Annotated in this window: 49 protein-coding genes and 1 other RNA gene (1 of these 50 running past the window's edge); 28 read left to right on the forward strand and 22 right to left on the reverse strand. The window is 48.1% G+C overall.

The features are described from left to right. Positions 1–664, forward strand: a 664-nt coding sequence (locus Q8L79_RS06800; RefSeq protein WP_305269384.1) for a sensor histidine kinase KdpD, incomplete at its 5' end; no start/stop codon positions are given. A 327-nt stretch (positions 665–991) separates the two neighbouring features. Further along, positions 992–1,969, forward strand: coding sequence for a hypothetical protein (locus Q8L79_RS06805; protein ID WP_305269387.1), 978 nt, complete (start codon positions 992–994; stop codon positions 1,967–1,969). A gap of 286 nt (positions 1,970–2,255) precedes the next feature. On the opposite strand, the gene Q8L79_RS06810 is transcribed toward Q8L79_RS06805, so the two are convergent. Further along, entirely contained in the window at positions 2,256–3,656 is a 1,401-nt protein-coding gene (locus Q8L79_RS06810; RefSeq protein ID WP_305269389.1) for a hypothetical protein, read from the reverse strand. A gap of 99 nt (positions 3,657–3,755) precedes the next feature. On the opposite strand from Q8L79_RS06810, the gene Q8L79_RS06815 reads away from it, so the two are divergent. Continuing rightward, positions 3,756–3,920, forward strand: coding sequence for a hypothetical protein (locus tag Q8L79_RS06815; RefSeq protein ID WP_305269392.1), 165 nt, complete (start codon positions 3,756–3,758; stop codon positions 3,918–3,920). A 352-nt stretch (positions 3,921–4,272) separates the two neighbouring features. On the opposite strand, the gene Q8L79_RS20115 is transcribed toward Q8L79_RS06815, so the two are convergent. Then, positions 4,273–4,740, reverse strand: a complete 468-nt coding sequence (locus Q8L79_RS20115; RefSeq protein WP_370869893.1) for a pentapeptide repeat-containing protein — start codon at positions 4,738–4,740, stop codon at positions 4,273–4,275. A gap of 600 nt (positions 4,741–5,340) precedes the next feature. On the opposite strand from Q8L79_RS20115, the gene Q8L79_RS06825 reads away from it, so the two are divergent. Beyond that, positions 5,341–5,961 carry a hypothetical protein gene (locus tag Q8L79_RS06825; protein WP_305269397.1) on the forward strand — a complete coding sequence of 207 codons (621 nt, stop codon included), beginning with the start codon at positions 5,341–5,343 and terminating at the stop codon, positions 5,959–5,961. A 131-nt stretch (positions 5,962–6,092) separates the two neighbouring features. Here the strand turns inward: Q8L79_RS06825 and ssrA are convergent. The 3 genes from ssrA to Q8L79_RS06840 all read right to left on the reverse strand — a co-directional run bounded on the left by ssrA (position 6,093) and on the right by Q8L79_RS06840 (position 10,090). Next, positions 6,093–6,471, reverse strand: a transfer-messenger RNA (tmRNA) gene (gene ssrA, locus Q8L79_RS06830). Positions 6,472–6,762: 291 nt separating this feature from the next. After that, positions 6,763–8,379, reverse strand: coding sequence for a GTPase (locus Q8L79_RS06835; protein ID WP_305269399.1), 1,617 nt, complete (start codon positions 8,377–8,379; stop codon positions 6,763–6,765). Next, positions 8,360–10,090, reverse strand: coding sequence for a GTPase (locus Q8L79_RS06840; RefSeq protein ID WP_305269402.1), 1,731 nt, complete (start codon positions 10,088–10,090; stop codon positions 8,360–8,362). The genes Q8L79_RS06835 and Q8L79_RS06840 overlap by 20 nt, the downstream gene beginning before the upstream one ends. Positions 10,091–10,219: 129 nt before the next feature. On the opposite strand from Q8L79_RS06840, the gene Q8L79_RS06845 reads away from it, so the two are divergent. Next, positions 10,220–10,645 (forward strand): hypothetical protein, encoded by a 426-nt coding sequence (locus Q8L79_RS06845; RefSeq protein WP_305269405.1) that lies wholly within the window; start codon positions 10,220–10,222, stop codon positions 10,643–10,645. Between the two features lie 2 nt (positions 10,646–10,647). Here the strand turns inward: Q8L79_RS06845 and Q8L79_RS06850 are convergent, their stop codons facing one another. Together Q8L79_RS06850 and cysS are read right to left on the reverse strand one after the other, a co-directional pair. After that, positions 10,648–11,307 (reverse strand): DUF2959 domain-containing protein, encoded by a 660-nt coding sequence (locus tag Q8L79_RS06850; protein ID WP_305269407.1) that lies wholly within the window; start codon positions 11,305–11,307, stop codon positions 10,648–10,650. 234 nt (positions 11,308–11,541) lie between these two features. Continuing rightward, entirely contained in the window at positions 11,542–12,930 is a 1,389-nt protein-coding gene (gene cysS / locus Q8L79_RS06855) for a cysteine--tRNA ligase (RefSeq protein WP_305269409.1), read from the reverse strand. A 148-nt stretch (positions 12,931–13,078) separates the two neighbouring features. Between cysS and Q8L79_RS06860 the strand changes: the two genes are divergently transcribed. The 4 genes from Q8L79_RS06860 (at position 13,079) to Q8L79_RS06875 (ending at position 17,817) form a co-directional block, all read left to right on the forward strand. Next, complete coding sequence (locus tag Q8L79_RS06860) at positions 13,079–13,660, forward strand: peptidylprolyl isomerase (RefSeq protein ID WP_370869892.1); 582 nt, start codon at positions 13,079–13,081, stop codon at positions 13,658–13,660. 91 nt (positions 13,661–13,751) lie between these two features. Continuing rightward, on the forward strand, positions 13,752–14,477 hold the full coding sequence (locus Q8L79_RS06865; protein WP_305269415.1) for a UDP-2,3-diacylglucosamine diphosphatase: 726 nt from the start codon (positions 13,752–13,754) through the stop codon (positions 14,475–14,477). Positions 14,478–14,969: 492 nt separating this feature from the next. Then, complete coding sequence (locus Q8L79_RS06870) at positions 14,970–16,826, forward strand: methanol/ethanol family PQQ-dependent dehydrogenase (RefSeq protein WP_305269416.1); 1,857 nt, start codon at positions 14,970–14,972, stop codon at positions 16,824–16,826. Positions 16,827–16,947: 121 nt separating this feature from the next. Further along, a complete protein-coding gene (locus Q8L79_RS06875; protein WP_305269419.1) occupies positions 16,948–17,817 on the forward strand; it encodes a quinoprotein dehydrogenase-associated putative ABC transporter substrate-binding protein in 870 nt (289 codons plus the stop codon). 51 nt (positions 17,818–17,868) lie between these two features. On the opposite strand, the gene malQ is transcribed toward Q8L79_RS06875, so the two are convergent. The 3 genes from malQ to glgC all read right to left on the reverse strand — a co-directional run bounded on the left by malQ (position 17,869) and on the right by glgC (position 22,379). Then, entirely contained in the window at positions 17,869–19,338 is a 1,470-nt protein-coding gene (malQ, locus tag Q8L79_RS06880; RefSeq protein WP_305269421.1) for a 4-alpha-glucanotransferase, read from the reverse strand. A gap of 76 nt (positions 19,339–19,414) precedes the next feature. Beyond that, a complete protein-coding gene (locus tag Q8L79_RS06885) occupies positions 19,415–21,109 on the reverse strand; it encodes a glycoside hydrolase family 57 protein (RefSeq protein WP_305269425.1) in 1,695 nt (564 codons plus the stop codon). Then, positions 21,099–22,379, reverse strand: coding sequence for a glucose-1-phosphate adenylyltransferase (glgC, locus tag Q8L79_RS06890; protein ID WP_305269427.1), 1,281 nt, complete (start codon positions 22,377–22,379; stop codon positions 21,099–21,101). Before glgC ends, Q8L79_RS06885 begins: the two co-directional genes overlap by 11 nt. A 91-nt stretch (positions 22,380–22,470) precedes the next feature. Here glgC and glgB point away from each other — a divergent pair, with 91 nt between their 5' ends. The 3 genes from glgB to Q8L79_RS06905 all read left to right on the forward strand — a co-directional run bounded on the left by glgB (position 22,471) and on the right by Q8L79_RS06905 (position 27,123). Beyond that, positions 22,471–24,645, forward strand: coding sequence for a 1,4-alpha-glucan branching protein GlgB (gene glgB / locus Q8L79_RS06895; protein WP_305269431.1), 2,175 nt, complete (start codon positions 22,471–22,473; stop codon positions 24,643–24,645). Between the two features lie 145 nt (positions 24,646–24,790). Beyond that, positions 24,791–26,224, forward strand: a complete 1,434-nt coding sequence (gene glgA / locus Q8L79_RS06900; RefSeq protein WP_305269434.1) for a glycogen synthase GlgA — start codon at positions 24,791–24,793, stop codon at positions 26,222–26,224. Positions 26,225–26,352: 128 nt separating this feature from the next. Continuing rightward, on the forward strand, positions 26,353–27,123 hold the full coding sequence (locus Q8L79_RS06905; RefSeq protein ID WP_305269437.1) for a polysaccharide deacetylase family protein: 771 nt from the start codon (positions 26,353–26,355) through the stop codon (positions 27,121–27,123). A gap of 2 nt (positions 27,124–27,125) precedes the next feature. Here the strand turns inward: Q8L79_RS06905 and Q8L79_RS06910 are convergent, their stop codons facing one another. The 7 genes from Q8L79_RS06910 to Q8L79_RS06940 all read right to left on the reverse strand — a co-directional run bounded on the left by Q8L79_RS06910 (position 27,126) and on the right by Q8L79_RS06940 (position 37,547). Beyond that, positions 27,126–28,718: a phosphatidylserine/phosphatidylglycerophosphate/cardiolipin synthase family protein gene (locus Q8L79_RS06910; protein WP_305269440.1), complete on the reverse strand. Its 1,593-nt coding sequence runs from the start codon at positions 28,716–28,718 to the stop codon at positions 27,126–27,128. A gap of 451 nt (positions 28,719–29,169) precedes the next feature. Then, a complete protein-coding gene (locus tag Q8L79_RS06915) occupies positions 29,170–30,678 on the reverse strand; it encodes an endonuclease/exonuclease/phosphatase family protein (protein ID WP_305269443.1) in 1,509 nt (502 codons plus the stop codon). A 106-nt stretch (positions 30,679–30,784) separates the two neighbouring features. Continuing rightward, complete coding sequence (locus tag Q8L79_RS06920) at positions 30,785–32,446, reverse strand: glycoside hydrolase family 57 protein (protein ID WP_305269446.1); 1,662 nt, start codon at positions 32,444–32,446, stop codon at positions 30,785–30,787. Positions 32,447–32,451: 5 nt separating this feature from the next. Next, on the reverse strand, positions 32,452–33,015 hold the full coding sequence (locus Q8L79_RS06925) for a DUF4912 domain-containing protein (RefSeq protein ID WP_305269447.1): 564 nt from the start codon (positions 33,013–33,015) through the stop codon (positions 32,452–32,454). Positions 33,016–33,316: 301 nt separating this feature from the next. Continuing rightward, the gene (gene glgX / locus Q8L79_RS06930; protein WP_305269450.1) at positions 33,317–35,407 is read right to left on the reverse strand and encodes a glycogen debranching protein GlgX; all 2,091 of its coding nucleotides are present in this window, start codon (positions 35,405–35,407) and stop codon (positions 33,317–33,319) included. A 255-nt stretch (positions 35,408–35,662) separates the two neighbouring features. Continuing rightward, the gene (gene radA, locus Q8L79_RS06935; RefSeq protein ID WP_305269454.1) at positions 35,663–37,033 is read right to left on the reverse strand and encodes a DNA repair protein RadA; all 1,371 of its coding nucleotides are present in this window, start codon (positions 37,031–37,033) and stop codon (positions 35,663–35,665) included. A gap of 1 nt (position 37,034) precedes the next feature. Then, positions 37,035–37,547, reverse strand: a complete 513-nt coding sequence (locus tag Q8L79_RS06940; RefSeq protein WP_305269457.1) for an ATP-dependent zinc protease — start codon at positions 37,545–37,547, stop codon at positions 37,035–37,037. A 125-nt stretch (positions 37,548–37,672) separates the two neighbouring features. Between Q8L79_RS06940 and corA the strand changes: the two genes are divergently transcribed. The 15 genes from corA to Q8L79_RS07015 all read left to right on the forward strand — a co-directional run bounded on the left by corA (position 37,673) and on the right by Q8L79_RS07015 (position 51,500). Continuing rightward, positions 37,673–38,734: a magnesium/cobalt transporter CorA gene (gene corA / locus Q8L79_RS06945; protein WP_305269460.1), complete on the forward strand. Its 1,062-nt coding sequence runs from the start codon at positions 37,673–37,675 to the stop codon at positions 38,732–38,734. A 157-nt stretch (positions 38,735–38,891) separates the two neighbouring features. After that, on the forward strand, positions 38,892–39,767 hold the full coding sequence (locus Q8L79_RS06950; RefSeq protein WP_305269463.1) for a M28 family peptidase: 876 nt from the start codon (positions 38,892–38,894) through the stop codon (positions 39,765–39,767). 223 nt (positions 39,768–39,990) lie between these two features. After that, positions 39,991–40,884 carry a helix-hairpin-helix domain-containing protein gene (locus tag Q8L79_RS06955; RefSeq protein WP_305269465.1) on the forward strand — a complete coding sequence of 298 codons (894 nt, stop codon included), beginning with the start codon at positions 39,991–39,993 and terminating at the stop codon, positions 40,882–40,884. A gap of 154 nt (positions 40,885–41,038) precedes the next feature. Beyond that, positions 41,039–41,449, forward strand: coding sequence for a hypothetical protein (locus Q8L79_RS06960; RefSeq protein ID WP_305269468.1), 411 nt, complete (start codon positions 41,039–41,041; stop codon positions 41,447–41,449). Between the two features lie 125 nt (positions 41,450–41,574). After that, entirely contained in the window at positions 41,575–43,524 is a 1,950-nt protein-coding gene (locus tag Q8L79_RS06965) for an MBL fold metallo-hydrolase (protein ID WP_305269470.1), read from the forward strand. 809 nt (positions 43,525–44,333) lie between these two features. Next, the gene (gene atpD / locus Q8L79_RS06970; protein ID WP_305269473.1) at positions 44,334–45,728 is read left to right on the forward strand and encodes a F0F1 ATP synthase subunit beta; all 1,395 of its coding nucleotides are present in this window, start codon (positions 44,334–44,336) and stop codon (positions 45,726–45,728) included. After that, positions 45,725–46,129, forward strand: coding sequence for a F0F1 ATP synthase subunit epsilon (locus tag Q8L79_RS06975; RefSeq protein WP_305269476.1), 405 nt, complete (start codon positions 45,725–45,727; stop codon positions 46,127–46,129). Before atpD ends, Q8L79_RS06975 begins: the two co-directional genes overlap by 4 nt. Positions 46,130–46,131: 2 nt before the next feature. Then, positions 46,132–46,392 carry an AtpZ/AtpI family protein gene (locus tag Q8L79_RS06980; protein WP_305269478.1) on the forward strand — a complete coding sequence of 87 codons (261 nt, stop codon included), beginning with the start codon at positions 46,132–46,134 and terminating at the stop codon, positions 46,390–46,392. Between the two features lie 8 nt (positions 46,393–46,400). Continuing rightward, on the forward strand, positions 46,401–47,066 hold the full coding sequence (locus Q8L79_RS06985; protein WP_305269481.1) for a F0F1 ATP synthase subunit A: 666 nt from the start codon (positions 46,401–46,403) through the stop codon (positions 47,064–47,066). Between the two features lie 3 nt (positions 47,067–47,069). Next, positions 47,070–47,336, forward strand: coding sequence for an ATP F0F1 synthase subunit C (locus Q8L79_RS06990; protein WP_305269484.1), 267 nt, complete (start codon positions 47,070–47,072; stop codon positions 47,334–47,336). A gap of 42 nt (positions 47,337–47,378) precedes the next feature. After that, entirely contained in the window at positions 47,379–47,750 is a 372-nt protein-coding gene (locus Q8L79_RS06995; protein ID WP_305269487.1) for a GxxExxY protein, read from the forward strand. Positions 47,751–47,872: 122 nt separating this feature from the next. Further along, positions 47,873–48,622, forward strand: coding sequence for a F0F1 ATP synthase subunit delta (locus tag Q8L79_RS07000; RefSeq protein WP_305269489.1), 750 nt, complete (start codon positions 47,873–47,875; stop codon positions 48,620–48,622). Continuing rightward, a complete protein-coding gene (locus tag Q8L79_RS07005) occupies positions 48,609–50,102 on the forward strand; it encodes a F0F1 ATP synthase subunit alpha (RefSeq protein ID WP_305269491.1) in 1,494 nt (497 codons plus the stop codon). The genes Q8L79_RS07000 and Q8L79_RS07005 overlap by 14 nt, the downstream gene beginning before the upstream one ends. Then, positions 50,099–50,923 carry a FoF1 ATP synthase subunit gamma gene (locus tag Q8L79_RS07010; protein ID WP_305269494.1) on the forward strand — a complete coding sequence of 275 codons (825 nt, stop codon included), beginning with the start codon at positions 50,099–50,101 and terminating at the stop codon, positions 50,921–50,923. The genes Q8L79_RS07005 and Q8L79_RS07010 overlap by 4 nt, the downstream gene beginning before the upstream one ends. 289 nt (positions 50,924–51,212) lie before the next feature. After that, a complete protein-coding gene (locus tag Q8L79_RS07015) occupies positions 51,213–51,500 on the forward strand; it encodes a hypothetical protein (RefSeq protein WP_305269496.1) in 288 nt (95 codons plus the stop codon). 114 nt (positions 51,501–51,614) lie between these two features. On the opposite strand, the gene Q8L79_RS07020 is transcribed toward Q8L79_RS07015, so the two are convergent. Next, positions 51,615–52,073 (reverse strand): CBS domain-containing protein, encoded by a 459-nt coding sequence (locus Q8L79_RS07020; RefSeq protein WP_305269499.1) that lies wholly within the window; start codon positions 52,071–52,073, stop codon positions 51,615–51,617. A gap of 82 nt (positions 52,074–52,155) precedes the next feature. Next, on the reverse strand, positions 52,156–52,776 hold the full coding sequence (locus Q8L79_RS07025) for a MarC family protein (RefSeq protein ID WP_305269502.1): 621 nt from the start codon (positions 52,774–52,776) through the stop codon (positions 52,156–52,158). A 274-nt stretch (positions 52,777–53,050) separates the two neighbouring features. Between Q8L79_RS07025 and Q8L79_RS07030 the strand changes: the two genes are divergently transcribed. Then, positions 53,051–54,595 (forward strand): cation:proton antiporter, encoded by a 1,545-nt coding sequence (locus Q8L79_RS07030; protein WP_305269505.1) that lies wholly within the window; start codon positions 53,051–53,053, stop codon positions 54,593–54,595. 66 nt (positions 54,596–54,661) lie between these two features. Here Q8L79_RS07030 and Q8L79_RS07035 read toward each other — a convergent pair whose 3' ends face one another. From Q8L79_RS07035 to Q8L79_RS07045, 3 genes are all read right to left on the reverse strand, one after another. Then, a complete protein-coding gene (locus Q8L79_RS07035; RefSeq protein WP_305269508.1) occupies positions 54,662–55,036 on the reverse strand; it encodes a DUF2784 domain-containing protein in 375 nt (124 codons plus the stop codon). Between the two features lie 330 nt (positions 55,037–55,366). Further along, the gene (locus Q8L79_RS07040; protein WP_305269511.1) at positions 55,367–57,328 is read right to left on the reverse strand and encodes a M48 family metallopeptidase; all 1,962 of its coding nucleotides are present in this window, start codon (positions 57,326–57,328) and stop codon (positions 55,367–55,369) included. Positions 57,329–57,348: 20 nt separating this feature from the next. After that, positions 57,349–57,671, reverse strand: the 3' portion of a protein-coding gene (locus Q8L79_RS07045; protein ID WP_305269513.1) for a LemA family protein. The gene runs 268 nt beyond the window's last position; the window shows 323 of its 591 coding nt (coding positions 269–591); the start codon falls outside the window, past its right edge; the stop codon is at positions 57,349–57,351.

Below are 57,671 nucleotides of genomic sequence, written 5' to 3' on the forward strand. Positions count from 1 at the left end.
CGATTACATCCGCCGCTTTGCAACGCATTTGTCGCACGAATTCAAAACCCCGCTGACCTCGATGCAAGGCGCCCTGGAGTTGTTGCAGGATCATCTGGACACGATGCCCGGCGAACAGCGGCAGCGCTTTATCGACAACCTGCTGGCCGATACCCAGCGCCTTAGGCAATTGGTTAACCGCCTGCTCGAACTCGCTCATGCCGATGCGCTGGAGCCCAGCCGTCAGGAGAGCTCCTTGCCTGCTGTGCTTGCCGCGCTGCACAATCGTTATTTTGAACGCGGCTTGCAATTGCAATACACCGACCTGCCCGATACCGCGCTGGCAATTGCCCCGGATGCGCTGGAACGAGTGCTCATCAATCTGTTTGAAAACAGCCTGCAACACGGGGCAAACCGGATGGAAATCAGCGCCGTGATTCAAGCCAGCACACTGCAACTAAACCTGCATGACAACGGCACCGGCGTATCACCGGCCAATCGCAACAAGATTTTCACACCGTTTTTTACCACCCGTAGAAATACCGGCGGCACCGGTTTGGGACTGGAAATCACGCTGTCGTTGTTGAAAGCCTACGGCGGCAAGATTGAACTCGCTGACAGCGGGGAAGGGGCCTTGTTTGTGGTGAGTTTGACGGTAAGCCGGTTGGGTAAAAGCGTGGGATGATTGGTGCGTACCCTGCGGTGCTACTGAGTTCGCTTTACTGTGTGAGATATTATGAAGCTTATTCGTTCAAAAACACTATCGTAATTAATGGAAACATAATGAATAGGGGGGCATAATCAACTTAGGAGCGTGCATGAAATAACTTCGACAACTTGGTTCCCTCTCTCAGGCAGAGGGGAATCAAATGCTCAAGTTATTTAATTTTCATTCCTATGTACACAGGCATGGTGGATAAAATTAAAATATTCACGCCAAAATCTCATAGCCAAAGCGGCTGATCTTCCAGACTCCATTCCTTCAAATCGAAATAGCCCTTCGGGAAAAATCATGTCATCTACCACTAAAACGACTTATGCTCTTGTCCCTTTTATTATCTTCGGCATTATTTTGATAACGGCTTTTTTCTTAAAATACTTTCAACCCATGTTGCCGGAGGTTCTTAGAAATTGGGCCGAGCATTTATCAATCGCGCTGATTGTTGCCGTGGTCATTGGATTAACCTATGAATACACGTCGCACCTCTTTCGTGAAGAGATTCTGAAAAATCTTCTTCATGAAAGTCAGGAACAGGTCTACCAGGCACTGAGAGCCTATAGCGTTCTGACGCCGGACGAAGTATTTCGTCTCTTAAAGGAGATAGCCAGCCAAATTAATCAGACGCCGACGCTGTTTTATCCGGCGCGACCGGAAGGGGGCGAATATACCTTTACCGAAAGCATGGATTTTTTCGACACGCTGGTCAAAATGCGGCCTAAAGAAATCGTCAAGATACTCGGTACATGGATAGAGCCCAAAAGCCATAAAAATCTCAAATATCTTGCCAGCGATTTTATCGGAAAATATCAGCTTGCTGAAATTGCCGAGGAACTTCGCCGTCAGGCGGAACCTGTGTTGCATTTGGGCAACCTTAGCGAGGAAGATAGAGGTTGGGTATTAAATTATATCTGGGCCTATTCCCGTTGCGAGAAACCCATGTACAAATTTCTAGGGGATGTGATGCGCACCACTTCAGATCATGCAATAGAAAAATGGATTCTTTTCCTCCCGGTGCAAATGCCTTCTGTGGAGTATGTCCAGATGATTAACGACTATCTGGAACGCGACACGCCCATCGCTGATGATAATTTATTGCTGGTGATTCATTCTGTCGCATCCTTACATCGCGCACAAGCGGTCGACGGTGTGGCGCTGTTAAAGAAGTTTCCGAACCGCTTCGGACCTCATCACCAGGAAGATGTAGAACGTATTTGGAGGAATTACATGCTGGCCCCAGAAGAGTTGAAAGGTATTTTTTTGTCGGCGTGATTTCGTCTCCTTGGAAAATCAATAACTGAAACGGAAAGATCCCTGAGGGTGAGTAGACTGTCGCTTTATCATTTCCGCTGTCTGTATGTGCCTAAGAGTCTATAGTACGCTGCAATTGCATGGAAAGTCGTCATGTCGGCATGGATTGCCGACATCCAGAACACAGGGATGTGCTTGTAGCCATTGCCATTCGTGGCATCTGGATTCCGGCAATCCATGCCGGAATGACGTGCTTTTCCTTAAGTTAGCGCATCTTGGCTAATCCCGTTATCCCCACCCGCTTGGTTTACTTGGGTACCAGCGGATTATTGGAGATGGAGAACAAATGGCTGGTATCGGTGCTGGATGCGCCGTAATGACAGCCGAAACAGCCATTTGTGTCAGTCTGATGATAGGTTTCCATGGTGCTGTTGGCCAACAGTTTTGAGCCAATTTGCTTGGCGGTATCGCTGCCGCTGCTGGGTATCGAGCCGTTTTGAGTCCACACCGCGCCGATTTCGAAATATTTCGCACGCACATCACCTAATATGCCTAAGAAGCCGCTGATGGTGTTGGTGAGCGTGAAAATTTGCGTGTTATTGTCTGCCGAGGCGGCGGTGGGTTGATTGCCCCACGGCATCGCGCGGTAAACATTGTTGGCTTGAATGGTATTACCGGCTGTTGCGCAGATTTGGCCTGTCTGACAGGAAGGGGTTGTTGTCGGGCCGACCACCATTTGCGATACCAATGCGCCTGCCTGCGCGCCGCCGTTGGTCATAAATGACCAGGTTCCCTTCGAATTGTAGGGGACTAACTGCTGTTTGCTGCTGCCGTCGGTTAGATAATACTCATTGTTAGGTGCGTTGTCGCCGTGTTCGAAAGTCGCCCAAACCATTTCAGGATGACCTTGCACCGGGCCGACCACATGGACACCGACCAGCGCCAAGGTCTTCACCACCGTTGCCGGTGTGCCGATTTGCCAGAGCGTATCGCTGCTCTTGACATAGTTGGGTACAGCCGCCGAAATGGTCACATAATCCGCCACGTTTTTTACCGTTGCTGCGTCGATCCAGGCCGTTTTCATCTCCATCGTCAGCGCATTGGCATCACCCAGCTTGACGTTGTTCTGATTGGCGTAATTGACAATACTGGTGAGCTCGGCCTGCGTCGTCGGGAACGGCGTAGTGGCCGGCAACACACCGTTGGTAACGGCGGTATTGAACCACGCATAGACATCGTTGGCATGCATCGCGAAATAAACCAAAGAGCCGTTCAAGGACAGCAAAGTATCGCCGCCGCCTGCCTGACCGCCCGGTTGAATATTTTCTTGTTTGGAACCGCGAAGGGCGAATCTGTTGTTTTGAACGCCCGGCGTATTCGGAATATAAGTGGCTTGACCTTGATCGTTGACATTGACATCGAAGAATACCGGGGAGTCGATCAGGATGCTTCCGTTTATCGGCGAAGTAACCCATAAAAACATCTGATGCGCCCACTTGTAGAAGTCGCATGTGGTATTTTGAAGCGGAAAGCCAACACTGTTGGCGAAATTCACGATGCCTCCTTTGGAGGCTGTTCCTGAGGCGAACCAGGCGTCAAATTCCTGCGGAGAGAGGGTGCAGGTTGAGCTTGCAGTGTTGGATTGCGCTCCGACGGCGCTGACAGCGCCCAGTGCAAAAAGGGTAGCCAAAATCTGTTTCTTTAGCACGGTTTTTCTCCAAAAAATTGTAAATAGGAAAGAATTGAATGCAGCAAAAGCGGTTAAACATTGAAGTATCTTATTTGGGTCGTTAGAGTGTTACAGGTCATGCGTTACAATTGGGCCACCGGCAACGATTATACTGACGCTCTTGTACATGACATTAACCGCTACAAACGAGGTTGCGCCGACTGGGTTAAATGGACTCTCTTTGCCTGGCGTTTCCCCCAGATTCAGCAGGCGCCTGCACTGGCCGAAAAGCAACTGCAATAAACAGCCGGACATACTTCAAATGGTCAAATTTTCAAATTTTGAACAGCCAGACAGTCAGAAAAAACTAGATTTCCAAGCATTTGAAATAAGAAAAATTGACCCTTTTGAGTATAGTCCATGCCTGATAAGCGGCTGCCAGAAACAGCAAAAACTGTGACCTATTGCCAGATTCTATTGAAATTTAGTCGGCCTGGGGCTTGTTGCAGCGGATGCGGAACAAGGGTTGCTTCCCGAATTTAAGCGTTTTGATGTTGCAGTTATCTTTGAGTCAACCGAAAAACCTGATCGCGTTATTCCGACTGGGTGACGGGCAATGGATAGCCTGATTGACTTAAAAGCTATTTGCAGGTTTTCACCCCGGCGGCAATCGGGTCAAAGCCGACAGGCCAAAAGTGGTTGCATCAAAACCACAGGCTTTAGCGTCAGTGAACTTGGTTTTGTTAATCCTCGCATTGGTATATAAGTTGCCATATAACTCCGCTTTGGACAAATCGACCCATCGCAGATCAGCATTTTTTAAATTTGCGTTGACTAACCGGGCTTCGATAAAGTTTGCACCTTGCAGATTGGCGTTGCTAAAGTCAGCGCCTTCTAGAACTGCCTTAGTAAAGTCGGTACGCTGGAGTTTTGCGCCAGAGAATTTTGTGCCGTAGGAAGTTTGTAACTGATGGAATGTTGCTTGGGTAAGGGTAGCGCCAGTGAAATCACAACCGGAGACATCCGTACCGGAAAAATCAGCATTACGTAAATCAGTGCGGGAGAAATTAACGCGAAAAAGCTTGGTGTTGCGAAAATTGGCTCCGCTAAGATTGCGGCCAATAAAATCACTTTGCCTTTAAAAATTAAATTCATTTCGCGTATAAGCTCCTCCGGAGGAAAAGTCATACACATACTCGCTAACCCCAAAGATGGTTTGACCCCAAAAATTAACACCATTAACAGCATAGAAAACCGATTGGCTGAATATTGGTGCGTATTAGGCAATTGGCCGGGCTGTGCGTACATGGATAAGGCGGCAATAGGACCAAACTGCCAAAGTTTTTTCGTCAATGGTTGTCGATTAATAGTCATAAGGATGTTGAAAGCCGGTTGATTAAATGAGGGTGCAGCTTTTTGCTGGGTTTAGCATAGGTAATCACTATTGCCGTTAATATTAACTATAGTCTAATTACAAAATAACTTATTCAAAGTAGCTACTCAGCCCCTACCCAATCCTTGGAAACATAATAAAACCAAAGCCTCGAACACGTTGAGGCCTTGTTTTGGCGGAAGGGACATGGCAGGGTAAAGCACATGCTGTCCACGCCCGATTTTTCGATGTTTCACTATGATAATTGTCTTATGATATAACATCGTCGTTCTATCATCGGACACCGAAATTTTATTTCAAGATAACCCGCACCACTTGGAGGACAACCCAATGCCCAAAAAGCCTATAAAATCAAAAGAAAATACCGACAAGCCTGAAGATAAGGACGATTTGCAAGGTGACAACCATGACTGGCGCGACGACAGCTTGGCGTTTTTTGAATCCGAAGAGATATCGGAAGGTTTGCATAACCAGTTCATGGACTACATAACGGCCTTTGAGGAAGCGGAGTGGGTCACGACTTTTGATGTTTTGGTGCAGGGCGGAATGGAGTTGCCAAGGCCTGATGAATTGGATGACAAGCAACTGAGCGCAAAGCTGTGGGAAGTGATACGCGGGTTGGCGATGTTACGCATGTTTCTTTACAGCACCAACCATCTGAGTGATCGCGAGCTGTATGAGAAATTGTGCGATGATGTGTTGCAGGAGGAGGGTCCGCTGCTATTAGGCTGCGGGGATTCGGCCTGTCATATCGATCTGGTGAGCAGCGGCAGCGAGGAGGATAACGAGCTGTATCTGCGTTATTACGCCGATGAAGAAACCCGGCGCGATTGGCTCAAAGACTGGCCCGACGATATTATGCCCGCGCATGAGCAACCGCCGTTTGACCGTGACCGGCATTTGCCCTCCAGGGATCAGGCTCAATGGTGTCATGTCGGCAAGCCGTCCTGATACTGAATCTTTATGGCGAATTCGAAACGCTGGATGGCAGCGTCAGTTATTGGTTTTCGCCGGGCATAAAAAAAGCCGTCGTTCCGTAGGGAAGGCAGCTTATTTTTATATCTTAAGTTTTTTAAATCAGTTGGTGGAGGCGGGGGGAATTGAACCCCCGTCCGCAAGCACTCCGCCACAAGGTCTACATGCTTATCCCGGGCTTTTTGTTTAGCTAATGACAACCCGTCGGGCCAAGCTTATCATCAGCGATTCCGTAAGGTTTTAGCGCATCCACACCGGACAGATTTCAGCGCGATCTTATGTAAATGACCTCTGAACGTTCAGCGAACTGAACTCCACCCGCATAAGCACAGATGGTCAAAGGAATGGTGCTGTGTTTAAGCAGCTAAAGCCATTGAGTAGTTTTCGTCATTTGCGAATACTTTAGTTTCAGTAGATTTTACGAGGTGTACTGTCCTCGGCATGCACTTAAGGTTTTGCTACCCACGTCGAAGCCATGTCGCCCCCGTGATGTGTATTCTAAATTAATTGGATAAAAATTGTACAATTATTTTTTTAGCCCAGGATTCATGCGGCTTTTAGGGTGATTACCGAGAGCTTTACCGTTCGCCCTGAACTTGTCGAAGGGTGGACGGCAAAGCCTTAACTTGTAGTGCTTACATATCACAATCCGGTTTTTAATTCTCCTCGGCAATTGCTCCTGCATAACCCACAGGGATGCGGGGAATGCAGAGAAATCACTGGATCATTTCTTGTCCATGCAGTCGTCCAACAGGAGAAGAGATAAAAGCGCCCGCTTTAATCAATAAGCATCCTGGACAAGGGACTGTTGCTGTCTATTGATGGTTGTCGGTCGGCGACACCGCAACGCTCAATAATCCCGTCTAGCTGCTTAATCTGCTCGGAATGTTGATTGCCGATGTTTTCTATCGCCAACAAAACTTCGCCATCTATCATGTTAATGGCATTACTTAAACCCTTGTTTAACCCACTTAAGGCGCTTTTCTCCAACGACGGCTTTAATTTTTTCAGGATAAAAAATGGCGTCAGCCAGGTAATGGCTATTAACAGACTGCTGTGTACCGCAAAATCCACGCCCAGATACTCTACGTCGGTCATATTGCTGGTGTAATAGCCGATAAAGACCTGATAGCCGACCCAACAAATGGCCGCAAGCGGCAGGATTATTTCGCATAAGCGCATAAACTTTAAAAGGGCGCGATGCAACACATTGCCGGGATTCGCCAAGGCTTGTCTGGCGGCTAGTTCACTTTGTGCCTGGATAATTTTGGGGGCTTTTTCGCGTAGCGCGGACAATTGCTTTTTAAGCGGACTCACCGGAACGCCAAGCTGATCGGCATTGATAACGAATTCATCCAGCGCATCGTCAAAGCGGGCTTCAGCCCAATCATCCCATAGCTTCAATTTAGCGCCGCTTGCTGCATATTTGGCAGCCGCCGGATTGCTTAATAAATCGGCGGCGTAGTCGGCATAGCGCCGCGCCAACTGCTGGATCGGCCATGCAAATCCTTGTTGCAACACTTGGGTTGTACGCTGCCATTGGTCCTGCCACAGCGTCGGCAATTGCTGAAACGCCACCTCGGAACCCAGTAACCGGCCAGTAGTCTGCAGGTTTTTCTTTAACTCGTCTTTTTTAATCCGGCAACTTCTTTGTTCGAGTTGCTCAACGATATGCCCGGTCGCCAACGAGCTGATGGTTGATTCCAATGCCGAAAATTCATCGGTTTGCAAACTTTCGATGCAGGCAGTTTTGAAGATAATCGGCTCAGCAAATCCTGCTTTATGCAGTTGCTGTTTGAAATCTTCAAACTGCTCGGTTTGGCCTCTGTCCCATTGGTTCAGAACAAACAACCATGCGTGCCTGCCGCCTTCTGCAAGCAGTAAACGCCAGGCTTTTTCATCCCGATAGCGTTCCGGGCTGACCACATAGATCAGTACATCGATATGCGGCAGCCATTCCAACACCTGATGTTTGTTGCTTTGTTCGGTGCTGTCGAAATCGGGCATATCAATCCAGATGATATTTTTTCCGGACTCATTATCATGTTCGGCGATTTTGATTTGCGCCAGCGGCAGTTGCTCGGGCAAATGCGTTATCGCAACGCTATGGTGATGATATAAGGTGACTTCCCGCGACGTGGGTCGCTCGACTCCGGCTCTGGCAATGGCTTTGCCTGCCAGTCGGTTGAGCAAGGAACTCTTGCCCACGCCGGTGCCGCCCATGAAGGCCACAATCAAAGGCCTGGAGCCGTTATGGTTAAACAAGGTGTCGGGTGTCCTGGTATCAACATCGCTTAACTGCTGCGCGGCTTCTGCATTAATCCAGCCGGCTGCCAGCGCCTGCTCAGCCCAACGTTTTGTTGTTTGTACCAAACTAGAGTAATCGTAAGCCATGGCGCTTTTCTGTGAGTTGAAGCTCTGCCGCACGCAGCTGGTCAGGAGATATATTAAAGTAAGTCGTCATCGATAATTGCTCGGGCAGCTGCACGAGTTTAAGGCGCAAGCTCTCGATAAATAATGCCTGTTTTACGGTATTGAATTGATTTTGTTTTAACTCGGCTTCCACTTTGTGCATATAGCCGCCGACTGCACTTTCAGCCAACAACGAAGTGACGGTCAGCATCGCCGGAGCAATAACCAGATCATGCAGTCCTATGCCGCCCATATAGAAGCTGATTGCAATAACGGTGGCATCGGCAGTCGCTCTGGTTGCCCGCAAACTGTTTAAGACCATTGGCTGTTCTTGTAATTTGTAATACAAACGATGCGCGGCGCTTTCTACATCCTGCTGAAAAGACAGATGATAATTTTTTGCCGCTTGAGCAAAATCCTGTAACGCGTCCTGTCGCTGGCTGCGTAACACTCCGTTTAGCTGCCGCCACCATTGGTTTTTGTCGTCCTTATCCAGCAGTTTGTCCGCCAGTTGAATCAGCGTATGTTCGGCTATTTGATTTAATAAGGCTATTTCGTAACTGCTGTCTGAAATATGCAGTCTCTTGCGCCCCAGCTTCATAATTTGCCTGACCGGCCAAGTCAATACTTGGCGGGTACCGGCCAGAATACGGGCTAATCCGGGGATTTCCATTAAATTCAGCAATTCAGTCATCGCAAGCTGAAAGGTTTCATAATGATGCGGATGATTCAGGTAATCGCGCTGATAGCTTTCCATCGCTTGCTTGATCATAAGATCAACTAATTCATGCCAATCATTTAATGCCTGATGCTCGGCAAAAACCGGTTCCAACCAGGTTTGCCAGTGTCGCTTCAATAATTCCTGTTCAAAACGCGCGTGTTTTTCAGGCCTTACCTTATTTGCTAATTGCTTAAGCAGCTGTTGCCTGGACTCCGGCCAGACAGGCAGGCCTCCGGGTTTTTGGTAATACAGCGGAACGACCTCCGGAAATTCATCGGTTCTGGCTTGCTGCCACTTTTCTTGTAATGACTGGATAATGATCGACTCTGAGCCTTCAACCAATTTATTCAGGCAAATAATGGTCGGTTGATGCAGCTCTTCAAGAGCAGCCATGATGTCCCAGACCGATTGATCGGCATATTTTTCCTTGCTGACCACCAGAATCACCATATCCGCCAAGGCAATCGCCCTGATGACGCCTTCACGGTAAGTCGCTGAATCTATCGAATCGAAATCGGGCGTGTCCCATAAAACGCCATGCGGCAAAAGCTTTGAATCGGTGGTATTTTCGGTTAGCGAATAGCAATCATGCCGGTCTTTGCTTAGCTGCGCTTGTTGCAATTGTTGAAATCGGCCGAAGTAACGTTGCAGGCCGGTACAGTCAGCAAGATTGACGCCGTTGCAAAAACCTTGGGGATGAATGGTATAACCGGCCAAAGGACTGACTCCGGCAATATTACTATTTAATAACACGTTGACCAGCGAGCTTTTTCCGGCCTGAGTCGGTCCCACCACAGCCATGTGCAATAACGGTTCCTGCGACGCCTCAATTAGCTGACCCTTGCGTATAAAGGCTTCCGCCAAAATAAGCTGATCAATCCGCTGTTGATAGCTTGTTTTAACAGACTCATTGCCCTGTTGAGCCAAAACCGCCTGGTACCGTTGTTTTAATAATTGGATAAATTCCAGCATAAAAAGCTAGCTCAGGATTATAATGACTGACTATTTTACTTTGTTTGGCGATCCTGCGTTATATAATCACAATCGCAAACCATGTAAATAGCATGACATGCGTCCCTACTTAAACCTGAGGTTATCTTTATGAAGAAAATACGTATTCTTCTGCTCATTCTCTTCTGCACATCTTTAATTGCGTGCAGTAAGGGGCAACAAATTAACGGTCATAATACCCGTACTGCCTATAGATCAGTAAAGGCATTAAAGAACCGTTTATCTCCCGATGCTCGTATTGAATTTGAAGTTTCTTTCTGGACGCTTCGCGATTCCATTAAAAGTGAAAAAGAATTCCTTAACACTGTTGACGGTAAAAAACCCGAAGAAATTATTGCATTGGGCAAAGAACTTTATCAACAACGGAAAAACTCCGGCTTTGCAGGTTACGAGAAATATGCCAGTTGGGAAGAAATGATTGCCAAATTCGGCAAGGAAAGAATCGATCAGGATAACCGTAAAGGTAAAAAAGAAGATCCTAAAGACAAAGCCAACGAAGTTTTGTACAAGCTCTAAGGTTACCGGCTGGGCAAGGCTTTTTGATCAATTAGCACCGCAACAAATTGACTTGCCTCAGCGATCGTCTGCTCCATCGCCCGGATAAGCTGGGAAATATCAATGCCTATCTCAATAAATTCATGCCTTAATGCCGCGATCGCTTGAGCATTAAGGTTGTGCTTAAGATATAGCACCTGATCTTTAAATGCCGCCAATACCGGCTGAATTTTCGCTTCGGCTTTTTGCATAGACCTGATAAGCCGGGCGTAATTTTGTCTGGCCACCTTTAGCTGCTGCTTGCTGTGGGCGCGCAAGTTACGGTTAGTGTATTCACTAAGCTCATTTTCCCATTCTACAAACAGTGCTTCGCTAACCTCTTCAATCGCCCTGATTCTGTCGCTTACCGCATCGGATTTAGCACAGCAAAACTGATACTGCCTGTTGAGCAGGTTGTATTTATGGTCCAGTGCCGTTTCATTGACGCAGACTAAAGTTTTAAAACGCTCCAGCGCATCTTCAAACTCGTTTCTAGTCTCCTGCAAATCCACGCAGACCTGTTCGACATGAGAAACAACTATGTCGCGCTTATGCTCCCCAATGGACTCTCTGGCGCTGTAATAAACGGTACGGATTTTTTTTGAAAGAAAACTGCTGATTAAATTTAACGTTTTTTGTGCCATATCGTTTGCTGGCGGTTTGTTATGATCGGCCATTGGAACCTTGGTTTATTTGCTTGAATTTTATCATTAGGGTTTGTAAGTCAATGGCTGCACACGAAATAGCTTTTTTATCTCGTTTCCAATCGTCGTTATACACATCTCGACGTAGTCAGCCATTCCAGCGTCCATGCCAAAATGAAGGTCTGAACAGACTTGTGTATAAAAACGAGCGCAGCGCGTGGAAATGAGATGAATCTATTCACGCCGCCAACTGGTTGTGCCGTCGGGAGAGTCTTCCAGAATCACGCCCAGCTCTTTCAGGTCGTTACGTATTTTATCGGCCAATGCCCAGTCTTTGGCTTTTTTTGCATCCAGTCGCGCCTGGATTTGTTGTTCGACTGTTTCCTCCTCAAGTACAGCAGCATCCCCGCTACCTTTAAGAAAAGCATCTGGATCATCCTGTAAAATCCCCAGCAAGCCGCTTAAATATTTCAACGTAGCCGCCAAGGCGCAAGCTTTCTGCTGATCGGTTTCTTTGGCTTTATTCAGGTCTCTGGCTAAATCAAATAACACTGCCAGTGCGACCGGCGTATTAAAGTCATCATCCATCGCCTGTTCAAAACGGGTTTTATAAGCTTCCTCAATCGCCGCCTCGGCTGTAGTTTCCACGCCTCGCAAGGCGGTATAAAGGCGCGTTAAAGCCGCTTTGGCATCATTAAGCTGTTCATCGGAATAATTCAGCGGACTGCGGTAATGACTGGAAAGAATGAAAAAGCGGATAATCTCCGGTTTATACTGATTTAATACTTCGCGCACGGTAAAAAAATTCCCCAATGACTTGGACATTTTTTCATCATCAACACGCACAAAACCGTTGTGCATCCACACATTGACGAATTTCTCGCCGGTCGCCCCCTCCGACTGGGCTATCTCATTTTCATGATGCGGAAACTGTAAATCCATACCGCCGCCGTGGATGTCGAAATGATTCCCAAGGCAACAGGTAGACATCGCCGAACATTCGATATGCCAGCCGGGACGGCCCAAACCCCACGGCGAATCCCAGGCGGGTTCATTGGCTTTAGCCATCTTCCACAACACAAAATCCATAGGGTTGCGCTTTGCAAGATCGACATCGACCCGCTCACCGGCCTGCAAATCGTCCAGGTTCTTACCCGATAACCGGCCGTAATCTTTAAACTTGGTCACCGCATAAAACACATCGCCATTACTGCCGACATAAGCGAGATCTTTGTCCATCAAGGTTTTAATCATCGCAATAATATCGGTAATAGACTGCGTTGCCCTCGGCTCAAGATCAGGCGGCAAAACAGCCAGCGCTCGCTCGTCCTCGTGCATCGCATCGATAAACCGCTCAGTCAGCTTGGCGTATTCTTCGTTGTTTTCGATGGCCCGCTGAATAATTTTGTCATCAATATCGGTAATATTGCGCACATAGGTCAGCTCATAACCCTGATAGCGGAAATAACGCGCAACCGTATCAAACACCACCATGACGCGCGCATGACCGATATGACAGTAATCATAAACCGTCATGCCGCAGACATACATGCCGACTTTACCCGCTACACGCGGCTGAAACGGTTCTTTCTTTCGGGTCAGGGTGTTATATATTTTCAGCATGTCATTAAATAATTCGGTTAGGCGATGTTTTCATTGCCGATCAGTCGAGGCAGGTTAAACAAAACGGTACAATCTACCAAGCACATGCTTCTCTTTCAAGACAAAAACACTTAAAATCTGTTCTTTGCATCACTCTCTAAGGAAATCCATGCGTACTTTCATTTTCTCCATGATGCTGCTTTTAACCACAACACTCTCATTTGCAACGGAAAATAAAATGTCTGATACACCATCAAAAGTTAAATTAACAACCTCGCTGGGTGAAATTATTATTCAGCTGAATCCTGAAAAAGCGCCTATTTCATCGGCAAATTTTTTGACTTACGTTAATGAAGGCTTTTACAACAACACCATTTTCCATCGCGTAATCCCCGGATTTATGGCGCAAGGCGGCGGCTTTGATACTGATTTTAATCAAAAAGCGGTTCACGATCCTATCAAAAACGAAGCCGATAACGGCTTGACAAACAAACGCGGTTCAATAGCCATGGCGCGCACCAATGTGCCGGATTCGGCAACAGCCCAATTTTTTATCAATTATAAAGATAACGCCTCGCTGAATCATACCAGTCCAACGCCAAGCGGCTGGGGCTATGCTGTATTTGGCGAAGTCATTGAAGGCATGGATGTTGTCGATGCCATGGCTAAACAACCTACCGGTAACCGCGGCGGACATCAGGACGTGCCTAAAACCGACATCATCGTCGAAAAAGCTGAAGTTATAGAGTAGACGAAAGGCGCAAGGCTAAAGGCGAAAGGTACCGACACGGCACCCGTCTTTAGCCCTTTAGCCCTTTAGCCCTTTAGCCCTTTGCCTCCCCTTGAATCAAGAAATCCTGTTTATCTCAGACCTGCATATTTCCCTGGAAAAACCTGAAATCACCCGTCGGTTTCTTTCATTCTTGAGCGATAGAGCACCCAAAGCTGCCGCCGTTTATATACTGGGTGATCTTTTCGATGCCTGGATAGGCGACGACGACTTTACCCCACCTAATAATAAAATCCGAAAACAGCTTAAACAACTGACTAGTTCAGGTACAGCGGTTTATTTACAGCAAGGCAACCGCGATTTTCTGCTGGGTAAACAATTTTCCGAGGATACCGGCATTACGCTTATCGATGAGTACGCAGTGATCGATTTGCATGGCACGCCGACGCTACTCACACACGGCGATTTACTGTGTACCGATGACCTGCCCTATCAGGCATTTCGCACCAAATCGCATACGCCTGAATGGCAACAAGCCGTGCTGTCCAAACCCTTATTTTTACGTTTACTGGCGGCGCGCTGGTATCGTGTACGCAGCTATTTCCACAAACGCAAAAAATCCCAGGACATTATGGATGTTAATCAGGACACGGTGCTTAACGTTATGCGTGAACGACACTGCTTGCGCTTGATCCACGGACATACGCACCGCCCTGCCATCCATAATTTTAAAATAGGCGATCAATCTGCCCAGCGTTTTGTACTTGCCGCATGGAGCAAGAATACAGCCGAAGTATTATGCTGGAACAGTAATGGTTATCAAATTGAAGCCCTTTAGCCTATCCGTTCGTTTTATGGCATCAACAATCGGTAATCCATACTCAACGCTTTCAGTTTAAGCAATATCGTAAAAAGCAATCTTTCGTCGAATACCCCTCTCCCCACGTCTGCCGCCAGCATTTAAAATTAATGGCATTTCAAACAGTCATCCGTAGCGGATTCTCTTGAAAAACTTAAAACCTTCGCAACGAATATAGATTTCTGCTCTATCCAAAATTGACATAACCCAGAGTGATGTGGGTTATGCAGGAGGTAGAGTAATGCAGGAGCAATTACCGGACACCCTGAGTTTTATCAAAACGTTACAGGAAATCGTTTTACACCAAAGCCTATAAAATTTGACTTTTGGGGCAAAATCATTAAATTTAGGCTCCTAGAGTGAAAATTTCCTGTATCTATGGAGCATGAAAACCACCCTAAAAACTAATATTAGTCATAAAAACATAATCACTATTCTGTCAAATTAACAGAATACCAGGAGAAATATAATATGAAGAAGCCTTTGAAAAGTTGGCTGCTTGCTTCCAGTGTGGCTGCTTTATTAGCTGCACCAGCAGTTTCAACTGCTAACAGCGATCTTGAAAAACTCACCCAAAACCCAGCCAACTGGGCATCTTGGGGTGGTGATTACGCAGGTACTCGTTACAGCAAACTCAGTGAAATCAACGCTACTAACGTAAAAACACTGCAACCAGCCTGGTCTTTTTCTACAGGCGTCTTGCGTGGACACGAAGGCGGCCCATTGGTTGTTAATGATGTTCTTTACATTCACACACCTTTTCCTAACACCGTTTACGCAATCGATCAAAAAACCCAATCTGTAATCTGGGAATTCACGCCAACACAAGATGCTGACGTGACTATTCCGGTTATGTGTTGCGACACCGTCAACCGCGGTTTGGCTTACGGTGACGGCAAAATCTTCTTGCAACAATCCGATACCGTTTTAACTGCGTTGGACGCTAAAACCGGTAAACGTGTCTGGAGCGTACAAAATGGCGACCCTAAACTGGGTATGACCAACACAAACGCGCCTTTAGTTGTTAAAGACAAAGTGCTAACCGGTATTTCCGGTGGTGAATTTGGTGTTCGCGGTTTCTTGGCGGCTTATGACATCAACACTGGCGAGTTGGCTTGGAAAGGCTACAGCATTGGCCCAGATAAAGACACACTGATTGACCCCAAGAAAACAACTACCTGGAAAGATGGAAAAGTTACACCTGTCGGCGCTAACTCAAGCACAAGCACTTGGGAAGGCGACCAATGGAAAATCGGCGGCGGTACAACTTGGGGCTGGACCAGCTACGACCCTAAATTGAATCTGATCTATTACGGATCAGGCAACCCATCCACATGGAACCCTGTACAACGTCCAGGCGACAACAAGTGGTCTATGTCATTGTGGGCTCGTGACGCAGACACAGGTGAAGTTAAATGGGTTTACCAAATGACTCCACATGATGAATGGGATTTTGACGGTATCAACGAAACTGTCCTGGTTGACCAGGATGTTAAAGGCAAAATGCACAAAACCATCGTGCATTTCGACCGTAACGGTTTTGGCTATACTTTAGATCGTGAAACTGGCGAATTGCTTGTTGCTGAAAAATTCGACAAATCAGTTAACTGGGCAACTCATGTCGACATGAACACCGGTCGTCCACAAGTTGTATCCAAATACAGTACTGAGCAAAACGGCGAAGACGTTAACACAAAAGGCGTTTGCCCTGCTGCGTTAGGAAGTAAAAACCAACAACCGGTTTCTTACTCTCCACAAACCGGCTTGTTCTATATCTCCGGTAACCACTTGTGCATGGACTACGAACCATTCGAAGTTTCATACACAGCCGGTCAACCTTACGTTGGCGCTACGTTAACCATGATGCCCGCTGGCGCGGATGTATTGACTGGTAAGCCGGACGACTCAACCAATCTGGGTCAGTTCACAGCTTTCGACGCTAAAACCGGCAAAATCGCTTGGTCGAACAAAGAAACATTCTCTGTTTGGTCCGGTTCGGTTGCAACTGCAGGCGGCATAGTATTCTACGGTACTCTGGAAGGCTACTTGAAAGCGGTTGACGCTAAAACAGGTAAAGAACTGTACAAGTTCAAAACACCTTCCGGCATCATCGGCAACGTTAATACTTGGGAATATAACGGCAAGCAATATGTTGGCGTTCTTTCCGGTATCGGCGGTTGGGCTGGTATCGGTATCGCTGCCGGTCTTGACAGCGGTGAAGAAGGTTCAAACTCAGAAGGATTGGGAGCGGTTGGCGCATACAGAAGCCTAAGCTCTTACACTAAACTGGGCGGTACATTAACTGTATTCGCATTACCCAGTAACTAAATCGATCTGATTTTTTAGATTGTATTAAAAGCCCTGGTTGATTTATCAACCAGGGCTTTTTTTTGCCTGCTTATGCAGTAAACTATTACGCCTTATTGTTCGATACACCAAGGAGATATTAATGAGGACCTTACCTCAAAGTACAACATACTTAACCATCCTACTTTTAGCCGCATTCAGTTTTACTGTTTCAGCGGGAGAAAAATTCAAGGTCTGCGCCGACCCGTTGAACCCCCCCTATTCCACTAAAAGCAAAGACGGCTTTGAAAATAAAATCGCCGAACTGTTTGCCAAAGAGCTTGGACAGACCATCGAGTACACATGGTTGCCGCAACGACTCGGTTTTATCCGCAACACCTTAAATGCGCCGTTAAAAGACACCGACGTGGAAAGCAACGAATATAAATGCGACGTCATTATGGGCGTTCCTGCCGGCTACGAGCTTACCTTAACAACCTTGCCGTACTACAACTCGACTTATGTTCTGTTAATCGCCAAAGGACGCGGTTGGGATGACATTACCGATGCCGCCCAATTAGCCGATCTGCCGTTGCAAAGACAGGGAGCATTAAAAATTGCGATGTTCGACCGTGGCCCCGGCACGACCTGGATGCAAAAAAACGGGCTGCTCGATTTGGGCATCCCTTATCAATCGATGTCAGGCGACGCTGATAATAATGTAGCGATGCAGATAGAAAAAGATCTTAAAGCGAAGAAAATTGATATGGTTATTTTGTGGGGACCTATGGCTGGCTATGTCGTTGGACAAAGCCAAAAAAACAGTTACTCAATGATTCCGATGAAATCAACTCCTGACATGAAATTTGATTTTGCTATGGCGATGGGCGTGCGTAATGGCGACAAAGTAAGAAAAGAGGCCCTTAACAAGCTGATAGCGGCCAAAGCAGACGAGATTCGATCCATTATGGCCGGTTATCATATTCCTTTACTGCCAATGCCTAAGCAAGCTACTCATGAAGACAACGATTAATCTTAACTAGCCTTTATGCAGGGGCGACATCCAGGTCGCCCCTGCATACCATTATTTACGATTAAACAATCCAACCAGATACGCAAATCTGACCGACCGCTCATGTGACAATTGATTCCACTGAAAGCGCCACTTCCAGTTACCCACCGTCGTACCTGGAGTATTCATTCGATGCTCGGAACCCAGCTCCAAAATATCCTGCATGGGAATTACCGCAAGATTTGCAACCGATGCCAACGCCGCATGAATCAGCGCACAATGCAATGGCATTGCCGGATTGCCGAGATAATTGTAAATGTAGTTTTTCTCATCATTGCTGATACTCTCCAACCAACCTAAAGTCGTGTCATTATCATGAGTCCCGGTATAAACAACGCAGTTTTTTTCATAATTGTCGGGCAAATAAGGATTATCAGGGCCGCCACCAAATGCAAACTGCAAAATCTTCATGCCGGGTAAATCGAACTCCTCTCTTAACGCCTCGACTTCGGGAGTAATAATACCCAAATCTTCAGCAATTAACGGAATCGACCCATGCTCTGCTTTTATTGCATTCAATAATGCCTTGCCTGGCGCCTTAACCCATAACCCATTAATTGCGGTGTCTTCATTTGCTGGTATCTCCCAAGCCGCTTCAAGCCCCCGAAAATGATCAATTCGAATAATATCAAACATCTCAAGTTGGGTTTTCATCCTTTCAACCCACCAATGAAATCCGGTTTTCTTCAGATAATTCCAGTTATAGTGCGGATTGCCCCAACGCTGTCCTGTTTCAGAAAAATAATCAGGCGGCACTCCCGTCACGACAGACATTTCACCTGATTCATTGAGTTTAAAAACATCGCGATGAGCCCAGACATCAGAGCTGTCATAAGACACAAAAATAGGGATATCCCCAAACAAAAACACGCCATGCCGGTTGGCATAAGCTTTTAATTCCAGCCATTGCTGAAAAAACACATATTGCTCAAATTTAATACGATCAATTTGTGTTTTTAGCCGGCGACGCGCCTCTTTTATTGCTTTTTCGTCCCTTTCTTTAAAATGCTCAGGCCATTGATTCCAACATTGTTGATTAAATTCAACCCTAAGAGCTATAAACAAAGCAAAATCATCAAGCCAAAATGCTTTTTCCTGACAAAAGTGCGTAAAGCTATTCTGATCCTGTCGTTCGGCACGCTCCAAAAACCCATAATAGGCCTTTGTTACCAAACACCTAACAGCGCAGTCGCCGGCACATTCTTCACATTTATCAGAACCCTGCAGCCAACCTTGCTTCACCAACCAATCAATATTAATTAATTCCGGATTACCGGCATGAGCGGACAAACACTGATAAGGCGAACCATCCGCATGGGTCATGCCTAAAGGCAAAACTTGCCATACGCTAACCCCGGAATCATGCAGAAATTTTACAAAATTATAAGCTTCCCCCCCTAAATCGCCTTGCCTGCCCGCACCCGGTAACGATGTAATATGTAACAAAATACCGGCTCGACGTTTATTTAAGATGTCATTCACACTTAGTGATCTCTCGTTTATGTTTTCAGTTGTTAGTTTTATTAAATGCGGAGGACTAAATACTAATAACCATCAATTATGTAAGCTCGACGCCTGGACGCATTGCCCCCCCCATAGCCGGAGTACCGGAACCTTGCGTAAATGACATCGCCAGATAAGCGGGCGGCTCTTCACCCAGCAATCTATATAAATTAGCCAAATTGAGCCGGAATTGTTTTTCAAAGTTACTGACCGCTTCGCCTGGATTATAATCGCCAAACCACCAAAACCAGTCAGAACCTTCACAGACGGCCAGCTGAAACTCAGCCTGTTGCACTTGCTTATCCGTTAATGTGCCCGCTGAAATGACCTTGTCAAATGCCCATTTAACATCGCCCAGCATATCCCAACCCCGATTCTTGTCCGCATCACCTATCCAGGTCGAGAACGTACCGTAAACCCAACTGCCCGCAACCATTTTTACCAGTGGTTTAATCTCAACCTTACTTTGCAAACATTCTGAAAAAGTAGTTAATTCAATATTTGGATGACCGGCCAATCGTTGATACAAGGCACTGAGAAAGTAATAGCCATTAGCAGGAAAATATTCCCATGCATTCTCCCCATCCATGATGATTGAAACCACTTTATCACCGGACTCATGTACAGCAATATTTTCGAGATGATGAATCAAATCGCCAACTGCATCATCGGCATGCCATTTAGAATATTCAAAACCGATCAGGTCAGATAGGCCGTCATCACGAAAAAAACAGGCTATATCGGTTTTCTGAAGCTTAAAAGGATGATGAATTCCTGATGTTTTGTCGTTTTCAGGAAGATTCAAACTATTATGCAGCACAGAACCACCGCTTGCAGTCCAGTCAAAGCCAAAATCACCCAATATTTTTAACGTCTGATCACTAACACTGCCTTCCGAAGGCCAGCATCCTTTAGGTTTAAAACCAAATAATCGCTTAAAGGTCTGCACACCCTTGTCAAGATGCCACCTTACGCGTTCTTCTCCGCCCGGATAGGTATCCAACTCCGGCAAAGGAGCATCAGGCATAGCTTCATGGGTAGACTTCAAATCCAGTAAAAGCGGTATGATAGGATGTGCGTAAGGCGTCACAGAAAGCTCAACCTGCCCTTTTCTGGCTAATGCCTTATATCGACAGATAATACTGCTCAGTTGCTCGGCAATAACCTCTATAATTTCGATCCTGTCGTGTAGCGTATAGCCGGATCCTTTTTCTATCAGCCGCTTTATTCGACTATCGGTTAACTTTATTGTTTCTCCCATCCAAATCAGATGATACCAAGCCAGAACATCACTGATAAACTGAGAATTGACGTAAGTTAATGAATCATAATGATGTTCAAGCCAATCGGCCATCTCAATCAATCTTTTGAAAGTCGGGTAACGGTTTATTTGCCTTTCCCTGTTCGCTCGCATACAGTCTTTAACCAATCTCATGCGTTCTTCAGGATCTGCCGGGATACTAGGATCAACCAGTGCCGCCAATAAAGGATCGGTGATCGAAATACGATCATGCAAGTAGCCGTTGACCTGCTTGGCATATTCCTCAATTTGTTCCAAAAGTATGGGCGCAAAATTCACTACCGCCTTGGCCTGCGGTACGGCTTCCAGATGCGCGACCATATCTACATAGTCTTTAATAACATGCAGATACGTCCATGGCAGCTTAAATTCCCCCGATTGTAAGTCCCTATATTCCGGCTGATGCATGTGCCAGCACAAGACTAACTTCAATTTTTTTTTATCTGACATAATGTCTTTTTTGCCCCAGCATATCCGGCGTAACCAAAACGACTCCGCCAGGACTTACATGAAATTTCTTTTCGTCTTCCGCCCTGTTTTCACCAATCACAGTACCTTCCGGAATTTCACAGCCTTTTTCTATAATCGCCTTGGTAATGCGGCAATGACGACCGATATTAACTTCCGGCAAAACGATAGTATCTTGCAAAGTCGTGTACGAATTAACGCGGACATTGGAGAATAATAAAGAATGCCTGACTTTTGCCCCGGAAATAACACAGCCTCCTGAAACCATGGAGTCAACTGCCAGACCTCGTCTTTTGTCACTGTCAAAAACAAACTTGGCCGGTGGCGTTTGCGCCTGATAAGTCCATATAGGCCAGGTTTTATCATATAAATTTAAATCCGGCTTTACGCCAATCAATTCCATATTGGCAGACCAATATGCATCAATGGTACCTACATCGCGCCAGTAACTTTGCGCTCCACTTTGTAGATCCAAAAAAGGATAAGCATTAGCTACATATTTATCGATAACGGCAGGAATAATATCTTTACCGAAATCACGACTTGAGCCTTTGGTATCGGCATCTTTAAGTAATTGTTCAAACAGAAAACCGGCATTAAAAATATAAATACCCATTGACGCCAACGCCGTATCGGTTCTGCCCGGCATAAGGGGTGGGTGCTCAGGCTTTTCCACAAAAGCCCTGACCCGCCGGTTTTCATCCACATCCATAACGCCGAAAGCCGTTGCATCCTGCAACGAAACTTCTATACAACCTATTGTTAAATCGGCATTTTTTTCAACGTGATCGGCAAGCATCGCGCCGTAATCCATTTTATAAATATGATCGCCGGCCAGCACTAAAATATGTTCAGGATGACGACTACGCAGAATATCAATATTCTGGAAAATAGCGTCAGCGGTTCCTTCATACCATGAGTTCTCATCATGCCGTTGTTGAGCGGGCATCAAGTCGACATATTCGCCAAATTCACCACGTAAAAAACCCCAGCCCTGCTGAATATGCCTGATCAATGAATCCGACTTATATTGGGTCAAAACACCTATCTTGCGTATACCGGAATTCATGCAGTTCGATAATGGAAAATCAATAATTCGAAACTTGCCACCGAAGGGCACGGCTGGCTTAGCGCGCCAATCGGTCATATTCATTAATCGTGAACCGCGACCACCCGCCAATATTAATGCAATGGTATTACGGGTTAAGTGACTGACATTATGATCATGCTTTTGCTTGCTTGACGCTGACATTTTTCATCTCCATGTGGAATAGACTGACAACTCTTGATGTGTTTGGTAACATTCACCTAACTATTATTCCACTACGCCGAGGCTATTCATAGTGAAAAAGCAATCTAAAAACGCACTTGATTCTGATGCTATAAAAATCATGGAAGCCAGACATCATGATCCTTTTTCAATTTTAGGTCGCCATCTCAAGAACAATCACATTCAAGTTAAGGTGTATCTGCCTTATGCAGAAACAGTATGCTTTAGCCACAACGGCGCTGTTTTAAACCGGCTACCCGATACGGACTTTTTCGAATATAACGCCGAACATAAACAATTGCCAGAACATTATCAATTGTCCTGGATCGACAAGGACGGTTACAGCCACGAAAACCATGACCCGTATGATTTTGGCACGCAATTGCCGGAGTTCGACCAGCATTTATTCGGGGAAGGCAAACACTGGCACATTTACCAAAAAATGGGCGGACATCTGCATAACGCAGATGGTATTGACGGGGTTCTATTTACGGTCTGGGCACCCAACGCCGGACGGGTCAGCGTGGTGGGCGATTTTAATCGCTGGGACGGACGCTGCAACCCAATGCGTAGCTTGGGCGGCAGCGGCATCTGGGAGCTGTTTATGCCGGATCTGCAAGCCGGCTGTTACTATAAATTTGAGATATTAAACCGCAATACCCATGAGATTCTGTTAAAAACCGACCCTTACGGCCAGCAGTTTGAGTTCCGTCCCAATACCTCATCCATTGTAATCCATGAACACAGCCATGCCTGGCAGGATCAGCAATGGATGAGTGATCGTGTCCGTCACAATTGGCTGCATGAACCCATGTCTATCTACGAGGTTCATCTGGGCTCCTGGCGACGCGATCATCTGGGCAATTTCCTCAATTATCGTGAACTGGCCGTGCAGCTGGTTGATTATGTCAAAGAGATGGGCTTTACCCATGTTGAATTATTGCCGGTGACCGAGCATCCGCTGGATGCCTCGTGGGGTTATCAAACCACCGGTTATTTTGCCCCGACCAGCCGTCACGGCACACCGGATGATTTTCGCTATTTTATCGACACCTGCCATCAAAACGGTATCGGCGTAATTCTGGACTGGGTGCCCGCGCATTTCCCCAAAGACAGCTTTGCTCTGGCTCGTTTTGACGGCAGCGCGCTTTATGAGCACGAAGACCCGCGCAAAGGCGAACACCGCGATTGGGGCACATTAATCTATAACTACGGCCGCAATGAAGTTAAAAACTTTTTGCTGTCCAGCGCCATTTTCTGGCTGGAGGAATTTCATCTTGACGGCTTGCGTGTCGATGCCGTGGCCTCCATGCTGTATCTGGATTATTCCCGTAACGATAATGACTGGATTCCCAACATGTATGGCGGTAACGAAAATCTGGAAGCGATAGATTTTCTGAGAGAGCTGAATGCCGTCACCCATGACCAGCACCCCGGCACGGTGATGATGGCTGAAGAATCCACGTCCTGGCCACAGGTGACCCGCCCGACCTGGACCGGCGGACTGGGTTTTTCGATGAAATGGAATATGGGTTGGATGCATGACACGCTAGCTTACATGAGCCAGGAGCCGATACACCGCAAATATCATCATGACCAACTCACTTTCGGTATGCTCTATGCCTTTACCGAAAACTTCTGCCTACCTTTTTCGCACGATGAAGTGGTGCATGGCAAAGGCTCACTGGTCAGCAAAATGCCGGGGGATGAATGGCAGCGTTTCGCCAATCTTCGGCTGCTATACACCCTGATGTACACTTATCCCGGTAAAAAGCTGCTGTTTATGGGCTGTGAATTCGGACAAGGCACCGAATGGAATTTTAACAAGGCATTAGACTGGTATGTTCTGGACTATCCGCATCACCAAGGCGTGCAAGCGCTGGTAAAAGACCTGAATAGTCTTTATAAAAAACATCCGGCTTTATACCAGCATGATTTCGATCATCAGGGGTTTGACTGGATCGATTGCCATGATGTGCAACAATCCATCATCAGTTATCGGCGCAAGACCGAGTATGAAGATCTGATCATCGTGCTCAACTTTACACCGGTAGCTCGCGAGCAATATCGAATCGGCGTGCCTATGGCGGGCACCTATACGGAAATATTCAATTCCGACTCCGGTTACTACGACGGCAGCAATATCGGCAACGGCGCGGCATTGTCAGAACCGACGGCATGGATGAATCAGCCGCATTCGATCAGTCTGACCTTGCCGCCTTTGGGGGCCGTGATTTTGAAATTATAGTCCTTCAAAGTTTGCTTAAAGAATTATCACCACGAAGGCACGAAGGACATGAAGAAACAAAAAACTTCGTGTCCTTCGTGCCTTCGTGGTGAATAAAAAAGATTTTTAAAGCCTATTTGCCAGTATTTAGCAAAAAAACAACACCATGAAAAAAATACTTTTTGTCACCAGCGAAGCCCATCCCCTGATTAAAACCGGAGGTTTGGCTGATGTTTCCGGCAGTCTGCCCAAGGCGTTATCGGAATTGGGTGAAGATGTGCGCATTATCATGCCCAATTATCAGGCTATCAAAACGACCGAAGAAGTCCGTTACCTAAGCACAGTCTATGTAAACAATTACGCTGTGAATATTCTGGAAACCCGGCTACCGGGTACCGGCGTAATCGTGTTGCTGGTAGATTGTCCGGAATTTTTTAATTTTCCGGGCAATCCCTACGTTGATGAACACGGCAAGCCTTGGGCGAACAGCGCCGAACGTTTTGCCCTCTTTTGCCGCGTCACGGTAGAAGTTGCGATGAACCGGAGCTGGCTGGACTGGAAACCCGACATCGTTCACTGCAACGATTGGCAAAGCGGGCTGGTACCAGCGCTGCTGTCACTCGAATACAGCCGTCCCGCTATCGTTTTCACCATACATAACATGGCTTATCAGGGCGTATTCCCAAGCTCGACTTATCTTTCTTTAAACTTGCCCGGCCAACTTTGGAATCCGAACGGCATAGAGTTTCATGACATGCTGTCATTCCTTAAAGGCGGCCTGATCTATTCCGATCGTATCACCACGGTAAGCCCGACCTATGCCAAGGAAATTCAAACCGCCGAGTTTGGCTATGGTCTGGAAGGCTTGTTAAGCCACCGAAAAGACTTCCTGAGCGGTATTATCAATGGCATAGACACCGACCACTGGAATCCTGAAACCGACACCAGCATCAGCCAAACGTTTAATCGCTTAACGCTGAATAAAAAGCTGATCAATAAAGCAGCACTACAGGAACAATTAGCCCTACCTGTTGACAAAAATATTCCCGTGTTCGGACTTATCAGTCGTTTGGTGGAACAAAAAGGCATTGATCTGATACTGGAATGTCTTCCCGAAATGCTGACCCACCCGCTGCAATTTGTATTGCTCGGCAGCGGTAACAAAGGCTTTGAGCAGCGCTTGCATAATTTTGCCGAAAGTCACCCCGATAAAATATCGATCACTATCGGTTATGACGAAACACTGGCGCATCTGATTGAAGCCGGTGCGGATATTTTCCTGATGCCATCGCGCTTTGAACCCTGCGGCTTAAACCAGATATACAGTCAACGCTACGGCACCATCCCTGTAGTCAGAAAAACCGGAGGACTGGCCGATACCGTTGTCGATACTCTCCCTGAAACGCTGAACAATAACACCGCAACGGGGCTCGTTTTCAATGAAGCAAGCGCCGGCACGCTAATGGAAGCCATTAAACGCTCGCTTATCTTATACAGCCACCCTAAAACCTGGAAACAGCTACAAACCAATGGCATGAAAAAAGACTACTCATGGAGTAAAAGCGCCAAACAATACATGACTTTGTATAGCCATCTGTAGGGTAATTATCCCCTACCGCTCCGACACTCACGAAAAAACCAAGGCTGTAATAATACAACTTACGGCCTTGATTTGTCCTGTTAAGCCACGCTAATCCGCTCTACTTGCAAGATCAGCAAACATATTAAATGACATTTAAATCAACCCGCAATAGCTTCATCATCGCCGTCATCGTTATTGGTTTGTTACACCTATTTTTTGGAATCAGCCTAGGATGGCTGGTATTGCCAGGCACAGTTTATCTGGCATTAATCATTTACGGTTCGGCCATCATTCAATCCAACTTTCACGCCCACGCCTACTGCCATGCGAATGTTTCAGAAAAAGAAATTGCCCTGTCGTTTGACGATGGACCCAACCGGGAATACACCCCGCAGGTGCTGTCAACATTAGCGCAGCACAATGCACCGGCTACTTTTTTTGTCATCGGAAAAAATATCCAGGGCAATGAAAGCGTTTTGAAGCAAATGGATGCGGACGGCCACAGCATTGGCAACCACAGCTACACGCATTCTTCTTATGTGGATTTTAAAAGCCTGCAAGGCTTCAAGAATGAACTCAACCAGACCGCAGAGAGCGTCTTTAAAGTCATCGGCAAACGCATGAAATTATTCCGGCCGCCCTATGGAGTGACCACGCCCAATCTTGTAAAAGCCTCAAAGAGTTTGAATTACAACATCATCGGCTGGACCATCCGCTCGCTCGATACAACCGCCGACAGCGCACAAATCATAGCCCGGCGCGTACAAACCCAAATAAAACCGGGGGCTATTATTCTGTTTCATGACACCTCGGATAAGACTATCCAGGTCTTAAAACAAACGCTTAATTTTGCGAAAGAAAATGGCTATAAGATTGTCAGTGTAGAACGGCTTTTGAAGATTAAAGCTTATGAATAATTTCAATAATACACTCTGAATGACCGCTGTATCTGCTCAAACTCATACAAATAAGGCTTTGCCACTTCGTAATTGGCGGCTACAACCAGCAAGTCATGGGAAAAAACCGAGGTGTTGTACCAGTTGAAACTGCCTTCTATGACGATATAATCATCAATAATGCAATATTTGGAATGAATCGGCGAATACGGCACCGGATGATCGTCCTGTCCGTAAACCAGGCCGACCCCAACACCGGCATACCTTAGCCGGTCTACTGTCGGCAGCAATGGGCGGGCCAGTTCTTCCGCCATCGGCCGCTCTACACCGATACGCCCCTGTCTGGCCAGATGCCCGTTAAGCAAAATATGCACATTGACGCCCCTGTTCTTGGCATTGATCAACGCGTTGACCACGCTATCATGATGATCCCCCAACAAATCGCCGATCAGGAATAATGACACTTTGATCGAATATCGGGCGCGGTTAATTTCGGCCAATATGGCATGATGGGGGCGATAGGGCTTGCCGTTAAGCATGGTATGCCGGCCGAAAGTATAAAGCAGGTTGAAATGGCTCAACGGGTCGATGCCGTATTTTTGATTAACGCCGCCCCGCTGACTTTGGAAGATGTTATCCAGCAAACGGCAAATGCCTTTGGAATGAAAGGTCATCCCCGATTCCCAATTAGCCCACCAGCGATCGAAGGTGATATTGAACGAGCCTAATATGCTGTCTTCATCATTAAAAATGATAAATTTGGTGTGCATATCCGGCTCCACTTCAATCAGGTGATGCTTGGGACTGCAAAACACACCGATCAATTCAATCCCAGAACGCTTTAATCGCGCATAGTTTTGGCTGTTGGTCAGTGTCATTTTTCGCCAATCCACGATGCATTGAACCAAAACCCCCTGATCGCTGGCGCTTAGCAAATGGGTAGTGAAATCATGGTCGTCAATGCAATCCACACTGACTTTTATGGTGCATAAGCGCTCAGGATTCTCGTGCTTGCAGCGGATAACCTTGTCGATAAGGTCGTGAATATAACGCTTGGGATGATAAGGGTGATATTGCTGCCCTTTGGTGAATTTGGGTACCAGTTGCAATGCTTCGAAATGATGGTTATACCAATCCACATCGCTCTGCAATTCACCGGCAATCAGCTCATAGGTTCGATAGCTGTTGGCCGTCGCCCAATCGCCGGTAATCCTTCGATACTGCGGCTGGTCGCCCTGAAGTTGGTGCCAGTCCATAAAGATATATTCGTTTTGGGAGGCAATGGAGCGCTCATCCAGATGCACAATAAAGGCGAACTTAATGCAGTTGATCTGGCCGAAGTTGCTGGAAAACGGGTGTATGTAAAAATCCCGCGTACAGCGCTTGTGCCGATCCCACTGAATATCATAGGCATCGGTATCGACGATGTAGGTTTCGCAGATCGCATCGCGGTAGACTTTTAAGATAACCTTTACATTCGCCTGAACGCCGTAAAACACATCGAAATCTATTTTTCCCCAGCGGATATAGAATTTGTCATTGAAATCATTCACTCTTTGAAAAGAGCCGCCCAGGTTTCCATGAGTCGGCGAGGCATAGTGTTCAGCTATCTGCATAGGTTTATCTCCATGATAAAGACCGTGAATGTGTGAAGTATGGATTGGTATCGTTCCCACGCGTTGCGCTCGTCTTTATACACATCTCGAAGTAGACCGGAATAAGCTGGTTCGAGTGGCTGCGAGGTGGCCTTATTCCGGTCTACATCCATCCGAGTCCGCCATTCCAGCGTCCATATCGAAATGACGCTCTTCGATAGACTTGTGTATAAAGACGAGCGCGCTGCGTGGGAATGCGGTCAAGGCGCGAGTCACGACCAGCGTCTTCCGTTATACGGGACGCAGCGCGTCCGGCACTGCATTCCCACGCGGCGCGTGGGAACGAGGGTGTCTCGCAGACACTTGCGTATAACGATGAGCACACTACGTGAAAACAGGGCAATCGGCTACTCGCATGCAGGCTTTTGGCTTTTGGCTTTTGGCTTTTGCCTTTTGCCTTGTATCTTTTACCTTATTCCTTAGGCTCAAAAGTCATAAAATAACCGCAATGATCGGAAACCCTTCCATAATCCTGCTCGGTAAACAAAACTGTCGCTGAAACGACTTGCAGCTCGCTGGTTTTATTCAAGAAAACATAATCGATACGATAATCATCGCTCAAATAATTTTGCCAGTACGGATCGTTAACCCTGAATATTTTTTCAAACACGCCCTGCGAATTAGCCGCTAAATACTGGTCGTCATATTGGTGTCCATCGACTACCAGATGATACCCCGTTGATCCGGCGGCAATATTAAAATCGCCGCACAACAAGGTGGCGTTGATATGCGACGACTGTTTAGCTTCGGCCCACTCGCACAATCGTTGGAATTGCCCGGCGAACCCGTCTTCCCACCAGCTTAAATGCGCCGAAAAAACATTCACCCGTCCCATATAAGGCACTTTGATTTGAGCCATGACCACTTTTCTGGAGTGAATACTGTGGACATCATGGCTGTCCGACACATACTTTGCGTCCTGTTTGAACAGCGGATATTTGCTTAAAATGGCAACGCCTTCGCGATACTTGGCAAAACCCAGATGCGACCAGTCGGTGTGGATATGATAGGGCGTAGCGAGGCGATCATTAATTATTTTGGCAGAATTCGACTCCCAGTCCCCTGCCCCGTCATTCCAAAGTTCTGCCACTTCCTGAAGACAAACGACGTCGATATTCAGTTCGTTAATCGCCCTGGCTATTTGGGAGAACTTATAATCCTGATTATCTTCCTGATAACAATGCAGATTAAGAATCAAAACTTTTAGCGGCTCGCGGCTAATCGAGTAATTTTTGCCGCTGTTATTGTCCCAAAAAATCTCGCCGTTGCGTTCGACGGAGATGCTGTATTGCAAGCGGAACGCCTGACCGATCCTAAGCCAGCTTTTCCAGATTGCAACACCATACTGATTGGGGTTTCTGGCATTACTGAGCGCCACTTTATTCCAGTAGTTTCTTTTGAAATGACAAGGGGTTTTATGCGTGTGCCGCCAATTATCGATTGTCCAGTGCACAGTCACTTTGTCGGCATCGTTAAATTTGTCGACCGCAACCGTGATCGGAACGTTTTTTTGTCCGTCGTCCAGCTTGTTTGCAAAGTCGATGTTTAAAACCGGGACGGCACAAGCGATCTTGATGCCTGAATCGGCCTGACTGGAATAATTTGAGCCCTGATTGTTATCCCAGTACTCGGCAGTAGACGTCTGGTAGCACAACCCGAAGCGGATATTGCCGGGCAGCGACTTATCCGGGGTGAGCTGAAAATGTATCCGGGCCTGCCAGTACTCCTTATCGTGTTCCAACTTGCTGTGATAGCTTGCAGGTAGGGTTTGCCATACGCCGTCTTCACCCGACCAGACCACATCAATCCGTTTATCGTAACTGACGCTTTCCACCTGCATAAAAAAACTCAGCGTTTGCTGAGCGCCCGCTTTTTTTCGGGTAATCACATTTTCAACATACAGCAGCTGGATTTTGTTCATCCGTTGTCTCCGGTGGTTGCTGCCCTGAAATACAGGTCAGAAAGAACGATAAATCATCTAACGCATTTACTCTCACTGTGTTCGGCGCATTCTGCCGAACTATATCCTAAAGCCGACCAGGTTTGAAACTCACCCCTAGGCTTGAAAGACTGTAATTCCGAAAATCAATATCCGGGAAAATGTTATCCATGATCTCCAGAGCGGTTAAATAGCGCTCATTGATCCTGTTCTTGCGAATACTGTCGTGCAAATAGTTAAATCGGGCCAGATGATCGGTAACGCGCTTGTTCGCATAATCGATAGTTGTCCCCGATTTCAGGATAAACGGCCAATCGGAGGCTTGGGCCAACAAAATCGATCTGGCCGCCTGATTCAAAGCTCGCGTCTGTAACGGGGTAAGCGTTAAGCCCCGAACATCCCGCGCCAATTTTTCCATCTCCTGTTCGGCCTTGTGCAGCAAGGGATAAATCCAGTCATTCGTTTCATTTATCCAATAACTGGAATAACCTTGATCGCCCCAGGTTGATGCGGCGGGCGTAGCGATTTGAGCCGGCGGCTGCTGTTTTAAATAATCGCCGCAACTGATCAGCTGAACGCCATTGGCATTTTCGCTCGCCAACCGCAGTACGCATTCCAGCCAGTGAGTTCCTTCAAACCACCAATGACCGAACAGTTCGGCATCGTAAGGCGCGACAATGATAGGAGGTCTGTCCACGGTAGCGCTAAGCCGATCAATTTGATGCTGCCGTTTGTCGATAAAATCCAGGGCATGTTCATAGGCCTTTGCCAATGCCTGCCTCGGATTATAAATTTCCTTGGGCAGGTTGTCGCCGGTCACGCGATGATACTTGATCCCGGTATTGATACGGGTTTTCCCGTCGAGAATATAGGGCGCGATATAATCCGGGTCCAGCTCAAAACCGATGTCGCTATAGTATTCGCGATAGTCGAAATCTCCCGGATAGCCTTCCTTTGCACTCCAGACCTGGTGCGACGACTCGGGATCGCGCGCAAACGCTGCGACACCGTTGCCGCAATCGATCGGCGCATAAACGCCATTACGAGGCTGCTGACTTGCATCCATAACGCCGTGGGTATCGACAAAAAAATACTTAATCCCGGCATCGGCCAACACCGTCTCCAGACCGGGGTAATAGCCGCATTCAGGCAGCCAAAAACCGGTCGGCGTGCAACCGGTTGCGGATTTAAACGCCGCGATACCGGTATTGACCTGATTGCGGACTGCGGTTTCGCTGACATTGAGTAACGGTAAAAAACCGTGGGTCGCGGCGGTCGTTATCAATTCAAGCTTGCCGGTGGCTTGATGCTTTTTAAATGCCGCCAATAAATCGCTTTGGTAACGCTCTTGATAGGTGTTTAACGCGTTCAGAAAAAAACGGCGATACAGTCGCGCTAATTTTTGATAGTGCGGCTGCTTGCGGGTTCTGACGATTTCCTTTTCAGCCAATTCCAGCCGGCTATGCAGATATTTCAGATAACGCGTTTGTAACAAGTCGTCGCGCAGCATGGCTATCAGCGTCGGCGACAATGAAAGCGTCAACCGGTAGTCCACGTTATCGGCGTGTAATCTGTCAAGTACGCCGATCAGCGGCAGATAACATTCGGTCATGGCTTCGAACAGCCAGTTCTCTTCAAAAAAACTGTCATGCTCAGGGTGCCGCACATAGGGAAGATGTGCGTGGAGAATAATACTCAGAAATCCTGGCTGACGAGATGCGTAATCAGTACGAGGTAAGCTTTTTGTCATCACGCTTATTTGCTGATTCCTTGGCCTGAAGCGTTTTTGCTCAGGCAACAGCTGGCGTTTTCATGATCTTGACGCCACGCCGTCCCTCCATGAGGGGCATGAATAAGGTTCGAGTGCGCAAAAGCGATAAAACTATCGTCTGCGTAACATTTGCCAATGGCTGCCGAATAAGCCGTTTCATCAACCGGACCGGGTAAGGACACTTGTTGCCGGGCATTGGAACTATTAACGGCAACGTCGAACCATGATGTTGTTTCGATGGCCGTCCGTTCTTCATCAGGTTGCGAATAAATCCTTAAAGTGAGTTGGTCCTTGCAAGCGGTGTCAGGCGTAGATATCTCCGGGGTTTCCCTAAGATTCCAATAGGCATAAAGGTGTCCGGGATCGACGGGTAAAAGAATGACTTCGGGGATATTGTAAGAGGGTTTGGGTGCAAAATTCCGGCCGATTTCCTCACCGATATCCAACAGTTCCTTTGGCGAAAGCCTGATTTTTTCAACAAGCTCCGGCATTCCACTTGAAAGACATGGCGTAAAATTTCGGCTAATTTCCTGACTGATTTCAAGCATTTCTTTCGCCGATAGATTAATTTTGAAATTGTATCCTGAATGCAAAAACGTCATCACCAGTCTTAAATGTTACGATTACCTTATCTAAAATCCTTCCATAGACCTAAAACCCTTATTTTTCTTAGGGTGTCAGCTAAAGATGACCTAAAAAGCAGGTCTATCCAAGTATACGTAGTAAATTCCGCAGGGTCTAGCTGCGGATTTAATTACCCATGAACACTCCGGCATTTTCCACAGCCGTCACATCCATATAGCTCGGTTGCTGCCAATGTAACAGTTCATAACGAATGACAAAATCAACTCAGCCATCCACATTCTCAAAAACCACGACAGTCCGGGTATTTACCGGATACCAGTTTTCGTGCATCGTTTTTTGGTCTTGTGGAGGCACGATATCCTGCGGCGATTTCAGTGACGTGTCTAAAGCCAGACACCATACACGACCGGAAATAACTGGCAATTCAATGGTAACCTGATGCTCCGACATATTCATTACAACATGCAGATCGGCCTCGTTGCTTTCAACGCCCGCCAGGGTAAAAGCCAAAACCGTCGCTTCATGATTATCCCATAGCGGCTTATTGATTTCAGTGCCATGCCATTGAATTTCGGCTATGCCTCTGCCATTGGCGGGTTTTCCGGCCAAAAAACGCCGCCGCATGATGGATGAGTGCCTTTTGCGCAACGCTATCATAAGTTGGGCAAAACGCAGCATATCGGCATTTTGCCGGGTCATATTCCAGTCTATCCAGGACATTTCATTATCCTGGCAGTAACAGTTATTATTGCCGTGCTGGCTGTTTAATAACTCGTCGCCTGCCAGTAGCATGGGAACACCATGACTAAGCAACAACATCGCGAAAACATTTTTGACCTGTTTTCTACGCAACGCCAAAATGCTTGAATCTTCGGTTTCCCCCTCAATGCCGCAATTGAAACTTAAATTATTACTGCAACCGTCCTGATTATATTCGCCGTTAGCATAATTATGTTTTTCGTTGTAACTGAACAAATCGTACAGGGTAAAACCGTCGTGACAGGTGACGAAGTTGATGCTGTTAATCGGCAGCCGGCCTTTGTGCTCATATAGATCGTTACTGCCGCAAAGGCGGGTTGCAAGCTCGTTGACCAGTCCCTTATCGCCGCGCACAAAACGCCGGATCACATCCCGGTATCTGCCGTTCCATTCGGCCCAACGATAACCGGGAAAGCTGCCGACCTGATACAGCCCTGCCGCATCCCAGGCCTCGGCAATCAACTTGGTTTTGGCCAACTGCTCGGAAAGCTCGATACCCCAGAGCAAAGGCGGATCTTGCAGCACTTCGCCGCCCTCCCCTCGCGCCAACGCGCTGGCCAGGTCAAAGCGAAAACCATCGACATGCATTTCCCTAACCCAATATTCCAGACAGTTGATAATAAAGTTGGCTACCAGGGGATGATTGGCGTTTACCGTGTTGCCGCAGCCGGTATAGTCATGAAGAATGCTCTTGTCGAGCTTGTCATGATGATAAAAAATATCATCCCCTATGCCCCTGAAATTAATGATCGGGCCATCTGCGCCTGCCTCTGCGGTATGGTTGAACACCACGTCCATAATGACGCCCATGCCCGCCTGATGCAGCGCTTTAACCAGATCGCGAAATTCATGTACATGCGTTCCCTGCTCCGGCGTAACACAGTAACCCGGATGCGGACTGAAAAAACTGTGGGTGCTGTACCCCCAGTAATTTTTCAAGCCCAAATCGGCAGTATGCCTGGGAACATCCTGCTCATCGAAAGCCATGACCGGCAACAGTTCAACGTGAGTAATTCCGAGTTCTTGCAGGTAAGGAATTTTTTCAATCAAGCCGGCAAAAGTACCCGGATTGGCTACTTTTGAAGAGGGATGCCGCGTAAAACCGCCTACATGCAGTTCGTAAACTATGGCTCTTTCGCTACGAATGCGTAGCGGCACATCGCCTTCCCAATCATAACGGTCGTCAACGACAACGCAACGCATCGCGGTAAGCTTATTGTCGCCCGGCATACAAGCCGCCTTGCGACTCCATCGTTTATGGCTGACTGCGCGCACCCAAGGGTCGATCAGTTGCTTGTTCTTATCAAAATGCAATCCCGCTTCACGGACATGATTAGGCCCGTCCATCCGCCACGCATACCATATGCCGGCCGGCAATCCGATCACATAAACATGCCACGAAAAAAAAGTGCGATTAACATCTTCCTGTAACACTATGGTTTGAAAGGGTTCATCACAATCTGACGTGTCAAAAAGCAACAGTTCAACATGCGTCGCATAACGACTGAAAATGGAAAAATTAACACCCTTTGTTTTAGCTCTGGAGCCGGAAGGATAAGGATTCCCCGGCCTTAACTGGTATTCTTTTTTGCGCATATCCTCATCTCACGCTTTGTCATCACAAAGCCTAATTAAATAATTTGGGTTGTCTTCAATTGAAAACAGGAACTTATTAATAGCTATTATCCACTGACTGCACGGCAAAGGAATTTAAAATTCATTCATATCACTATTATTGAAGGCATTACCGATTTCTAACTGTTTGAATTCATATAAATATAACACCTCTTAAAAAAAATGAGGGGACATGGTTTCCGTCCACTAAAACCAAGGAAGCGACCGACCGGAACTTTATATCTCTGAAAGAATATCCAACGCTTCGGAAAGCGTAGAAACTCCGTGAATCTCCAAACCCTCAATCGGTTTTTTAGGCGCATTGGCCTTGGGAATAACCGCCTTCTTGAAACCGTGTTTTGCCGCATCATTCAACCGCGCATGACCGTTGGCGACCGGCCTGATTTCGCCGCTCAGACCGATTTCCCCGAAAAAAAATACATCATGCGGAATCACCTTATCCCTCAGACTGGACACCACACCCACCACAATAGCTAGATCGGAACTGGTTTCCGTTACTTTAATGCCGCCGACCACATTGGCATAAATTTCATCATTTGCGGTAAAAATGCCGCCGTGCCGTGACAGCACAGCAAGCAGCATCGCCAGGCGATTTTGATCGAAGCCCACCGCCAGCCGTCGGGGATTGCCATACTGACATTCGGTCACCAGCGCCTGAATTTCCACCAGCAACGGCCGCGTCCCTTCCCACAACACGGTAACCACGCTACCTGACGAGGGTTTGTCCGGCCGGTTTAAAAACATCGCCGAGGGATTTTTAACCTCTTTAAGCCCCGTGCTGTCCATTGCAAAAAAGCCCAACTCGCCGACGCTGCCGAAGCGGTTTTTGTCCGCCCTTAATACCCTGAACCGGGCATCATCGGTTGAGCCCAACATCACCTGGGTATCGACAATGTGGCTCAAGGTCATCGGCCCCGCCAGCGATTGATCTTTGGTGACATGTCCCACCATAAAAATGGACACATCATGTTTTTTGGCATATTGGGTCAAATAGCTGGCAGATTCCCTGACCTGGGAAACCGATCCCGGCGCCGATTCCGTATCCTGGGTATGCATCACCTGAATCGAGTCGATCACCAGAATTTGCGGTTTGACTTCATCCAACACATCGCAGATGCGTTGCACCGAGGTTTCGGCCAGCATCATGATTTTGTCCGCAGGCAACTTGAGCCGGTGCGCCCTTTCGGCAATCTGTTGCAGCGACTCCTCGCCGGAAACATACAGTACGCTGACGCCGCGCGCGGCAATATTGGCAATCGCCTGCAGCAACAGCGTACTCTTGCCCGCTCCAGGCGCCCCGCCGATCAACACCACACTGCCGCAGACAATCCCGCCGCCTAAAACGCGGTCGAATTCGGAAATCCCGCTAAAAATTCGCTCCGCCTGGGAAAGATTAACATCCGACAGCAATTTGACCTCGGACCGGCTTCCGGCATAACCGGCCGAACTTTTATTGCGTTCCGCCCCGCCCAGCCTGACTTCCTTGATGGTATTCCATTCGCCGCAACTGGTGCATTGCCCGCCCCAGCGGGGATAATCGGCTCCGCATTGATCGCAGACAAATGCGGTTTTTATTTTCTTACTCATGTTAATCAAAATGCCTTTCGACCATTAAATTGTCTGGAACTATACTCCTTTCCGGCGTCAGCAATCGCTGGTATTCATCCGCATCCGGCCGACCCTGCAAATACGATGCGCCGGGGTCGATGATAAACCGCGCATCCATCGCAGTACGCCCCAGCAACATACGAAAACGCATCGTGTCCCGATTGGTCAGCGTCATTTCGGCCCTTATCGCCGACTGCCCCAGAACCAACTGCGTTTCTATCACATACCGACGCTGTTTGTGTCCCCCGGAATCCGTAACCATCCGCCTGTCTTTAACCGGCGCATGACATTCAATCGACACATCGCAACGTTGTTGCACCGGATGAATGGCAAACATCACCCAACGTTGTCCGCCTTGTCGATAAGGCTCGATAGCGAAGGCATGCAACGCCGATGATCGAGCCCCGGTATCGATTTTTGCTTTAATCCCTGCCAGCTTGAGTTCCGGCAGAGCCACCCATTCGCGCCAGCCCAACATTGGTTTGTGTATCATCTGTGTAAAGCCTTAATCTAAAAGTTATACTTTGATCCCAACAACTGCCGGAGCACCTGTAAAATGTGCGCCATTATGCTTGAATACAGCAACCGGATAAAAATATTTATCAAAAGGGATCAACCATGTCTGAATCACTGAGTTACGCTTCCGAAAAATCGGGCTTGCCGCCGGGCTCGCTGGTTCATGTCGGCGAAGTGCATAAACACGAACATAAAATCACCGTCATTGATTACAACAAATCCACGCTAACCCGACACACCATCAAGAATATTGAAGAACTGTTACCCTACCAAACCACCGATACAGTCACTTGGGTGATTATCGACGGCCTGAAAGACGTTTCAATCATTGATGCGATCGGCCGGCATTTTAATATTCATGCGCTGATACTTGAAGATATCCTTAACACCCATCAACGCCCGAAATTCGAGGAATTTGATGATTATTTGTATATTGTTATAAAAGCGCTGTCGCTGGCTGATGAATTTAATGTGGAATATGAACAAATCAGTTTATTACTGTTAAATAAATTTGTTTTCACTTTCAAAGAAAAGCCGGATGCGATATTTGAGCCCCTCTTCAATCGGCTTAACAACGATAAAAGTCATCTCAGGAATCTTGGCACGGATTACCTGACCTATATTATTATGGATACCATAGTCGACGAATATTTTGCCCTGCAAGATACTTTCGATGAATTGATTGAAGCCGTTGAAGATGAATTGCTGTCCAATCCCTCGGCGCAAACCCTGAACACCATCCAGAAAATCAAGCGTGAATTGATTTTTTTACGCCGAAGCGTATCGCCGCTACGGGAATTGCTGGCCGCCATTCAACGTAGCGAATCGCCGCTGCTCAGTGACAAAACCAAGCGCTATTTCGGCGATATTTACGATCACGTCATTCGCGTGAGTGAAGCGATGGAATCCTACCGGGACTTGATCGCCGGTATGCTGGATATTTACTTATCCAGCGTCAGCAACAAAATGAACGAAACCATGAAAATACTCACCGTGTTTGCGTCCATTTTTATTCCATTGACCTTTATCGCCGGCGTCTACGGCATGAATTTCGAGTACATGCCGGAACTGAAATGGAGATGGGGCTACCCGGCGTTGTGGGCGGTATTTATCGGCGTGTCGGTACTTTTGCTCAGGTTTTTCAAAAAAAAGAACTGGCTTTAGCTAGGTAAAATTTACCGACATGTACCGATTCTAAATCTGTAGACTTAAAGTGGACCCTGTCCAATGTTTTGCTTTGTAATACGGGCAATCCCCGGCTTGATACGAACATCGCCGGAGCTCTTGCCAACTTTCGTTTTAACTTTGCAGGCACAGAAACATGAACGAAATCTCAATTCAGCGCTTACGCGCACATGTCTATGAACTTGCCGGTAACATCGGCGAGCATAATGTTTTTCATCCGGATGCGCTCCATGCGGCGGAGGCTTATATTTCGCAAGAATGGCGACAGCAAGGCTATGACGTCCGCAAACAAACCTATACTGCGCAAGGCGTTGAATGCGCCAATCTTGAAATCACCCGCGCCGGTAATGGCCGTAACAACGATGTCATCCTGATCGGCGCTCATTACGATTCGGTCTTCGGCAGTCCGGGCGCTAACGATAACGGCAGCGGCGTTGCAGCGTTGCTGGAGCTTTCGCGTCTGTTCAAGGATGTTGCGCCTGAAACCAGTCTGCGGTTTGTCGCGTTTGTGAATGAAGAACCGCCTTTTTTCTTCTGGCCCAGCATGGGCAGTATGGTCTATGCCAAAGTCGCCAGACAACGTGGCGATCCGATACGTTTTATGATCTCGCTGGAGACCGTCGGCTATTATCGGAACCAGCAAGGCAGTCAAACTTATCCGCCTTTGCTGAAGCATTTTTATCCCGATACCGGTAATTTTATTGCTTTTGTTTCTAACTTGCGCTCCCGGCACATCTTGCGGGACTGCGTTCGGGCGTTTTCCTCGGCGACGGATTTTCCGATGCAATCCATTGCTGCTCCCGCCATTGTGCCGGGAGTGTCCTTGAGCGATCAACTGGCGTTTTGGCGGCACGGTTACAAGGCTTTGATGATTACCGATACCGCTTTCTATCGTTACCCCTATTATCATACGGCTCAGGATACGCCGGATAAGCTCGATTATGAGCCGTTTACAGAAATGACTAACGGGCTGTTTTTAATGTTATGCCGGTTGGCGAATGCAATGCGATAAAGCCCGGAACCGTTCCGTTTAGCCTAAAAAGATTAGTTGGAGCTCGTGCAATCCGTTCGTGCCGAGCCCCATTCGACAAGCTCATGACAGGCTTCGGCTACGTTCAGGAGAGCCCTGTCCAAGCCTGTCATGAGCTTGTCGAATGGCATGAGCGATTTTCGCACCCCCACCCATTTGGAATGCTCAACTGCGGTTTTTAGATCAACATGAGGTCTTGTACAAGATGATAAGTAATAAAGAAATCGCTGCAAAACTGCTCCAAATCGCCGACTTACTGGATGAGCAAAGAGCCAATCCTTTCCGGGTCAGCGCCTATCAGAATGCCGCCAAGACCATCGAAACCATGAACGAAGCGGTCGAGGATTTACTGAGGCGCGAGGGTTTTTCGGCGTTGCTGGAACTGCCCGGAATCGGCGAAGGCATTGCCAGATCCATTAACGAATATGTGATGACCGGACGCATGAGTCGTTTGGAAAGCTTGCAGTCAGGGCATGATCCCATCGCATTATTCGAACAGATACCGGGCATCGGCCCCAAGTCGGCGCACCGCATCATTGAAACGCTGCATATCGACACCCTGGAAGCCCTGGAACTGGCAGCGCACAACGGTCGCTTAAAAAAAGTACCCGGCTTCAGCGCCAAAAAAATCGCCCTGGTGCAAACCTGGCTTGCCCATGTCCTGGGTTATCGCAGGCCGCGTTTCGAACCGCAGCAAACCATAGCAGAGCCACCGGTCGCATTATTGTTGGAAATAGACGAACAGTACCGCAAAAAAGCGCACGCCGGAGAGCTGCCAACCATAGCGCCGAAACGCTTCAACCCGACTGGCGAAGCCTGGCTGCCCATCTTGCATGCGAGCCGGAAGGATTGGCACTTTACCGCGTTATATTCGAATACCGAGCGCGCTCACCAGCTGGATCGCGTCAAAGACTGGGTGGTGATTTATTTTTACGATGATAGTCACCACGAGGGCCAGCACACCGTTGTCACCGAAACGCGAGGCCCTGCAACCGGCCAGCGGGTGGTTCGGGGCCGCGAAAAAGAATGCAGCGAATATTACGCGGAACATGCGGCAAAAGGCGATGCCTCAAGGAGAGGTTCTAGCCACAGTAGTTAAATATCGACTGGTAGATTGTCTGCACCGAAGGGCGGTTTCCAGCCAACAAGCGACCTTGGCGAAGGTCTGCTTTGGAGTGTACAATTTTAAGTGGTGATGTTTGTGGACCTAACCGTCCTCCCCGTTTAGTACAAATAAATGACTAGGTAAAAATATGGAATCCCAAAGAACTCAAGCCGAAGAATCAGAAGACCGTATTGAAGAAACAAAAAAACGGACTACACAAGCAAAAGCCAGGGCCAAAGAAGCAATAGCACGAACTGAAGAATCAAAGGCGCTAACTGAAGAGTTAAAAGCAAATATTGAGGAATCAAAAGCACTAACTAACGAATCGGAAGCTCGAACTGAACAATCAGAAATACGTTCTGAGCAATCAAGGGTGCTAACTGAGGAGTCAATAAAACGAAATGGAGAATTAAAAGCACAAACAGAACAAGCAATGGCACGCATTGAAGAGTCAGCAACAAAGATTGAATTATCAAAAGCTCGAATTGAAGCGTCAATGAAACGAGCTGAAGAGTCAAAAACACGAATGGAAGAATCAAAAGATCCAACTGAATATTAAAAATCAGAGTAACGAATGTCTCAAAAGGGTCGAGTTGAGCCTGTGAACGGTCCCGATTGTCATAATTGCCACTGACCTGAGTTTTCTGCGATAGTAGCAAACGATCCCCAGCACAGGTAGCCGCCATGACCCATTCAGCGCCACTCCCGTTATTGCCCTATTGCCCTACTAGCCTCGCCGAGCAACTACTGAGCGGCGAGCAAAGGATTTTACTGTTTGGCGAGACCGGTATCGGCAAATCCACGCTGACCGCCGAACTCGCGCGGATATTTTCCGAAAAAGGCCTAGCCTGCTTCTGCATCGCCGCCGATCCCGGATCGCCCGGCTTCGGTTTGCCCGGCACCGTATCGCTGGGACAGTGGCGGAAGTCCGGCTGGCAAGTGTCGGCATTTGAAGCGCTTTGCACGCTGGATGCAGGCCGTTTTCGCCTGCCGCTGCTGTCGGCTGTCAGCCGGTTAATGCAAAAGGCTCCCTTTGACTTGATGCTGATCGACGCCCCCGGCGTGGTCCGGGGCATTGCGGGTTCGGAATTGCTGACCGGCATGGTCGAGCTGTTGAAAATCGATACCGTGTTGGTGCTGAACCGCCAGTCGAAACCGCTGCCGTTAATGATCGAGCTGTTGTCGTTGGGCGTCCGCATCCTGCCGGTGCATGCCCATCCTGAGGCCTGCCGTCCCGGCCAAAAGACCAGGGCGCACAAAAGAACCGGACAATGGCGGACTTACCTCGCCGTCAGCGACGAGATAACGCTCGATCTTGCCGATCTTCGCTTGGTCGGCTCGCCGCCGCCCATCGATGTGCCGGATGCCTGGACCGGCCGCCAATGCGCTTTTATCGATACCGAGCGAACCGTCAGCATCGGCGAAATCATCGCGCTGCAAAACGGCAAACTTCATATCCGGCTGCCTGCGGCAGCGGCAACGACCCGGACATTGCTGGTGCGCGATGCCCGTTGCGAAAAAAACGGCCTGCTGGTCAGCGCCGCGCCGTTTGCAAGCGGTAACCTGCAATTTTTGCCGCCGCCCGACGCGATGCCCTACCCGACGACGGATTACAGCGGCGGACCCAGGCCTGCGGTCAAATTACGCGGCATGTACGCGACGATGGTCAACGGCGTGTTCGGCGACCCGCTGCTGCATCTTCGCCTGCACCAGCAGCAACGCAGTCTGCTGTTCGACCTGGGCGACTCGGGCAGATTGTCCACCCGCATAGCCCATCAAGTCAGCGATGTGTTCATCAGCCATGCCCATATCGATCATATCGGCGGCTTCTTGTGGCTGCTGCGCTCCCGTGTCGGCGATTTTCCAAGCTGCCGGATTTTCGGCCCGCCGGGTTTGATCGGCCATATTAAAGGCATGATCGACGGCGTCCTTTGGGACCGCATCGGGGATACCGGGCCGCGTTTCGAAATCGCCGAAATTCACGGCAACCGGCTGCAACGGGCAAGTATTAAGACGGGCTGCGGGGATTGCGTCGCTCTTCCCGAAATTCAGTTTGCCGAAGGATTGATCGTGGACGATCTGCAGTTCACTGTCCGCACGATCACGCTAGATCACCACACGCCGGTGCAGGCCTATGCCTTCGAGAGCAAGGCCAAATTCAACGTCGATAATAATGTTCTTAAAACCTTGGGATTAGATGCCGGGCCCTGGCTGAACAAGCTGAAGCGGGTCATCGGCGCAGGCGATACTGCAGCTATGATCCGGCTGCCCGATAATAGCAGCCGGGAGGCGGGAGAACTGGGCGCCCTCCTCCTTACCGTCACGCCCGGCGAAAAACTGGTCTATGCAACCGATCTGGCCGAGACAAAAGCCAACCGCGCCGCACTGACCGCGTTGGCGCACAAGGCCGACTTCTTTTTCTGCGAAGCTTCTTTTCTGGAAGACGACATCGACCAGGCACGGAGAACCGGCCATCTGACCGCGCGGGCCTGCGGCGAGATTGCAACCGCCGCCGATGTCAAACAACTGGTGCCGTTTCATTTCTCCAGGCGTTACGAAACAAGGCCTGAAGAGATTTACCTGGAATTAAGCGCCGCCTGTTCCCGCATCGTCATACCTACGAAAAGTCAGTAATTACTTCCCGACGTGGATCGGATGAATTTTCGCTAGTTCCCAAGGTCAAACTCTCGTCTTTATACATAAGTATTGAAAAACACGTCATCCAGGCTACATGGACGTACACAGCTCGCCATCCATGGCACTGGATACCCGCTTCCCGGCGGGTATGACGCGTTACTTAGATACTTGCGTATAACGACGAGCGCACTGCGTGGGAAATGCGGTCAAGGCGCGCTACGCCGTATACGGGGGACGCAGCTCGTCCTGCACTGCACATTCCCACGCGGCGCGTAGGATCAAGGGTACTCGCCGGAAACGCCGCCTCGCGCTACGCGCTTGGATGGCCTTATTCTGGCCTACATCCGAGTCCGCCATTCCAGCGTCCATATCGAAATGACGCTCTTCGATAGACTTGTGTATTAAAGACGAGAGCTCAGGCTTGGAAATTCAGTTACGGAAGCTCCAGCTTCCCGTCTCGCGAAGCTGGAGCTTCGCATCCTGAGTTCCCAATCTGAAGAGACTGTGAAAGTATTATCAAAATTAGTTTAAGAACCTATTCACCACGAAGGCACGAAGACCACGAAGGAACAATAATTGTTGAAACTCAGAGTGTTGAAAACTTCGTGTCCTTCGTGCCTTCGTGGTGAATGCTTCTGCTTTTGTTCTAAAACGAATACTTTCACAGCCTCTGAAGCTTGGGAACCCGCATACTGCTCCTGCGTGGATTTACATCCTTCATTCTTGTAGTCGCTCATGTCTTCGTGGTAAAAGTAGGCTACTAACAAAGCATCGTAATTTATTCGTCACCTTTGGAGTCGCCGCTATTGGACAGTTTGCAGATACCACAGGAACATGGCCAAATTATCGGAACCATCGTTGAAGTGCATGGCCCGGTGGTGATTATCGACTGCACCCAGTTGCCGCCTTTGCGTCAGGCTTTGTGTACCCGTTTTGATCATATCGTTTATCTTTTCGAGGTCCATCAGCATCTTGATGAACGGCATATCCGGGCCATCACCCTGCACGGCACCGCCGGACTAAGCCGGGGCATGACTGTATACGATACCGGCGCGCCGTTGCATGTGCCTGTATCGGAGCAATGCCTAGGACGGTTACTGAATATATTCGGCGAACCTCTGGACGGACTGCAGTCTTTGCCTAAAACCGAATTCCGCAATATTCACTCTAAACCACTGCCATTATCCGAAGCCATCGGCATCAGCGGCATTTTGGAAACCGGCATTAAAGTCATCGATTTACTCTGTCCTTTTGTTAAAGGCGGCAAAACCGGATTATTCGGTGGCGCGGGTGTCGGCAAAACGGTGCTGGTCATGGAATTTATCCATGCCGTTTCCGCGATCCACAAAGGCGTTTCAGTCTTTGCCGGAGTCGGCGAACGCATCCGCGAAGCCCACGAATTATGGCGGGAAATGCAACAGGCGGGCGTCATGGACGACACCCTGATGGTATTCGGACAAATGGATGAATCGCCCGGCGTGCGTTTTCGGGTGGCCCTGTCGGCCCTGACTTATGCCGAATACTTCCGCGACACCCTGCATAAGGAAGTGCTGTTTGTGGTCGACAATGTGTTTCGTTTTGTTCAGGCAGGCAGCGAGATTTCCAGTCTGCTGGGCCGCATGCCTGCTACCGTAGGTTACCAGCCGACATTAACTACAGAGGTCGCTGAGTTGCAGGATCGCATCCTTTCCACCCGACAGGGCGCTATCACCTCGGTGCAGGCGGTTTATGTTCCGGCCGATGATATGACCGACCCTGCGGTCAGCGCCATCCTCAGTCATCTGGACACCACGGTTATCCTGTCTAGAGACCAGGCCAGCAAAGGCATTTATCCTGCTGTCGATCCGTTGCGCTCCAGCAGCAAACTGATGGATCGTCATACCTTGGGCGATCGTCATTATGCAGTGGCGAAAAGTGTGCGCGAACATCTGGCGCGTTATCATGAACTGGAAGATATTATTGCGATGCTGGGCATCGAAGAACTGGCAGAAGTTGATCGAAAGATTGTTATGCGCGCCCGCAAATTGCAACGTTATCTGACCCAGCCTTTTTCGGTTTTGGCCGAGCATACCAAGCAAACCGGCGTTTCAGTGCCGCTGGCGCAAACCTTGACCGATTGCGAAGCCTTTCTGGCAGGACACTATGATGAGTTATCCGAACAGCAATGCTATATGCGCGGCTCCATGCAGGACGAACCATGAACCCATTCGTACTCAATCTGTTTGATGCAAGCCATGAACAGTCGATCAAAGGCGTCACTTCATTTGTCGGTGAGGACGCTTCGGGCAGCTTCGGTATTCAGGCTCATCATGCACGCTTTATGACCACGCTGATTTTCGGTCTGGCGCGTTTTCGTCTGGAGACAGAAGATTGGCAATATCTGGCTCTGCCGGGAGCGGTTGTTTATTTCAATAATAACGAGTTGTCGATCAGCACCCGGCATTTTTTAATCGATACCGACCTTGAGCGGATCAGTACCTTATTGGAACAGCAATTGATCGCCGAGGAAGAAAATCTACGTTCAACCAGGGAGAGCCTGCAGCGAATGGAACAGGCCATGCTAAAACGCATGTTAATGCTTAAACCTAAACCCGGCTGGTAGTCATGAGCAATCGAAAACAACTTAAAGACAAAATTGAAAACCAGATCAAACGCATCAAAAAAGCGGAACACGATCAGGGCCCGAACCTGCCCTCTATCGGCACCTTGGGCTTGGTCATGATATTGCCTATCATCGCCGGCGTTTATTTAGGCCACTGGCTGGACGATAGGTTGGAAGGTTATTCGACGCACTGGACACTCAGTTTATTGTTCGCAGGCATAGTGATTGGGGTTTTTAATGTGTATTTTCTGATTAAGGATTAGGCTAAATCATGGAAAACGAATTTGTCTTTTCTATCGGACCGGTAGTGATAGCCACAGCCGTCATCACTACGTGGGGCATCATGTTGGTCATTAGCGTAATAGCCTGGCTTACAACACGCCATTTGGAGATGCTGCCGGGTAAGTTGCAGACCACTGTCGAAGGCATTGTGGCGGCTATTGATGAGGCCATTAGCGCTGTCGCACCTGAACACGGACGACTCATCCTGCCTTTTATTGCGACCCTTTGGCTGTTCCTGATCATTGCCAACCTGATCGGTTTAATACCCGGCTTGCATTCGCCGACCCGCGATCTTTCAGTGACCTCGGCACTGGCAATACTGGTGTTCTTTTCGGTGCACTGGTTTGGCATAAAAACCCAGGGCCTGAAAAATTACCTGCACCATTACTTAAGCCCCAGCCCGATTTTGCTGCCTTTTCATATTATCAGCGAATTGACCCGCACCTTGGCGCTGGCTATCCGTTTATTCGGCAATATAATGAGTCTGGAAATGGCGGCTATGCTGGTATTGCTGGTGGCAGGGTTTCTCGCCCCTATTCCGATTTTAATGCTGCATATCATTGAAGCGCTGGTACAGGCTTATATCTTCGGTATGCTGGCGCTGATCTATGTGGCCGGAGCCATACAGTCCCAACACCTTAACCCACCGGAGTAACTTATGTCAGACATAGCCTCGATTGTCCTTGGATCCAGCATCGCCGCGATTATCGGCATCGCGTTGGGGGTGATGATTCCTGCTCTGGCCATGGGCAAAGCCATCGGCAGCGCCTTGGAAGCCTTATCGCGGCAGCCGGAGTCGGAGCGGTCGATTATGCGCACCTTGTTTATCGGCCTGGCGATGATCGAATCGCTGGCTATCTATTGCCTGGTTATTATTTTGATTGTGCTGTTTCGAAATCCGCTGCTTGAATACGTTCTTAAATGATTGGAAAAGAACTCACCACGAAGACACGAAGAGCACGAAGATATGGAATTTGACGATTTATTAAGGCGTGTCATTGGCTGTGCGATTGAAGTCCATAAATTTTTGGGAGCTGGGTTACTGGAATCCACTTATGAAAAATTTTTAGAGCATGAACTTCATCTAGCAGGTCTTTCTTATACAGTGCAACAACAATTGCCTGTTAACTATAAGGGGGTTGAGCTGGATTGTGGGTATCGGCTCGATCTGGTGGTGGAAAATAAACTGATTGTGGAATTAAAAAGTGTCGAGAAATTGCAAAAAATTCATGAAGCACAAATACTTACTTACATGAAACTGACTGGCTTAAACGTAGGATTACTAATCAACTTTAATGAGACCCTCTTGAAAAATGGTATCAAGCGTTTTGTACTTTAAGACTTTGAAAGAAGTCACCACGAAGGCACGAAGATTTGATAATTTGCTCTAAAACTTCGTGTTCTTCGTGCCTTCGTGGTGAATAATTTTTTTATCAAACACTTAAACCGGCAATAAAGCATATGGAATTCAACCTATCCACTTTTGTTTTTGAAATCATCAATTTCCTGATTCTGATCTGGATCTTGCAGCGGCTTTTTTACAAGCCTTTGCTGGAAGTGATTGCCAAGCGCAAGCGGTTTATAGATCAATCGCTTAGTGAGGCTAAAAACCTGAAACTACAGGCAGAACAACAATGTAGCCTTTATGAAAACCGGCAAAAATTGTGGGACCAGGAAAAACAATCCGCTATAACCGCCCTGCACCGGCAACTCGAAGCCGAAAGAAAAGCCCATCTGGAAAAGCTGAATGCCGACCTTGAGCAAGAACGGCAAAAAGCAAATGTGTTACTGTTGAAACAGCAACGGGAGTTGCAACAACAATCCGAAAAACAGGCCTTGCTCAACGGCGCCAAATTTGCAGGAATGCTGTTGCAACAGTCCGCCGGACCTGAACTGGAAGCCCGTTTATTTACTATGCTGATGGACAATCTGGTCACCTTACCGGAAGCCTGCAAGCTGTGTCTGACCATGTTCGGAACGAAGAAATCGGTGCCGGTCAAAATAACCAGCGCCTATCCGCTACCCGTAGAAATGCGCCTGCAACTGGAACAAAAGCTGGATGCGTTAATCAACAGTCAAATCAATTTTCAATATCATCAGAATAACGCGTTGATTGCCGGTCTGCGTATGGACATCGGCGCTTGGGTGTTAAACGCCAACCTGCAACATGAACTGATCGGTTTTACCGAGATTGGCTATGAGTCTGATTAAACCCGCACCCAACAGCTTGCTGGATAAACAGGCCGAGTGGCTGGCTGACTATCAGCCGGGGCTGCGTATTAGCGAACAAGGCACAGTAGTTTCAATCGGTGACGGCATTAGCTGGATCAAAGGCTTGCCCTCGGCGGCCATCGAAGACATTCTGGTTTTTGCCGATGGCAGTCGCGGCATGGTCTTCGACCTTAACCGCGACCGAATCGGCGCAATTTTGCTGTATGAAACTGAAGCCCTGACGGCGGGCACCCGGGTTCATCTTTCCCGGCATTCGCTGAGCATACCGGTCGGCAACGATTTTTTAGGCCGGGTTATCGACCCATTAGGAGCACCGTTGGACGGACAAACAGCTCCATCTCACGCAGGGCGTGAAAGTATGGAAAAAAGCTCGCCCACCATTATTGCCCGCGATTTTGTCCATAAACCGCTCTATAGCGGCATAAAAATTATCGACACCCTGATTCCGATCGGCAAAGGGCAGCGGCAATTGATTGTGGGCGATGAAGGCCTGGGCAGAACGTCAATCGCCATTGACACCGTCATTAATCAAAAAGGCAAAAATGTGCTGTGTATTTATGTGCTGATCGGCCAGAAACGCTCTGCCGTAGTCAGTACCCTGGAAACCCTGAAGAAGCATGGCGCGCTGGACTACACCGTGTGCGTGGTTGCCGAAGCCAGCGCCCTGCCCGGCTTGCAGTATATCGCCCCGTTTGCCGGTTGCGCAGTGGCCGAATACTGGATGGCGCAAGGCCGTGATACTTTGATTATCTATGATGACCTGTCCACCCACGCCAGAACTTATCGGGAGCTATCTTTGTTACTGCGCAGGCCGCCCGGACGCGAAGCCTATCCGGGCGATATTTTCTTTGTTCATTCGCGCCTGCTGGAACGCTCGACTTGCCTGAATGCCGAAAACGGCGGCGGCAGCATGACCGCCTTGCCGATCATCGAAACCAAACAGGGGGAAATTGCCTCCTATATTCCGACCAACCTGATTTCCATTACCGACGGGCAAATCTATCTGGATAATGACTTGTTCGTGTCGGGATTTCGCCCGGCCATCGATATTACGCGTTCGGTATCGCGGATAGGCGGCAAAGCGCAGGACATGAGTATCCGCGACCAAGCCGGACAAATGAAACTGGATTACCTGCAATTTCTGGAGCTGGAAGCGTTTACTCGTTTCGGTCAACGCCTGGAAGCGTCAATGGAAGCGCGAATCAAACGGGGACGGCTGTTACGGGAAATATTAAAGCAGGACCGGTTGGTTCCGCACAGCAATCTTTTTCAATTGGCCTGGCTGACTGCGTTTAATGCAGGACTGTTTAACCAGGCAGTTCCTGAAGATATTCCAAAGCTGCTGATTAACATTGATAACGGCATTAAAACCACGTCGCTGAAATTGGAAAGCAGCCCCGAGCAATGGCAATTAGCCGTCGGCGAATGGCTTAATACGAACCCCGCACAATCGTTATGAGCCTAAGCCGCGAACTGCAACTGCATATCACTCAATTGAAGGAGATACGCAGCATTCTGAATTCCATGAAAATTCTGGCTTTCATGGAAACGCATAAACTACAGCGCTTTAAGACCATGCAAAGTCAGGTGGTGGCTAATATTGAACGCGCGGCTTTGGATTTACTGGATTTTTATCCCGGCCTGGCAACGTCAGACCACAACGTTGCGCAACTTTGCATTTTGCTGGGTGCGGAACGCGGTTTTTGCGGCGATTTTAACGAAAGCCTGATTAATGCCGTCGCAACCCAGGCTTATACCGGCATTATTGCAATCGGCAGCCGACTGTGTAACCGACTGGAAAACGTAACGACCAAGGTCATCGCGACCCTCGAAGGCGCGAATGCCGCCGAAGAAGTGCCTACGATCATTAACCGTCTGATTGACACCATCAGCGCATTACACGGTGAATCTACCCCTACATTACAGCTGACCGTTGTTTATCACGATAACGCATCCAATCAAATCCGCCAACGGCAGGTGTTCCCTCCTTTTACTCAACCAAGTGAGAGAACCTTTCATTATGGCAGTCCGCCCATGCTCAACCTGGAACCCGGCGAGTTTTTTGCAGACTTGATCGATCATTATTTATTTGCGGTATTGCATGAAGTTTTTTATCTCTCGCTGATGGCCGAAAACAATAGCCGCCTGCAACATCTGGATGGCGCTGTAAATCACCTGGACGATGAAACCGTAAAGCTGCAAAGAAAATCCCAGATTTATCGCCAGGAGGAAATTACCGAAGAGATTGAAGTCATATTGTTAAATGCGGAGAATTTGTAGGATCTGCTAAACCCAGTGAAGTGCATCGCTATCAAATTGGGTGGGTAAAACTCATTCTTATCCCTCAGCTATGCGATGGGTTTCGCTACGCTCTCGGCAACTGCTCCTGCGTTGCTCTACCTCCTGCATCCATGCAGTCGTCGGCAACTGCTCCTGCGTTGCAATCATACCCATCCTATATACGTTCCCATAAAAAACGTTGTCTTCATGGCGAAATAAACTGATAATAGTTTCGTATCGCTATCTTTTTTCAGTCAACTTTCTTTTTCACGAGCCCGCAACAATGATCATGAAAAGCATATTAACTTACCTGGCCGTATTAACCTTGTCGTTTAATGTTTTCGCTGTTGAAGTTCAGGATGATCCGCAGATTACTGCGCCCGACAAAATAGCGCTAAATCAGGAAAATTCACCAGACACTCATTTAGCTCCCCATATCGTTAGCAGCCATACGATTCCTCAAGCTTCAGCCGAGAAATCCAGTGAATTTATAACGGCTCTCGGCGTGTATGTGCTCATCATCATTGTTTATTCAATTTACGGAATTAAAGCTACCTCAAAAAATGTCAGAAGCTGAATATTGATACATAGAGTCGATACGATCAAAACATAGCTATTTACAGGGGTTGACCTTCATCACTTAAAACGCGATGAAGGTCTTTTTTAAACGCCTCGATTTCATCGTTCCCTCTTACGTTAAATAAGCTCTTGTTTTGGCCTCTCGCTCCTGTTCGCGCGGAACGACCCTAGCTAATTCAGTCATCTCCTCAGCCAGAAGATCCAGAATATCGTCTGCCGACACAATCCCTACCAGCCCTCCTTCCTGATTAACCACTGGGATGCGGCGGATGCCCTTGGTGCGCATCAGTCGAATCGTTTCAAACACACCGTCTTTTTCCTGCACGCTGATCAACTGCGCCCCCATGATATCGCCTACGCTAAACTCTGCGATATCCAAGGATTGGGCAATAATTTCAATGACTATATCGCGATCGGTAACAATGCCGACCGGCACCCGCTTTCCGTCAACGTCATCAACGACCACCAGATCGCCGACATGATATTCACGCATCAGTTGCGCCGCCTCCGGTAGACTCATGTCTCTGGTCGCGAACACCACTTCGCGATTGCAAAAGTCACTAATAGACATCGCTATATCCTCCACTTAAATTAAGATAGAACCTCGATTCGTTCGGACTGCCCCCTAACCTTTATGCTTCACTCGCATACAGTTATGGCTTTGGAATAGTCCATTGAAAAATGCCGGCAAATGCATCTATAACTAAATCTACTGACAGTGTGGCGAGAAATATTCCCATGATACGCTCCAGTATCGCAGCGCCGTTCTTCCCAATGATGCGCAGAAGATGCTCTGCGAGAAGCATTAACACGTAAGTAACTGCCAGGACACCAAGCATTACAACGGCAGTTATCGCCTGCGTGGTGACGGAGTAGAGATAATTGTCGGTGAGTAAAATTACCACCATAATCGCTTCCGGCCCCACAATGGAAGGTATTGCCAGCGGAAACACCGCAATATCATGCCCGGCCTCAGACTGGCCGAAAGTGGTTGCCGCTCGGCCGAAAATCATCTGGAGGCCAAAAAGAAACAAAATGATACCGCCTGCAATTTGCAACGAAATAAGTTGAATGTGCATGGCAGCGAGAATAAGTTGTCCAACCAGAATTGCGCAAAGTAAAATGATAGCCGAATAAATAATCGCCATTGTTGCAGTTTTTCTACGTTCTGTCGGCGAAAGCCCGGAAGTCAATGCCGCAAAAAGCACAACAGTGCCAATCGGTTCAATGGTTACCCAAATCATAAGCGCGTCGTGGATTATCTTATTAAGCACATGCTCTCCTTTGTCGCCTCAACTTTCGAGTTTAAAAACGCTCCTGATCACTTATAAACCTTATTCTTTTCTCTTGATTGCGGTGCGAATCTATTCGCACCTATATGGCATATCAAATAGCCAAGTAAATGAACTACTGCGGCATGCATGCAAGTCATTCATACCGCCCCTGCTTCGGATTACATCGTTCTTTGTCTAATTACTTACAAGATATTCTATTTTAAAAATCGCGTTATCATAATCAGCAATTGTACTTATTTGGACAGGTTTTATTATGGAATTACTTTGGGTTGGCGCTGCGTATATGGCAGGCTTGATAACCAGCCGATTATATTTACCCCCCTTGGTAGGCTACCTGATGGCGGGATATATTTTGAACGCTTTCGGCATTGAGGCCAACGAAACACTTAAGCATTTGGCCGATATCGGGATTGAATTGCTATTGTTTACAGTCGGCCTGAAATTGAAACCTTCCTCGCTGTTACGTCGCGAAGTGCTTAGCGTCGGCAGCCTGCACTTAATTATCGTAACCTTGGCTTCTGCGCTGGTTTTCTTCGGCTTTAATGGGCAAGTTACCGGCGGCTTAGTGATAGGCGTAAGCTTGGCTTTTTCCAGCACCGTTCTCGCCATTAAAGTGCTGGAAGATAGCGGCGAACTTTCCACCCTATATGGACGGGATGTTCTAAGTATATTAATTTTACAAGACATTGTTGCCATCGGCCTGCTGGCTGTCGCTAATAACAAACAACCCTCGCCTTGGGCGCTTTGCCTTTTGCTGCTGCCTTTTCTTCGCCCTTTGGCATATCGGTTGCTGAATGCCAGCCGCGACGATGAATTGAAATTGTTATTGGGCGTAACCTTGGCGTTGGCAGGTGGCGTGTTGGCAGAAAGCGTCGGCATTTCCAGCGACATCGGCGCATTGCTGATGGGGGTTATGTTGGCTGGACATATCAACATAGACGATCTCGCCAATAAACTATGGGGCTTAAAGGAAACTTTGTTAGCCGCATTTTTCCTTCAAATCGGCTTGGCCGATTTGCCGGGTTATGACGAAATTGTGCAGGTGTTGGAGTTAATATCTCTGTTGCCATTGCAAGGCATACTTTTCTTTGTATTGTTTTTACTGGTCGGGTTGCGTGCACGCACGGCTTTTGTTTCTTCGCTGGCGTTGATGACCTACAGTGAATTTGCATTAATCACCTCGAATGTCGTCGTCGAAGCGAACCTGCTTCCACCCGCCTGGGAATCTGTCATTGGTCTGGCAGTAGCACTTTCCTTGGCTATTGCGGCACCCTTAAATCGATTTTCGCACCGTATATTTTCCTTTCTGGAACCGACCTTGGTTCGTTTTGAAAGGAAGGTCGAACACCTGGACAGGCTACCCAACAGTATCGGGGGTGCGGAATGGCTGGTGGTGGGCATGGGCCGTACCGGCATTTCTGCATATCTCGCTTTTAGCCAGCAAGATACGCGCGTATTGGGGTTGGACGCCGATCCTACCGTTCTGAAAAACTTACTTGCCGAGGGCCGAAGGGTGGTTTACGGTGATGCCGAAGATTCTGCGCTATGGGAGAAACTACCCTTGGAAAAAGTCAAAGGGATTATTCTTACCATGCCGGCATTCGAAGTAAGGTCATCGTCGATCAAGCAGTTGAAAAACAGGCAATTCGCCGGTTCTATCGGTACGGTTTGCTTTCATAACCATGAGGAAAGCAAACTTTATCGATTGGGAGCTACCTTTGTCATTCATCCCTTTATCGAAGCGGGTAAACAATTGACTGAACATATGCTGGGCTCAACCCGCAAGATGGATTTGTAAAATTAATCCTGAAACAGGCTTTTAAAATCAGTAACTCGCCTTACCTGTTGCCACCCGCTTCTCCGACTATTTTGACCGGGAACTCCGCAATCGATAAACAAGCCCCCCGTATATCGCAACGTTGATGAATATTACCAAACCTGCCAGCCCAAATTGAATGTCTCTCGTAAGTCCGGCAGGATAGATAACAGGTAAAAGATAATGCTCAATAAAGCTAGTTGAATAACCGGCATCACCGGCAATGCGACGAAGTCCGACTTCCATCACCGTAAGCGGACACAGTCCTCCGGTCAATTCAATGAAAGCTCCCCAGCAGGCCGCCGGTATATGAGCCAGCACAATCCAGGGAGAGCGAAGCGCAAGCAGGCCACCAAAAATAACGAAGCCGATAAACAGGAGATGAAGAATAAGAACAGAGTCGGCCAGGAGTCGATAGATCATTTCATTTTCGCTACTTCCCTAGCCGGGACAATGAGATGGCTTGCGCATATTGGATTATGGCCCGCAGGTGAGTGAATCTGCGAATCCCTGCTTATTGCTGTTCAAATGACATAGCATTTGCCAACTCTAATCATTTGTCTTTTTCCCGATCGGTTACTACGGCATAGACGACATAAATGGCATAAATTACGGTTAAAATATAAATTATTGCTGACATAATTATTTACCACGTTAAATTAATTTTTTTATTTTTTGTCTAAGTGCCGGTTTAACTGAGCTTTTAGACAACCCGTACCGCTTTATTGAGAATATACCACAATGATCCAGATGCTATCTATCGGCATCGAAAACAAACGGTGGCAAGGGACAATGCAAGGTTGCGCATATTGCTCTTAGCAGTTCCGCTTCAGGAGAGGTGACTTTGCCGTCATGAGCGATTACCAACGCCAACGCGGAAACCAGGGCTTGTTTGTCTAGCATCTGTAGTCCGTCCAGCTGATTTAACGCAGTATCTGTGGCAGATATCCAATCCTGGGCTGGCGCATAACGGGGCCATTGCCCCGTATCTATCAGCATTTTTATACGCTGCTCATAGCGCCCCAAGCATTCCATCCCTTTTTGGTAGGCTGCGCCGGTTTCGGTATGGCTTTGTTTTGCCATTACCGAAAATAACGCGCCGACAGCTTCCGGCAACTGGGTCAAACGCAGATTTTCATGTCGGCGTTGCGGGTGAGCGGCATCATTCAGGTGAGTTTTTAAAACGCGGGACAAGGCGAACTCAAACGTATCGACAACACCATCAACCTCAATCAACTGTTGTACCAAATCGGCTAAGCGTTCAAGCTGGTCCAGCGGCCGGTTTTTAATGAGGGGGAAAGCGATTTGTAATAAAGGCAGGCGAAACGCTGTGTCTAGTTTTTGTATCTCCAAATGCAAAGCTTCCGCGGCCATTGTTGTCGTTCCGCCCGATTGTTGGGCAATACAATCTAATTGCGTTCGACGCACGGCCTGGTTTGCATCAAGCAGCAACGCCAACACTAACGGCAAGGCATCAGTGCCGGAATGAGCGGCGCGATAAAGATCTTCGGGTATCGACTGGCGCAGGCTTGAAGCAAACTGTATATGCTCTTCAGCAGGCAGGCCTATCGTTTCTGTCACTGCATCCGGCGTTACGGCAAAATGTTGCGGCGCAAAACCCTCAATCGATAAGCTTTCATCGGCGACTTCCGGGCCGCTTTGCGAGTGATCAGGCATTGCATCAGCAAGCCGGTCTATTTCAGACTCATCAAAATTCGGCTCCAATGCTTTGATACGCTGAATCAAAGGCGGATGCGTCGCCAGCAATGAGCTGAATGATGCGCTGGACGCAAACAGCATGTGGCTGACTTCTTCGGCATCCACTGTGCGTAGTTCAGAGCCTTGCTGAACGGCGGCTATTTTTTTTAATGCGCCCGCAATGCCTTGGGTCTGACGGGTAAATTGTACCGCTGAGGCATCGGCCAGAAATTCACGTTGCCGGGACACCGCCGCTTTGATCAGCTGACCGAAAAAAACGCCGATATAGCCGATCAAAAACAGCCCTAAACCGGCCAGATAAATGGCGGCTGTACTGTCGCGGCGGGAATTATCGGAACGGATAGTGCCGTAGCGGGCGCTGTTCAAAACCGCCCTACCGATCAGACCGATGACCAGAATGCCGAACAGAAGGCCCATCAACCGTGTGCTTAAACGCATATCGCCGTTGAGGATATGACTGAATTCATGGCCGATTACGCCTTGCAACTCGTCTCTGGTAAGCGTTTCCAGCATACCGCGGGTAACCGTCACTGCCGCGTCGCCGGTGGTAAATCCTGCCGCAAAGGCGTTAATGCCGGGCTCCTGTTCCAGCACATAAACTTCCGGCATCGGAATACCTGAAGCAATCGCCATTTCTTCAACAACGTTATACAAACGGCGGCGTAGCGGATCCTTACTCTCGGCGGTAATCAACGTGCCGCCAAGGCTGCGCGCGACTTTTCCGCCACCCGAGCTCAAGGACGCAATTTTATAAAGACTGGACAGGCTGATAAAGCCGATAGTGGACAGTGAAATACCCGCCACCAGCGACAGGTTATTGATGATCCAGTTAAAATCGGGCAGTGTCGCAGTTACCGTCTCATCACCCGAATTAATGATCAGCGCCGCTATCACCAGGTTGACCGCCGCGACGATCGCAATTACGGCCAGCATGAACATTACAATCAAGGAACGAGTTTTACGGAGGGCATCATCCTGGCTTTGAAAGAAATTCATCTTCTTCACCTATAAGGCGGTTAAGTAAAAGAAACTCTCGGTATCTGGCGTTTTTCCGGCGCTTCTATTTCCAGATGTTCGGCAGGATTGAAATTAAACATGCCGGCCAGGATATTGTTGGGAAAATTCTCCCGGCCGTTGTTATAGGTCATGACCGCATCATTAAAGGCCTGTCGGGCAAAAGCGACTTTGTTTTCGGTAGATGCCAGCTCTTCCTGAAACTGCATCATGTTCTGGTTGGCTTTGAGATCGGGATAGGCCTCGGCCAGTGCAAACATTTTGCCCAGACTACCCTGAAGCGTAGCCTCGGCGCTTGCCAACTGCCTGATCGCTTCGGGATCGG

Origin of the sequence: Methylobacter sp., from assembly GCF_030680395.1 — a bacterium.
Classification (GTDB): domain Bacteria; phylum Pseudomonadota; class Gammaproteobacteria; order Methylococcales; family Methylomonadaceae; genus Methylobacter_A.

Excerpts from the sequence above, each read along its gene's own strand:
- Q8L79_RS06805 (WP_305269387.1), top strand. The coding sequence starts at position 992 with ATGTCATCTACCACTAAAACGACTTATGCTCTTGTCCCTTTTATTATC.
- Q8L79_RS06815 (WP_305269392.1), top strand. The coding sequence starts at position 3,756 with ATGCGTTACAATTGGGCCACCGGCAACGATTATACTGACGCTCTTGTA.
- Q8L79_RS06825 (WP_305269397.1), top strand. The coding sequence starts at position 5,341 with ATGCCCAAAAAGCCTATAAAATCAAAAGAAAATACCGACAAGCCTGAA.
- Q8L79_RS06835 (WP_305269399.1), bottom strand. The coding sequence starts at position 8,379 with ATGGCTTACGATTACTCTAGTTTGGTACAAACAACAAAACGTTGGGCT.
- Q8L79_RS06840 (WP_305269402.1), bottom strand. The coding sequence starts at position 10,090 with ATGCTGGAATTTATCCAATTATTAAAACAACGGTACCAGGCGGTTTTG.
- Q8L79_RS06845 (WP_305269405.1), top strand. The coding sequence starts at position 10,220 with ATGAAGAAAATACGTATTCTTCTGCTCATTCTCTTCTGCACATCTTTA.
- Q8L79_RS06850 (WP_305269407.1), bottom strand. The coding sequence starts at position 11,307 with ATGGCACAAAAAACGTTAAATTTAATCAGCAGTTTTCTTTCAAAAAAA.
- cysS (WP_305269409.1), bottom strand. The coding sequence starts at position 12,930 with ATGCTGAAAATATATAACACCCTGACCCGAAAGAAAGAACCGTTTCAG.
- Q8L79_RS06860 (WP_370869892.1), top strand. The coding sequence starts at position 13,079 with ATGCGTACTTTCATTTTCTCCATGATGCTGCTTTTAACCACAACACTC.
- Q8L79_RS06870 (WP_305269416.1), top strand. The coding sequence starts at position 14,970 with ATGAAGAAGCCTTTGAAAAGTTGGCTGCTTGCTTCCAGTGTGGCTGCT.
- Q8L79_RS06875 (WP_305269419.1), top strand. The coding sequence starts at position 16,948 with ATGAGGACCTTACCTCAAAGTACAACATACTTAACCATCCTACTTTTA.
- Q8L79_RS06885 (WP_305269425.1), bottom strand. The coding sequence starts at position 21,109 with ATGTCAGATAAAAAAAAATTGAAGTTAGTCTTGTGCTGGCACATGCAT.
- glgC (WP_305269427.1), bottom strand. The coding sequence starts at position 22,379 with ATGTCAGCGTCAAGCAAGCAAAAGCATGATCATAATGTCAGTCACTTA.
- glgA (WP_305269434.1), top strand. The coding sequence starts at position 24,791 with ATGAAAAAAATACTTTTTGTCACCAGCGAAGCCCATCCCCTGATTAAA.
- Q8L79_RS06905 (WP_305269437.1), top strand. The coding sequence starts at position 26,353 with ATGACATTTAAATCAACCCGCAATAGCTTCATCATCGCCGTCATCGTT.
- Q8L79_RS06910 (WP_305269440.1), bottom strand. The coding sequence starts at position 28,718 with ATGCAGATAGCTGAACACTATGCCTCGCCGACTCATGGAAACCTGGGC.
- Q8L79_RS06915 (WP_305269443.1), bottom strand. The coding sequence starts at position 30,678 with ATGAACAAAATCCAGCTGCTGTATGTTGAAAATGTGATTACCCGAAAA.
- Q8L79_RS06920 (WP_305269446.1), bottom strand. The coding sequence starts at position 32,446 with ATGACAAAAAGCTTACCTCGTACTGATTACGCATCTCGTCAGCCAGGA.
- Q8L79_RS06925 (WP_305269447.1), bottom strand. The coding sequence starts at position 33,015 with ATGCTTGAAATCAGTCAGGAAATTAGCCGAAATTTTACGCCATGTCTT.
- glgX (WP_305269450.1), bottom strand. The coding sequence starts at position 35,407 with ATGCGCAAAAAAGAATACCAGTTAAGGCCGGGGAATCCTTATCCTTCC.
- radA (WP_305269454.1), bottom strand. The coding sequence starts at position 37,033 with ATGAGTAAGAAAATAAAAACCGCATTTGTCTGCGATCAATGCGGAGCC.
- Q8L79_RS06940 (WP_305269457.1), bottom strand. The coding sequence starts at position 37,547 with ATGATACACAAACCAATGTTGGGCTGGCGCGAATGGGTGGCTCTGCCG.
- corA (WP_305269460.1), top strand. The coding sequence starts at position 37,673 with ATGTCTGAATCACTGAGTTACGCTTCCGAAAAATCGGGCTTGCCGCCG.
- Q8L79_RS06950 (WP_305269463.1), top strand. The coding sequence starts at position 38,892 with ATGAACGAAATCTCAATTCAGCGCTTACGCGCACATGTCTATGAACTT.
- Q8L79_RS06955 (WP_305269465.1), top strand. The coding sequence starts at position 39,991 with ATGATAAGTAATAAAGAAATCGCTGCAAAACTGCTCCAAATCGCCGAC.
- Q8L79_RS06960 (WP_305269468.1), top strand. The coding sequence starts at position 41,039 with ATGGAATCCCAAAGAACTCAAGCCGAAGAATCAGAAGACCGTATTGAA.
- Q8L79_RS06965 (WP_305269470.1), top strand. The coding sequence starts at position 41,575 with ATGACCCATTCAGCGCCACTCCCGTTATTGCCCTATTGCCCTACTAGC.
- Q8L79_RS06975 (WP_305269476.1), top strand. The coding sequence starts at position 45,725 with ATGAACCCATTCGTACTCAATCTGTTTGATGCAAGCCATGAACAGTCG.
- Q8L79_RS06980 (WP_305269478.1), top strand. The coding sequence starts at position 46,132 with ATGAGCAATCGAAAACAACTTAAAGACAAAATTGAAAACCAGATCAAA.
- Q8L79_RS06985 (WP_305269481.1), top strand. The coding sequence starts at position 46,401 with ATGGAAAACGAATTTGTCTTTTCTATCGGACCGGTAGTGATAGCCACA.
- Q8L79_RS06990 (WP_305269484.1), top strand. The coding sequence starts at position 47,070 with ATGTCAGACATAGCCTCGATTGTCCTTGGATCCAGCATCGCCGCGATT.
- Q8L79_RS06995 (WP_305269487.1), top strand. The coding sequence starts at position 47,379 with ATGGAATTTGACGATTTATTAAGGCGTGTCATTGGCTGTGCGATTGAA.
- Q8L79_RS07000 (WP_305269489.1), top strand. The coding sequence starts at position 47,873 with ATGGAATTCAACCTATCCACTTTTGTTTTTGAAATCATCAATTTCCTG.
- Q8L79_RS07005 (WP_305269491.1), top strand. The coding sequence starts at position 48,609 with ATGAGTCTGATTAAACCCGCACCCAACAGCTTGCTGGATAAACAGGCC.
- Q8L79_RS07010 (WP_305269494.1), top strand. The coding sequence starts at position 50,099 with ATGAGCCTAAGCCGCGAACTGCAACTGCATATCACTCAATTGAAGGAG.
- Q8L79_RS07015 (WP_305269496.1), top strand. The coding sequence starts at position 51,213 with ATGAAAAGCATATTAACTTACCTGGCCGTATTAACCTTGTCGTTTAAT.
- Q8L79_RS07020 (WP_305269499.1), bottom strand. The coding sequence starts at position 52,073 with ATGTCTATTAGTGACTTTTGCAATCGCGAAGTGGTGTTCGCGACCAGA.
- Q8L79_RS07030 (WP_305269505.1), top strand. The coding sequence starts at position 53,051 with ATGGAATTACTTTGGGTTGGCGCTGCGTATATGGCAGGCTTGATAACC.
- Q8L79_RS07035 (WP_305269508.1), bottom strand. The coding sequence starts at position 55,036 with ATGATCTATCGACTCCTGGCCGACTCTGTTCTTATTCTTCATCTCCTG.
- Q8L79_RS07040 (WP_305269511.1), bottom strand. The coding sequence starts at position 57,328 with ATGAATTTCTTTCAAAGCCAGGATGATGCCCTCCGTAAAACTCGTTCC.